Origin of the sequence: Inhella crocodyli (assembly GCF_004004565.1) — a bacterium.
In the GTDB taxonomy this organism is placed as follows: Bacteria; Pseudomonadota; Gammaproteobacteria; order Burkholderiales; family Burkholderiaceae_C; genus Inhella; species Inhella crocodyli.
On record NZ_SACM01000003.1, the window covers coordinates 1 to 53,588 of the forward strand.

The window sequence follows — 53,588 nt, forward strand, 5'->3', positions numbered from 1 at the left end:
ACTTTCTTGCGTTGCGCTGTCTGTTGTCAGCAGCGCAGAAGCGAATTATTGCAGCGTTTTGAAGCGACTGTCAACACCTTTCGAAGAAATTTTTTGAAGTCGCCGCTCGCAGCTCGTTCTCTTTCTCGTCAAGGCCAGCCAACACCCTAAAGCACCGGCCGTCTCGCCCTCCGCCACCTGCCAGCCACTCGCTTCAGCGAGCTGCTCATCAGCAGCGGAGCCCGCCATCATAGGACATACCCGAAGAACTTTGCAAGCACTTCCTGCAAAAAAGTTCAAAAGCCCTCCCGCTCAGAGCGAAAGGGCTTTGAAATCAAGGCTTTGCAACCGACCGCATAGCAACCCATCACAGCAGTCTTAGCTGGCGAGCCTTGTCGTGGGGGTTGTCGCTACCCAGCACTTCGAGTGCCGCTTGTGCCAACTTCGTCGCATCCGCCCTCAAGATCCGCTGTTTCACCCGAGTGATCTGCGGTGGATTCATGCTGAAGCTGCGCAGCCCCAATCCGACCAACAGTTCCGTGAACGACAGATCGCCGGCCATTTCCCCGCACACGCTGACGGACTTGCCAGCGGCCCGCGCTTGCTGAATGACGCGACCAATCAGGTGTAGCACGGCAGGATGCCAAGGATCGTACAGATGCGCCACCGATTCATCCGCTCGGTCGATGGCCAGCGTGTACTGAATCAGGTCGTTGGTGCCGATCGACACAAAGTCCACGTGCGGCAACATGCGCTCCAAGATCAGTGCTGTGGCCGGGATTTCAACCATGATGCCCAGCTCAACAGGGTGCCACGGCCCGTCTAGTTCAATGCTCCATTGCGCGCGAACCTGGTCGAGGGCCGCTCTGACGGCCAGCAACTCAGGGAGGTGCGCCACCATGGGGATCAAGAGCTTGACGGGACCGTGCGCCGCAGCCCGGTGCACGGCACGAAGCTGCTGACGCAACATCAAAGGTTCGGACAAGCTCCAGCGGATGGCGCGCAAACCGAGCGCAGGGTTCAAGATGTTGTCGTGCCGAGCATCCGCGGCGCGATCTAGCGGCTTGTCCGCGCCCACATCGACCGTCCTGATAGTCAGTGGACGCCCCTGGAGGTGCTCCAAGGCACGCCTGTAGGCTTGGTACTGCTCTTCTTCAGAGGGGAGCTTGCCACCTCGGTTCATGAACAAGAACTCGGTACGGAACAGTCCGACCCCCTCCGCCCCGCTCGCCACGGCCGCCTCTGCGTCATCCGGCAGTTCAATATTGGCCAGCATTTCGATGACTTGTCCGTCCAAGGTGACGGCGGGACGATGCCGCCACAAGCTCAAACGCTCGCGTTCCAAGTCAGCTTGACGCTGACGGAAACGGTACTCATCCAACACGATCGGCGAAGGATCCACGATGGCGATGCCAGCATCGCCGTCGATGATCACCCAGTCGTCTTGCCGGATGAGGCGGCTTGCCTCGCGCGCGCCGACCACGGCCGGGATGTTCATGCTCCGCGCCACGATGGCGGTGTGCGAGGTGCGGCCACCGATGTCGGTGATGAAACCCTGAAAGACGCCTTTCCGAAATCCGATCAAGTCCGCCGGAGCGATGTCGGCCGCCACCAGCAGTAGCGGATCGTCTCCGGCGAAGTCTCGTGGGGCAGCGTGGCCCGCTTCGAAATCGACCCCCTGCGCCTCCCTGTTGAGCGCCGTCAAGATGCGTTCGACGACCTGCTCCAAGTCCGACTTGCGTTCCCGCAAGTACTCGTCTTCCATGTCGTCGAATTGCCTGCCCAAGGTCTCCATTTGGGCAGCCAACGCCCACTCAGCGTTGTAACGGCGCTCGACGATCCACTGCATGGCCCCGCCGACAAATGCCTCGTCTCGCACCAACATCAAGTGCACGTCCAACAAGGCCGCCAGCTCAGGCGGCGCATCACTGGGCAACTCGTCACGCAGCGTGACCAACTCGTCCGCCACCCGCGCACAGGCCGACTGACAGCGCTGGACCTCAGCGGCGACTTGGACCGGATCGACAAAGTAGTGGGCGACGTCTACACGGCCCGCCCCCACCAGAACGGCTCGCCCGATGGCGACGCCCTGAGAAACCGCGATGCCAAAGACTTGAAAGCTCACACTCACCTCGCATCTACACCCAACCAAGGCGACGCACGAGCCACGAGTATTGCCCGCCCCACACCTCGCCAAGCCTTAGTCAATTCCTAGGATCGGTACTGAGCGCGATCGATCACGCCCCTTCCCCGAACTTGTCATTCACCAAGGCAGTGATGGCCTCGTGGGCTGCGTCTTGGTCTGCCCCATCGGTTTCCAGTTCCACCGCAGAGCCCATGCCGGCAGCCAGCATCATCACGCCCATGATGCTCTTGGCGTTAACCCGCCGGCCATTGCGCGTCAGGTGCACCTCACAAGCGTACCCGCCGGCCAATTTGGTGAGTTTGGCCGAGGCACGCGCATGCAGCCCGAGCTTGTTGGAGATGGTCAAAGTGGACTTGCGCATGGACGCAGCTTAATCTGCCGCCGCCAGGATCCTTAGGCCCATCGCCCCCCCCTGCATGCACAAGGCCTCAACCTCGCGCAAGGGCAGATGGCGATAGCCAAGCGCCCGCCACAGCATCGGGACGTTCACCCCAGCAACAGCAGCGGCGTCTGGCCTGCCAACCACGAAGCGGCCGGCACCATTGGCCGGGGTCGCGCCAAAGACGTCAACCAAAACCAGCAGTGGCCGGCCAGATGCTGCCTCGCTCACCGCCGTTAGGGCCTCAACCACCTGCTCGGCCGACCAGTTGGGCAAGACATCCACCGCCAACAGGTCGTCTGAACAGTCTGGGTGAACATGCAAAGCGACCGACCTCAATGACGAAGCCAGGGGCGCATGGGCCACCAGCGCGAAAAACACAGACTGCGGTCCAACCGTCGTCATGGAGTACTCCTGACACCAGCGATGAAGAGTTCCGCGACGCCTTCTGCAACAGCATTGGCGTCAGCGGGGCCGAGAGCGGTGGCTTGGTACACGGTGAGCCCGCGCACCCAAACCTGCAAGTGGATGGCCTCACTGGCGCTGTAAAGCGCGTAGTGTCCCGACTCGGGCCACTCCAACGCGCCCAAGGGCAGCCTGCCGGGCATCCGGGCAGCAGCAGCGCCAGTTCTCTGCTCGAACCGCGCCACCGCGTCACGCATGCTGTTGCGTGCGTCTTCTGGGCGGCTCATCCGCTGCCAAGCCAGGGCGTAACTCACTCCGCGGTGGATGCACTGCACCAAAGTGCCCTGCGCATGCTCGAACACAGTTGGCTTGCATGGGAAGCGCGCAGCAACTTGCCCATCCGCCCAGGACAGGTCTCGCCAGTTGTCGGTCGGCGTACAGCCGGTGAGTGATACCGCCAACAGGCAGCATGCAAACCAACCCAGGCTGGGAGCAACGAATTGATACATGCCCCCATTATCAAAACCCCTCGCTCCCGGGGTGGACGCCCTCTGAGCCCCCGCCGAAACTCAACGGCTGCCTTGCCATCGCATCCATGACGCCTAACCGAGCGCCCGCGCCTCCCACTGCCAACAACGAGTTGAGCGCCGAACTGGCCCAACTGTTGACCCAGTTGGCACCCGAAGCGGCACAGCCCCTGACGGAAGCGTTGGATCGACTTCAGACGGTTCTGAGAACGGTTGACGCAACCACGGCCGCACGCTTGAGCACGGTTCGCGAGCCCATGCGTCGCGCCCGCGAGGCGGTGCTCTTGGCAAGTCAAATCGGTCGCCTGGCAAGCGGCCGCGTACAACCCGGCCAGGACAAGGTGGCTCTGCATTTGGCCGTTCACCATGTGGCCGAGCAGCGCCGACGCGAGGCCTTGGCGCGCGGCTTGCAGCTCCGCACGAACTTGCAAGCAGCCGATGCCGAGGCCGACATGGCCCTCGTGCACAACGTGCTTCATGCCTTGCTCGACTGGGCGCTTTGGCACACCCGCAGCTCGATCGAGTTGAGCTTGGCGCTCACGCCCTGGCCGGTTCGCTCCCGTTTGGAGTGCCGATTTGCGTTCCGTGACCTGGACCAATTCGACCGCCCAACGCCCCGACAGGACCTGAACGACCTGCGGTGGCAGCTGGTGCAGCGCTTGGGTGCCGTCTTGGCACTGGAAATTCGGCGTGAAGAGGACGCCGGCGTTTGCGTCGCCACCCTCGACTTCCCGGTTCCCCAGCTCCATGATCTGGCGGCCCAGATCGACTTTGGCCGCGCGCCGTCCGATGCTGGCTTGAACACCCAGCCCTTCGCCGGAATGCATGCCTTGGTGGTCAGTGCCGACCCCGGCCTTCAAGCCGAAGTGGCGCCCATGATGGAACGCATGGGATGGACGCTGGATGCTGTGGCCACAGTCGACGAAGCGTTTCAGCATTGCCTTGAAGGGCTGCCCCAGGTCGTGTTGACCGACGCCACTTTGCGCAGTCCTGATCTGGACCAATGGTGCACGCACGTACTGGCTGAAGCCCCCTCTTTGTGCTTCATCGAAGTGCTCGGGATGGACTCGGCCGCATTGCCCTTTGGACGCACACCTGGCATGCAGCGCTGCCAACGCGAACGCCTCAGCGAAGACCTCCCCTTGCTGTTGCGCGCCGTCCTGAATGCCGAAAGCCAAGACCTGACCCTTCGCCTGTGAAGGGCGCCCCGGCCACAATTCGGGAATGAATGCGTTGAAACGTCGCTCCTTGTTCCTTGGCGTAGCGGCCGGGGCTGTGGGCCTGGGAGCTTGGGCATGGCGGTCTCAAGCCTTGCCGATGGCCCCCGCGGTGGAATACACCCTGTTGGATGGAAGCCGCCACCTCAGTGCCAAGGCATGGGCCGGCAAGGTCATGCTGGTGAACTTCTGGGCCACGAGTTGCACCACCTGCGTCAAGGAAATGCCCGCCTTGGTCGCCACCCACCAACGCTATGCCGCGGCGGGATTCAGCACCTTGGCCGTGGCCATGCAGTACGACCCACCTGACTACGTGGCCCAGTTCGCGCAAACCAGGAAGCTGCCCTTTGGCGTGGCCATCGACAACACCGGGTCCATCGCCCACGCTTTCGGGCCTGTGCGCATGACGCCCACCACCTTCTTGATCGACAAGAAGGGCCAGATCGTCAAACAGATCCTCGGGGAACCAAACTTCGACGAGTTGCACGCGCTCATCGAGCGCTTGCTCCAAGCCTAGATCGCGCCGGCGTCGGCCGCTTGGCGGTCGGCGTGGTAGCTCGAGCGCACGAGGGCCCCAACGGCGGCATGGCTGAAGCCCATGGCCGCCGCTTCACGTTCGAACATCTTGAAAGTGTCCGGGTGCACATAGCGACGCACCGGCAGGTGGTGCCCGCTGGGTGCAAGGTACTGGCCGATGGTGAGCATGTCGACATCGTGCGCGCGCATGTCGCGCATCGTGGCCAAGATTTCTTCGTCGGTTTCCCCCAAGCCCACCATCAGGCCACTCTTGGTGGGCACGCCTGGCACGGCCGCCTTGAACTTCTTCAACAGATTCAGGCTGAAGGCGTAGTCCGATCCCGGACGGGCCTCTTTGTAAAGACGAGGCACCGTCTCGAGGTTGTGGTTCATGATGTCGGGCGGCGCGGCCTTCAGGATCTCCAGCGCTCGGTCGTCTCGGCCGCGGAAGTCCGGCACCAGCACCTCGATCTTGGTCAACGGTGAAGCCTCTCGCGTTTCGCGAATGCAATCCACAAAGTGCTGAGCGCCCCCGTCCTTCAAGTCATCGCGGTCCACGCTGGTGATCACGACATAGTTGAGCTTCAGCGCTCCGATGGTCTTGGCGAGGTTTTTGGGCTCGTCAGGATCGAGCGGGTCGGGTCGGCCGTGACCCACGTCGCAAAACGGGCAGCGGCGCGTGCACTTGTCGCCCATGATCATGAACGTGGCCGTGCCACCGCCGAAGCACTCACCGATGTTGGGGCAACTGGCCTCCTCACAGACCGTGTGCAACTTGTGCTCTCGCAAAATCTGTTTGATCTCGTAGAAGCGCGTGTTCGGCGAACCCGCTTTAACGCGGATCCAGTCGGGCTTCTTCAACACCTCCGCCGGCACGACCTTGATCGGGATGCGCTTGGTCTTGGCATCGCCCTTTTGCTTCTGGGTGGGGTCGTAGACGGGGGGATTGCTCATGGTCTCAGGGGCTCAAATGCGCCGCCAGGCGCTGTTCCAGCACGTCGGACACGACACGCCAGTCATCGGGGCCGCCCAGTGTAGTGAGGTCGACCGTGCGCAATCCGGGGTAACCACAGGGGTTGATGCGCTCGAAGGGCGAAAGGTCCATCGACACGTTCAGCGCCAGGCCGTGGTAACTGCAGTGCCGGCTGACCTTGATGCCCAAGGCTGCCACCTTGCCCAAGCCCTCAAACGGATTGCGTGCGGGGCCAATCCAACTGCCATGGGCACGCGGGTCGGCCAGCCTCACATAGATCCCAGGCGCCCCCACCACGCGGTGGCCGACGATGTCGAAGGCCGCCAGCGTTTGGATCAGAGCCGCTTCTAAGCGGAACACATACTCCTTGACGTAGATGTCCAAGCGCTTGAGGTTGATCAAGGGGTACGCCACCACTTGGCCCGGGCCGTGGTAGGTCACCTGACCTCCGCGGTTGCTTTGGACGATGGGGATGCCGCCCGCATCCAACACGTGCTCTGACTTGCCCGCTTGGCCTTGGGTGTACACCGCCGGGTGTTGGCACAGCCAGAGCTCATCGGGCGTTTCGTCCGTGCGCGCGCCCGTGAAGGCTTGCATGGCCGCGGCCGTGGTGGCGTAGTCGACCACGCCAAGATGCTTCACGATCATCGAAGAATGGTACGGTGAGGGCATGCGCCCTGGAATGTTGGCATTGATTGCAATGGCCGTGATCGCCTGCCAAGGCGAGGCCAGGGCGCAGGCCGATCGACCGGACCCAGCGCTGCTTCGCGCTCAACAGGCAGTCGAGCGCCAACGATTTGCGGACGCAATCCGAGCCCTGCTGCCGCTGGCTGAGCGAGGTCACTTCGGCGCCCAGTTGTCACTGGCGAAGCTGTTCGAGTTGCCCATCCCGCAGCGGGACTTGACGCGTTCCTTGCATTGGTACGCACGCGCCGCCGCGCACGGTTCCCCCGACGCCATGGAGGCGGTGGGACTGGCCCATTACCTGGGCCGCGGGACGCCGGTGGACATGGCTGCAGCGGCAGAGTGGTTTCGCCAAGCGGGCGACCGCGGTTCCGAAGCCGCGCCATACATCTTGGGGACGATGTACGAGAAGGGCGAAGGCGTTCCTCTGGACCTTCGGTTGGCCCGGGCTTGGTACGACCGCGCCGCCCGACTGGGCGATGTGGCAGCAGCCGCGCGCCGCGACGCGCTGGACCGGCAACTCGACCAGGAAGGCCTTACAGCACCACCTTGACCATGGGGTGCGTGGTCAAGGTGCGATACAGCTCGTCGAGTTGCTCCCGGCTCGTGGCCGTGACCGTGACGGTCAGCCCCAAGTAGTTGCCCGCCTTGCTCGGCCGGCGTTCGATGGTGGCCGCGTCGAATCCAGGATCGAACTGACGCACAACGATCGCAATGGCTTCGACAAAACCCTCCACGTGCGCGCCCATCACCTTGATGGGGAACTGTGAGGGGTACTCGATGAGGCTGTCCTCTGGACGCATGGCCAACTCCTTGCCGAGGGTCACTTGACCCAAAGGCGCAAACCGTCCCAAAGTCGACCAAACAGGCCCGCTTCCGGCACTTCAGCTTGCACCACCAGCGGCACTTGCGCCAGGGGCGCCCCAGCAGCGCTCAAGACCTTCAAGGTGCCCACGCGTTGGCCTTTGGCCAGGGGCGCGACCAGCGGGTCGGTCCGCTCGACCTTCGTCTGCAGCTTGGCCCCCTCGCCCCGCGGGACCGTCACGAACAAAGCCTGCGCCGCCCCCAACTTGGCGGTCTTGGCCTTGCCTTTCCAGACCGGCACCTCAGTGGCCGCTTGGCCTTCGCCGTACAAGCGCACAGCATCCCAGGCGCTGAACCCCCAATTCAACAGCTTCTGGCTTTCGTTCGCCCGCGCCACTTTGCTGGCCGTGCCCAAGACCACGCTCAGCAGGCGGCGATTGCCATTCGGGAAGGCACGCTGGGCGCTGCTCACCAGGCAATAGCCCGCAGCTTCGGTGTACCCCGTCTTCATGCCGTCGACGCTGGGGTCCCGGGCCAAGAGCATGTTCCGGTTCTCCTGGCGAATCTTGTTGTAGGTGAAGTCGCGCTCTTTGTAGTACCCGTAGTAGGTCGGGTGGTCTTGCATCACGCGCGTGGCAATGAGGGCCAGATCCCGCGCGCTGCTGTAGTGACCCGGTTCGCTCATGCCGGTCGGGTTCTTGAACTGCGTGTTCTTCAGGCCCCAGGCTTGCGCCTGCCGGTTCATCAAGTCGACGAACTGCTCCACCGTGCCCGAAACGCCCTCGGCCAAGGCCACCGACGCGTCGTTCCCCGACTGCACGATCATCCCGCGCAACAGTTCTTCCACCTTGGGCGTCATCGTGGTGTCGATGAACATCAGCGACGGATCGCCTTTGCGCTGGTCCCAAGCCCGTTGGCTGACAGGAAGCGTCTGCTCCAAAGTCAAACGCTTCTCCTTGAGGGCGTTGAACACCACATAGGCCGTCATGAGCTTGGTCAGCGACGCCGGGTCCACGCGCGCATCGGCATCGCGCTCGGCCAACACCTGCTGGCTTGTCACGTCCAGCAAGAAGTATTGGCGCGCCGCAATCTCAGGCGCCTGCGGCACTTGAGCGCAGGCCGCAAAGGCGGACAGGGACAACAGGCCAGCGGCCAAGATTCGAAACAACATGGGAGCCATCAAGAGGAAGGAAGAACAAACGCCGGGGCCCAGGCCCGGGTCAACAGGGACTTGAGCAGCGGCAACTGCCCGTGAAAGTAATGGCCTGCACCGGGCACCACCGTTACCGGCAGCGCCTGGGGACGCGCCCAATCAAGAACGGCACTGAGCGGCACCACATCGTCGGCTTCGCCATGCACAACCAAGGTGTCGGCAGGCACCTGGGTGGCCGGGAAGCGACTGGCCGCCAGTCCGATCAAGGCCATGTGATCGACGGGACTCCCCCGTTGGGCACAGCGCTCTGCCAACTTCGTCGCCACGAACGCTCCGAAGGAAAAGCCGGCCAAGGCAAAAGGCAGGTGAGCGTCCCGGACCTGCTCGGCCACGAAAGCCGCATCGTCGGTTTCGCCTGCGCCCCCGTCGAACGCGCCCGCCGAAGCCCCCACCCCACGAAAGTTGAACCGAACGGCGCGCAAACCCAGCGCGACCGCACCGCGAGCCAAGGTCTGCACCACTTTGTTGTCCATCGTGCCACCATGGGTGGGAAGCGGGTGCAGCACCAGGGCAATGCCGAGCGCCGGGCCGGCGGGCTCGTCAATGGCCACTTCGAGCGGCCCAGCGGGCCCTGCCCAACTCAGGCGACGCGTTCCAGCGTTCAACGCCCCACCTCGGGCGCCAGCACCAAGCGATCCACCACTTGGCCGCCCTTCAAGTGCGACGAGACGATCTCATCGATATCGCTGGCATCGACAAAGGTGTACCAAACGGCCTCGGGGTACACGACGGCGACAGGGCCGCCCGCGCACCGATCCAAACAGCCTGCGCGGTTCACCCGAACGCCACCGGGGCCGGCCAATCCTTCCGCCTTCACGCGCTGCTTGCAATGGGCGAACGCGGCCTCGGCGCCGTGCTGAGAACAACTCGCCTCACCCGGGGCGCGCTCGTTCAAGCAAAAAAAGATGTGGCGCTCGTAGTAGCTCATGTCGCGCGGGCTCCCAAACCCGTGATTTTAAGTTTCCCGCCGCGCCAAACTGGCAACCAACCAGGCCAAGGCCAACACGGGCCAAAGACGCCCGATCCATTGCAACAGGCCATAGAGGCGAATCTGGGTGCCGCCCAGCCAAGCGTCATGGCTGGCATCCAAGTAAGGGTCGTTGGGCAGCAAATTGGCCACGGCCAGCAGCAAGGTCAGCCAGACGAGCGCCAGCACCGCGTTCCACCGGCCCGGCAGCCATGCCAGCGTCAAGGCCATCCCGGTCGCAACCGCCAGGGCGGGCACGGTCTGCGGCGTGGTCCAACTCCAAGCCTTGTCGGGACCGAAGCCCAGCGCCGCCGCCAAACTGCTCACGCCCACGCCCACCAAGAGGGCGCCCACGATCAGCAGGCCTCGGTGCCAGCCCCCACGCGCCGAGGCCAACACCAAGCTGCAAGGGGCCATCAAGCCCAAGGCGGTCGCACTGAAGTCCAGCAACCCTGAACTGCGCAACTGCGGCCATTCGGGCCATTGCGCCCAGGCGCTGGCCTCCACCGCTGCGCGCAACGCGCCGTAGGCTTCAGGCAGGAATTGGCCTTGGGCCAGCGGCACCGGCGCCGGGAACAACAAGCCCAAGGGCCAACACGCCAGCAAGGCCAATGCGCCAGCGGCGTGGGGATGAAACCACCGCTCTCGCCATTGCGTGGCCCGTCGCAAGTGTCCACTCGCAATCAGGGCACCCGCCATCCCAACGCCAAGCCAGGCGCCGACACTGTTCAGGGCCCAATCGGCCAAGGAAGGCACGCGATTGGGCAGGAAATGCTGCAGCACCTCGAGGGTGTAGGCCAATAGCGAAGGCATGACTCCGCCCCAGAAGGTCGCCCACCCAGCGCCCCGCCCATGCCGCCAAGCGACGACCCCCCCCAAGAAGCCCAAGGGCACGTACCCCACCGCGTTGGCCCAGATGTCCAAGCGCCCCCAGTAGTGAGGCCAGGGCAATTCAAAAAGGCCCCTAACGGGGAGCGCCCCCGGCCAGGACCACGGCGCAAAGGGGTACAAGCTGGCGTAGGTCACCAGCACCCCGTAGCCGACCCAAAGCCACAGGGAACTGGAGCGGGCGGTGGCGGTCAAAACGGGCGGACCACCACCAAGACCACGATGGCAGCGAACATCAGCACCGACACCTCGTTGAACACCCGGAACCAGCGGTGACTGCGGCGGTTGGCCAACCGCTCAAAACTGGCCAGCAAGCGCCCGCAAGCGTGGTGGTAGCCCACCACCGCGACCACCAGCAAGAGCTTGGCCCACATCCAAGCCACCCCGTGCAAGTAGCCCTGCCAGTTCTGCGCCAGCATCGCAATGCCCAGCACCAGCGCGGGCACCATCAACAGGCTGCTGAAACGGTAGAGCTTGCGCGCCATCACCAGCAGGCGCTCTCGCTCGGCGTGGCTGCTCGCCGGGACCATCGCCAGGTTGACGAAGAGCCGCGGCAGGTAGAACAGGCCAGCGAACCACGCGGCCACGAACACGATGTGGAAGGCTTTGAGCCAGAGCATGGCCGAATTATGGGAGGCGAGCCGTGCCGCCCACCCGTCCGCGTGCGGCACACAAAAAAATGCCCCGGCCAGGGGCCGGGGCGGAAAGCCTTGATGCTGTCATCACACAAGGCTCCTGCTCAGGGAGGAAAAGCAGGGAATGGAGGCCTCGCGGCTACCATTCGGCGTCCAGTCTAGCCCGGGCCCCCGCGACCTGGCAAGCCTTGACGCGAATTTATTGACAGCCTTTGGGTGCCTTGGATGACTTTGTTCGCCCCGTTCCCCGCCGGTCGGCCGCGCCGCTTGCGCCGTGACAGCGCCACGCGCGACTTGGTGCGCGAGCACCGCCTGCACGCGCACGACCTGATCCTCCCCGTTTTCGTTCAAGAGGGGCAAGGCTTGACCGACCCGGTGCCGTCGATGCCCGGCGTGGCCCGCGTCAGTTTGGACCGTCTGTTGCCCCAAGCCGAAGAGGCCCACCGCCTGGGCATCCGGGCCCTGGCCTTGTTCCCCGTGATCCAAGCCGATCGGAAGGACCCCGAAGGACGCGAGGCCCTCAACCCGGACGGCTTGGTGCCTCGCGTGGTGCGCGCCCTGAAGTCGGCATTGCCGGATCTGGCGCTGATCACCGACGTCGCCCTCGACCCCTACACCTCGCACGGCCAAGACGGGGTGATCGATGCGCAAGGCCGCATCTTGAACGACGAGACGGTGGGCATCCTCGCCCAGCAGGCGGTCGTCCAAGCCGAAGCTGGGGTCGACGTCGTTGCCCCGAGCGACATGATGGACGGTCGCATCGGCGCGATCCGTCAGGCCCTCGAAGCAGCGGGGCAGATTCACACCCGGATCCTGGCGTACAGCGCCAAGTACGCCAGCGCCTACTACGGGCCGTTTCGCGATGCCGTGGGATCGGCCACCAACCTGGGCAAGGCCGACAAGAAGACCTACCAAATGGACCCGGGCAACGGCGACGAGGCCTTGCACGAGGTCGCCATGGACATCGCCGAAGGCGCCGACATGGTGATGGTCAAGCCAGGGGTGGCGTACCTGGACATCGTGTACCGGGTGAAACAAGCCTTCAAGCGCCCCACCTTCGCCTACCAAGTCAGCGGCGAGTACGCGATGCTCAAGGCCGCCGCCGCCCAGGGATGGCTGGACCACGACGCGGTGATGATGGAGACGCTGTTGGGCTTCAAGCGCGCCGGCGCCGACGCCATCCTGACCTACCACGCCCTGGAGGCCGCGCGCCTGCTCCGGGGCGCCTGAGCCCATGCAGGCCTGGCACCTCCACGACCGCATCGAACCCCTGGCGGCTTTGCCGCTGGACCTGCCGCCCCAGGGTTTCGTGTGGCTGGCGGTGGCGCGGCAGGAGCTGCGGGACCATTTCGCCGAGATCCAGGCCCGACTGGCCCACTGGAGTGGCGCCCCTCTGTTGGAGCTCCACGTCAGCGACCTGCTGAACGAGGACCTGCCCTCGCACTTCGACTACACACAGGCTTACGACCTGTTGGTGTTGCGTCGCTTGGGGGCCCATGCCGACGTGGACCGGTTGGACACGCAGGCCGTGGGCTTCGCCGTGTACCCCCGCGTGGTCTTGAGCGTTCACCCCAACGACTGCCCGGTGCGAGAGCACTTCACGCAACGCCTGCCGACCCTGGTGTCCAGCCAAGAGGGGCAGCACCGCTTGCCAGCCAACCCCGACGAGTTGATGCTGCGCATGCTGAACCACATGGTGGACAGCTACCTGGAGCTGCGCCGCCTGCTCACGCGCCACCACGGCGACCTGCAGCAGGCGTTGCTGGACACCCACCGCCCCTTTGAAGACTGGCCTCGCCTGCTCGTGGCGCGCAGCAGCCTGCACAAATTGGAAGACTTGTGCGAAGACCAGCGCGCGGCCGTGCAAGAGTGGCTCGATGCCTTGGCCGAATGGCCCAGCACCGAGTCGCAGGCCGAACGCGACAGCCTTCGCGTGCGGGCCCGCGACGTCATCGAGCACATCGAGCGCGTGCTGGGCCACGCCCACCGCCTGGGGGCCACCACCGAGAGCGCAGTGCAGATGCATTACGCCGCGCTGGGCCACCGCACGAACAACATCATGCGGGTCTTGACGGCCCTGACCGCCGTGTTCCTGCCGCTGAACCTGATCACGGGCATCTTCGGCATGAACTTCGACTCCCTGCCCTTGATCCACAGCGCCACAGGCATCTGGGTGGCGCTGGGCCTGATGGGGGCCGTGGCCCTGGGCTTGGCCTGGGTGTTCCGCCGCAAGCGCTACATCAGCTCCCGCGGCTGAGCGGACTGCTAGGCGTCCAGGTAGGGATCGGCAAAACCCAGGTCGCGCAGCAAGGCGGTTTCGCGGGCCTCCATGGCCTCGGCCTCGACGGGGTCCTCGTGGTCCCACCCTTGCGCATGCAAGGTCCCATGGACCAGCAAGTGCGCGTAATGGGCTTGGAGGTCTTTGCCTTGTTCGGCGGCCTCGCGCTCAACCACCTCGGCACACAGCACCAAATCGGCCACCACCACGGGAGCGTCGCTGTAGTCGAAGGTCAACACGTTGGTGGCGTAGTCCTTGGCGCGGTAGCTCCGGTTCAATTCCCGGCCCTCCTCGGCGCCGACCACGCGCACGGTGATCTCTCCGTCGCAATCCAAAGCCTGCCGAATCCACCGGGCCACCTTGTGCCGGGGCAATTGCGCCCGATGGCGCGCATCGGCGAACTGCAGCGACAGGCTCAAGCTGGGTTTGGCGCGCGATGTCACTGGCGACCTCCCGTCGCGGCCGCACGGCGGTCGTAGGCCTCGACGATGCGCCCCACCAGGGGATGGCGAACCACGTCGGCGCGGGTGAAGCGCGTGGTGGCGACGCCCTCCACACCATCCAACACTTGCAAGGCATCGACCAAACCACTGGTGGCACCGCGGGGCAAGTCGATTTGGCTCGTGTCCCCGGTGACCACGGCGCGGCTGCCAAAGCCGATGCGGGTCAGGAACATCTTCATCTGCTCGGGGGTCGTGTTCTGCGCCTCGTCCAAGATGACAAAAGCATGGTTCAGGGTCCGCCCGCGCATGAAAGCCAGGGGCGCCACCTCCAACAAGCCCTTCTCCTGGGCCTTGGCCACCTTGTCAAAGCCCATCAGGTCGAACAGGGCGTCGAAGAGCGGCCGCAGGTAAGGATCGACCTTTTGCGCCAAGTCGCCGGGCAAGAAGCCCAAGCGCTCGCCTGCCTCCACCGCCGGCCGGGTCAGGACGATGCGTTGCACCTGGTGCCGCTCCAGCGCGTCAACCGCACAGGCCACCGCCAAGTAGGTCTTGCCCGTGCCGGCCGGTCCCACACCCAAGGTCAGGTCGTGGGACAAGATTTGCTGCAGGTAGCGCTGCTGGTTCGTAGTGCGAGCGGCCAAGTCGTGGCGACGTGTGTGCAGTTTGAGCTCTGCGAGGGCGGCCGCTGGCCCACCTTGCGGCAGGTCCAGGCCCGCCGCCGCTTGCACCAAGATGAGCTCCACCGCCTGCGCGGCGATGGGCTGCGAGGCCAAGGCCCGCAGTTGGTCCAAGGCCGCCGCCGCGCGGCGGGCTTGGGCTGCGGGGCCTTCGATGCGGAACTGCTCGCCGCGCCGCAACACGCGCACGCCCAATCGGCTCGCAACGGCACTCAGGTGCGCGTCCAGTTCGCCGCACACGTGGGCCAGTTGTCGGTTGTCGATTTCGTCGAATTGGTGCGTCAGGATCACGGGGGCTCGGGGTCGTCAGGCCGGTCGGCCATTCTCGCCCCCTCCTGCACAATCCCCGGCCATGCCCTTTCCCCACCTTGCCCCTGCACGTGTCCAGCGCCACGCCGCTGCCGCGCTGGGGGCCTTGACCGGCTGCGGCGCGGCGCAAGCCCAGTCGCTGAGCGCAGGATGGGGCGCCGTCCAAGATGGCCTGGCGAACGCGGTCACCACCCTGCTGCCGGGCTTGGCGCTGGCCTTGGCCCTGCTGGCGCTCTTGCACCGATGGGAGCGCCGGCTCGTGCTCTTGGCGTTGGCCATGCTCACTTGGTACCTGATGGTGCTGAACGTGGGCGGCGCCTGGATCCGCCCTGCCCATTGGCTGGCCTACGAAATCGCCTTGATGAGCGCCATTGGCGGCGCGGTCGCCCTGCTGGGGCTGCGCGAATCGGGATTGCAACACCCGGGAATCGACGTGCTTTTGCCCGCCCAGGCCCTGGCGCTGCCGTTGGTGGCCTTGATGGGCCTCTCCGGCGACGCCGTGCGCCTGGCGCCCTGGTTGGTGCTGGCCGCCGAGTTGACGGCTGTCGCAGGCTGGCTGCTGTGGATGCGACGCAGCCCGCTGGGCCAGGGCGCCGCCGCTTGGTGGCACCACGCCCGAACGGTGGGCCTGCCGGCCTTGCTGCTGATCAGCGTGACCCTGCACACCCTGCAACGCGTGTGGCACGAGGTGCCCAGTTGGCCCAGCTTGACTGCACTGCTGATGATCCTTCAAGGGGTGTCGCTCTTGCTGACGTACGCCGGCGCACGGCACCAACTCGAGCGACAACTGGTTCAGTTGGAACACCGCATGCAAGAACGCCTGGCGGAGGCCGAGCGCTTCCACCAGCAGCAGGCCGAGCAGCGCCTCGATCAAGTGACCGAACGCGAGCGCAAGCGCATCGCCAGCGACCTGCACGACGACCTGGGCGCCAAGCTGTTGACCATCGTGCACACCAGCGAAAGCGAACGCATTTCCACGCTGGCGCGTGAAGCCCTTGAAGAAATGCGTCTGTCCGTACGCGGCCTGACAGGCAAGCCGGTGTTCTTGATGGACGCGATCGGCGACTGGCGCGCCGAGGTGGTGATGCGCTTGGGTCAGGCCAACGTGGAGGCCGATTGGCTGCCCCTGGAGGACGACGTGGTGCACACGCTGCCTGCGCGCACCTATGTGCAAACCACCCGCATCTTGCGAGAAGCGATCTCCAACACCATCAAACACAGCGAAGCCAGCCGATGCGTGGTGCGTTGCACGGTCGGTGATGGTTTTTTCCAGATCATCATCCAGGACAATGGGCGCGGCATTCCGGTGGCCGATGGGCGACTGGACCGCGGCCATGGCATGGCCAGCATGAAGTCCCGCGCCAAGCAGATGCAGGGCCAGTGCTTGGTCGAGTCCGGGGCAGGCTGGGGCACCGTCATCCGCCTGACCATTCCTTTGTAGACATTGCTGCCAGCGTTTGGCGGAGGCTCCATGAATCACATCCTGTTGCTCGAAGACCTGGGCGAGATCCGCGCATGGTTGCGTCAGTTGGTGCACCAGGTGTTCGCCCAGGCCCAGGTGACCGAGTGCGCCCGCGTGCAAGACGCTCTGGCCGTGATCCCGCGCCAGCGCTTCGACTTGGCCTTGATCGACCTGGGCTTGCCCGACGGCTCCGGCGTGACGGTGGTGGAGGCGCTTCGCGATCAGCAACCGGAGGCGCAATCGGTCATCGTCACCATCCACGACGACGACGAGCACCTGTTCCCAGCGCTGCAAGCCGGCGCCTTCGGTTACGTGCTGAAGGAGCAGGCGCGCGAGCTGTTCGTCGACCAACTGCAGCGCATCAGCCAAGGCGAGCCCCCCTTGTCCCCCTCCATCGCGCGCAAGGTGATCGCCTACTTCGCGCAACAGGCCCGACGCGCGCCGCCGCAGTCCCTGATGCCGGATGTTCAGCTGACCGAGCGCGAAAGCGAGGTGCTGCTGCGCGTGGCCAAGGGCTTCACCCTGCCCGAGATTGGCGTGCAACTGGGCCTGTCGCGCCACACCATCGCCGACTACGTGAAGCAGATCTACCGCAAGCTCAACGTCAGCTCCCGCGCCGAGGCGGCCCTGGAAGCGCAGCGCCTGGGCCTGTTCGGTCGCTCATGATCGGTCGGCTCCATGGCCGGGTGGCGGGCAAATCGCCGCCCCAGGTGCTGCTGGACGTGCAGGGGGTGGGCTACGAGGTCGACGTGCCCATGAGCACCTTTTGCGCGCTGCCCGCCTTGGGCGAGCCCGTGACCCTGCTGACCCACTTCGTGGTCCGCGAGGACGCGCAGATCCTGTTCGGATTCTTGGCCCACGACGAGCGCGAGGCCTTTCGCCAGTTGATCAAGATCTCAGGGGTTGGCCCCCGCACGGCCCTGTCGTTGCTGTCGGGCTTGAGCGTGGCCGAACTCGGCGCCGCGGTGGCCCAGCAAGAGGCAGGGCGCCTGGTCAAGGTGCCGGGCATCGGCAAGAAAACGGCCGAGCGATTGCTGCTGGAGCTCAAGGGTAAGTTGGGCGACGCCCTGGCCCCCGCCAGTGCCGCGCCCAACGCGCGCGGCGACATCCAGCAAGCCCTGCTGGCCCTGGGTTACAACGAGCGCGAGGCCGAACTCGCCTTGAAGGGCCTGGCCGCCGACGTTGGCGTGAGTGAGGGCATCAAGCTCGCCCTCAAGGCCCTTTCTCGCTGAGCCCCATGGCCATCCAGACCGACGATTTCGCCAGCGCGCCGCGCCTGGTGTCTGCCGCACCCGCGTCCCCCAAAGAAGAGGCCTTGGAGCGCGCCTTGCGCCCCAAGCGCTTGGACGACTATGTCGGCCAGGCCAAGGTGCGCGAACAACTCGACATCTTCGTGGGGGCGGCACGGAAGCGGCAAGAATCGCTGGACCACGTGCTGCTCTTCGGGCCTCCGGGTCTGGGCAAGACCACCTTGTCGCACATCATCGCCACCGAGTTGGGCGTGCGCCTGCACCAAACCTCGGGGCCCGTGCTGGAAAAGCCGCGCGACCTGGCCGCCATCTTGACCAGCCTTGAGCGCAACGACGTTCTCTTCATCGACGAAATCCATCGACTGTCGCCGGTGGTGGAAGAGATCCTGTACCCGGCGCTGGAAGACTTCCAGATCGACATCTTGATCGGCGAAGGCCCGGCGGCCCGCTCCATCAAGTTGGACCTGCAGCCCTTCACCTTGGTGGGTGCCACCACGCGCGCCGGCATGTTGACCAACCCCTTGCGCGACCGGTTTGGCATCACGGCGCGTCTGGAGTTCTACAGCGCCGATGAACTGCAGCGCATCGTGCGCCGCTCCGCCCAACTGCTGAATGCGCCGATCGACGACGAAGGCGCGCTCGAAGTGGCGCGCCGGGCCCGCGGCACGCCGCGCATCGCCAACCGCTTGCTCCGTCGCGTGCGCGACTGGGCAGAGGTCAAGGGCGACGGGCGCATCACGCAAGACGCCGCATCCCAAGCCCTGGCCTTGCTGGACGTGGACCCCAAGGGCTTCGACTTGATGGACCGCAAGCTCTTGGACGCTTTGGTGCACCGCTTCGATGGCGGCCCCGTGGGCCTGGACAACCTGGCAGCGGCGATTGGCGAGGCGAGCGACACGATCGAAGACGTGATCGAGCCTTACTTGATTCAGCAAGGCTTCTTGCATCGCACGCCCCGCGGCCGATTGGCAACCCTCGCCACTTATCGGCACCTGGGCCTGACGCCGCCCCAACGCGACGGGGACCTGTTCGCCGCCCCTTGACGCAGGCCTGGCACCGCCAGGCCGAGCGATTCAACCGCGGAGCCCCAAAACAAAAGCGGCCCGAAGGCCGCTTTTGGGATTCTGGTCGGAGACCGATCAGAAGTTGTGACGGACGCCGAAGGCCAGCGACGAGAACTCTCCGACGTTCGAACGGTCGCGGTTCAGGTCACGGTCGGTGTAGTAACCGTACAGCTTGGTGCGCTTGCTCAGGTTGTAGTTGTAGCCCAAGGTCATTTGCTCGCCGTAGCTGGCGCGCGCGACGTTCAGGTGGAACTCCGAAGCGCCCATCGTGTACATGGCGGCCAAGCGGGCGGCCTTGTACTTGCCCGACACCGGCGCCACACCGGCGCTGTAGTTCTTGGCCTGGTTGTAGTACGCGCCGAAGGTGAACGCGCCCATTTCGTACAGTGCGCGCACAGCCCACTGGCTGTTGTTGCCCTGGTCGGCCAGACCGGCGCCCAGGTGCAGGGGGCCCATGTCGTAGTTGGCCGCGAAGTCGTAGGCGCGCTTGGCGGTGCCTTCGCCCATCGAGGTCGACATGCTGGCGCTGAAGCCGCCGAAGGTGGGGGTGAAGTAACCCACCTTGTTGTTCTTCACCCAGGGACCGAACGCGTACAGCGCGTCTTCCGAGCTGCCCGTGTCGTGGTTGTGCATGCTGATGTAGTCAGCGGTGGCGAAGTACGACTCGGGCGTGAAGCTGCCCAGGCGCACGGCGCCGAAGTTGCCGGCCAGCTGAACCCAAGCCTCGCGACCCCAGAAGGTCGTGCCGCCGGTCGAAGCGCCGGTGTCCGAGTTCAGGCCGTGCTCGAGGTTGAAGCTGGCCTTCAGGCCGCCACCGATGTCTTCCAGGCCCTTGAAGCCAATGCGCGAGGCGTTGTTGGCCACGACCCACTTGCGACCCAGGTTGTTGTCCTTCTGGGATTCGACGGTGGTGTTCAGGCGGCCGTACAGGGTGACCGAGCTTTGGGCGAACGCCGGCGCAGCGACAGCAGCAGCAACCAGGGCGAGGGCGGACAGAGTGAATTTCTTCATCGTTGGCCTTTTGAATTGGGTTTCAAGGTGGCCCAGGGGCAAGTGCACCTAAGAGCCGGTTCAGGGTCGAGCCAGTATAGGCAGCGGGTTTCTGACAACCCCCCGGGCGACGCGAATTTGCAACATCGCGACCTCACGCTGGCAGCCACACCACGTCGACGCCCTGGGCTTGGGCGCGACGGAGCAACTCGCAAACCGGCCAAGCCCGCTGCCGCAGCCCTGTGACGGGGGACTCGTCCTCGGTCTCCTCAGGGGCCGCTTCCGCCGGCGGCGGGGGCACCCATTGCGCCCAGTTGGCCAGGGCTTCGGCCAACTGGGGGCCGCGAAACACCCCTTGCGGAGCGGGTTCCCGACCCATGGCTTCGAGCAGCGCCTTGGCGTGGGCGCTCACCATCAGCACGTCCGCGCCGGCCTTGGAGCGAAACACCGTCAGCATGGGGCCTCGTTGCCCTGAGGCACCGGCTGGATGAAGTAGGCCAAGCGGGCGCGCGGCTTCAAGTACTGGGCGGACGCCGCAGGCAGGTCAACGGGCCGCAGGCTGCGGCGGATCCCGAGCGTGGGCTCTTCTTCGAGGTTCAAGACCAAGGCGTCGCTGGCGGGCACCTTGGGCTCGTGCACGAGCACACGGGGCTTGAGCGGCCGGACCGGATTGACGGCCACCACCAGCGCGTAGCGTTCGTCGGTCAATTGGACCGCCGAGCCCGGCGGGTAGACCCCCATCATGCGGATGAAGGCGTTGAGCAAGGTGGCGTCGTAGCGGCTGCGCCCTTGCGCAAACATCAGAGACAGGGCCTCGTGGGGCGTGTGCAAGCGCCCGCCCAAGGGCGGGTTGCACAGTCCATCGAAGCGATTGACCAGCGCCACAACCCGCGACAGCGGATGCATGCGCTCGCCCGTGAGCTTCGTTGGGAACCCGCTGCCGTCGGTGTGCTCGTGGTGCTGCGCGATCACGGCCAAGGCGGCGGCGCTCAGTCCCATGCCTTGGGCCAGGCCCACGCCCTTGGTCACGTGCATCTGGTAGGCCGCCAGTTCCTGGGCATTGAACGCGTCGGTGCGGGCGCGGAAGCGCGCCTCCAGCTCGGCCTTGCCCACGTCGTGCAGCAGGGCCCCGGTGCCCAGCTCGATCAGTTCGTCCTGTCCCAAGCCACACGCGCTGCCCAAGAGCAGGGAAATCAGCGTGACGTTCAAGGAGTGCGCGGTGGCGCGGTCACCGGCCGCCTCGGTCAGCAGGCGCAGGTTCATGTCGCCCATGCCCAGCATCTTGGTCACCAAGCTGCTGGACAGGGCGCGGGCTTGTTCGCCAGTGGCCTTGGCGTTGCGGGTGGCCGTGGCCAGCATGTCGGTGGCGGCGCGGGCGGCCTCGCCGTACTGGGCCTCGCACAAGGCCAGTGCTTCGCGCTGCAGGCGCAAGGCCTCGCGCCGCGCTTGGGCGATTTGCTGGGCGGGGTCGACCGGGCTGGCCTCGGTCGGCTCGGTCGCTGGGGCCGGCACTTCCGTGGCTGGCGCGGCCGGCGCCTCGCTCAATTCGGGCGACCACCGAACCTGCTTCAGCCCCAGCTTGCGCAGCACCACGAGTTGGTCCTCGGAGGTGATGCGGAAGCTCGACAGGGGGAACGGGTGCCGCATCCAGCCCACGTCCAGGTGAATGAACATGCCCACCCGAAGGTCGGCGATGTCGATGCGTTCGTCTGCGGCCATGCGGTCAAATGCGGCGTTGGAGGTCGATGCTGCAGTATCCGCTCGCCCAGCACAATGGCCGGACACAGGAGAACCCCGAATGTCCGTTGCCTACCTTTGTGATGCTTTGAGAACCCCCATCGGCCGCTATGGCGGTCAACTTTCGAGCGTCCGCCCCGACGATTTGGCCGCCCAAGTGCTTCGCAGCCTGCTCGCGCGCCACCCTGGTTTGGACGCCAGCCGCATCGACGACGTGATGCTGGGCTGTGCCAACCAAGCCGGCGAAGACAACCGCAACGTGGCGCGCATGGCCGCGCTGTTGGCGGGGCTGCCACAAGAGGTGCCGGGTACCACCCTGAACCGCCTGTGCGGTTCGGGCTTGGACGCCGTGGGCCAGGCGGCCCGCGCCATCGCCGCGGGCGACGCCGAGTTGATGCTGGCCGGCGGCGTGGAGAGCATGAGCCGTGCACCCTTCGTGATGCCCAAGGCCACCGAGGCCTTCTCGCGCAGCAACGCGGTGTTCGACACCACCATCGGCTGGCGCTTCGTCAACCCCGCCATGCACGCCGCCTTCGGCACCGACTCGATGCCGGAAACCGCCGAGAACGTGGCGAGTGACTTCGGCATTTCCCGCGAGGACCAAGACTGCTTCGCCCTGGCCAGCCAAACCAAGACCCTGGCGGCGCGCGAACGCGGCTTCTTCGACGGCGAGATCGACCCCGTGACGATCCCGCAGAAGAAGGGCGAGGCCCTGGTGGTGCGGCACGACGAGCACCCGCGCGCCACCTCGCTGGAGGCGCTGGCGAAGCTCAAGCCCATCGTGCGCCCGGGCGGCACGGTGACGGCGGGCAACGCCTCGGGGGTGAACGACGGCGCCTGCGCGCTGTTGCTCGCCAGCGAAGCCGCGGCCAAGGCCCACGGCCTGACGCCGCGCGCCCGCGTGCTGGGCTTGGCCGCCGCCGGCGTGCCGCCGCGGGTGATGGGCATCGGCCCCGTGCCGGCCGTGCAGCGCTTGCTGGCGCGCCTGCGGCTGACGCTGGCCGACTTCGACGTCATCGAACTCAACGAGGCCTTTGCCGCCCAGGGCTTGGCCGTGCTTCGCCAACTGGGCGTGGCCGACGACGACGCCCGCGTCAACCCCAACGGCGGCGCCATCGCCCTGGGCCACCCGCTGGGCATGAGCGGCGCGCGCTTGGTGACGACCGCACTGCGGCAGCTCGAAGCCACGGGCGGCCGGCGCGCGCTGTGCACGATGTGCGTGGGCGTGGGCCAGGGCATCGCGCTGGCGATCGAGCGGGTGTGAGGGCATGACGCCTGCCGAGGGCCTGCGCGCGCTGTTCGACGCCGCGGTGGCCTCGGCCCAACCGGCGCGCGTGCTGCCCGCCCACCTGCCCCCGCCACCGCGCGGCACCACCGTGGTGCTGGGCCTGGGCAAGGCGGCGGCCGGCATGGGCGCGGCGGTGGAAGCCACCTGGCCCGAAGCGGCGCCGCTGCGCGGCGTGCTGGTGGCCCCCCACGGGACGCCCGATCCCGGCCTGCGACGACTGACCCTGCGCCACGCCAGGCACCCGCGACCGGACGCGCACAGCGTGGCCGCCGCGCGAGCGCTGTTGGGCGCGACGGCCGGCTTGGGCGCCGACGACCTCGTGCTGGTGCTGCTGTCCGGCGGCGCCTCCAGCCTGGCCACCCTGCCTTTGCCCGGCCTGACGCTGGAGGACTTGGTGGCCCTCAACGGCCACCTGCTGGCCAGCGGCGCGCCGATTGACGCGATGAACACCTTGCGCAAGCACCTGTGCGGGATCAAAGGCGGGCGCCTGGCGCTGGCTTGCGGACCCGCCGTGCCGGTGGTCACTTTGGCGATTTCCGACGTGCCGGGCGACGCGCTGGACCTGATCGGCTCCGGCCCCTCGGTGGCCGACCCCAGCCGCTGCGCCGACGCCTTGGCGGTGTCCGCGCGCTGGGGCATCGACTTGCCCGAGCCAGCGCGGGTGGCGCTGCAAACCGGCGCCTGGGAGACGCCGAAGCGCTTGCCGCCCCAGCACCGCGCGGTGGTCGTCGCCTCCCCGGCCCTGGCCCTGGCGGCAGCCGCGCAAAGGGCCCACCGCTTGGGATGGGACGTCCGACTGGGCAGCGACCGGCTGGAGGGCGAAGCCCGCACCCTCGGCGCACAGCTGGCGCGCGAGGCCCTGGCCGGCGAGGTGGGGCGACCCACCGTGTTTCTGAGCGGCGGCGAGGCCACCGTCACCCTGGGCGACACCACCCCCGGCCAGGGCGGCCGCGCGGCCGAGACCCTGCTGGCCGCCGCCCTGACCGCGGAAGGGCGCACGCTGCACGGGCTGATGGCCGACACCGACGGCCTCGACGGCACGGGGCCGGCGGCAGGAGCGGCCTTCGGCCCCGACAGCCTCGCCGTGGCGCGCCAGCGGGGCGACGTGCCCGAAGCGGCACTGGTCGCGCACGACGCCGGCGGCTTCTGGGCGCGGCAGGGCCTGGCGCTGGTGACCGGCCCGACCGGCACCAACGTCAACGACTTCCGTGCCCTGCTGCGCTGGCCGACTTCAGCCGATCAAGCCGTCGATCGAGCAGGCGATCAATAGGTCGCCGCGCGCAGCGGCGGGCTGACGCGGTAGCGCTCGCTGCGCGTGTGGGCCCACAGGCGGTCCAGCAAGGCCACGATCGGTGGCTCGCCCAACTCGGCGCGCCATTCGAAGGGCCCGGCCGGGTAGTTCACGCCCAGCTTCATGGCCGTGTCGGCCGCCGCCTCGTCGCACACGCCCTGCCACACGGCATCGCTGGCCTCGTTGACGAGCATGGCCAGGGTGCGGGCCACGACCAGGCCGGGCGTGTCGCGCAGCGGCACAGCCCGCAGGCCGGCGGTGGCCAGCGCGTCGGCCGCGGCGCGTCGGACGCCGTCTTGCACGTGGCGGCCGTGGGCGATGGCCAGCGCGGCCCCCTGGGCTTGGCTGGGCAGCAGCCAATCGATCACCGCCAAGGGGTTGCCGTGGTTGGCGCCCAGCTCGGCGGCCGTGCGGCCGTCGGTGACGACCAAGTCGATGGCGCCGGCACCCACGGCCAGGCCTGCCCACTCGGCCTCGGGGTCGCGGCGCACACCGGGCAGGCGGGCGGCCAGTGCATCCACGGTGGCCCCGCGGCCGCGCAGCACCAGGGCAGGCGCCTGAGCCGGTGCTGTCGGCGCAGGCAGCTTGGCCGGCTCACCTTCATAAAAACCTTTGCCCACCTTGCGGCCCAGGCGGCCGCCATCCACCAAAGCCTGCTGCACGAGGCTGGGCTGGTAGCGGCGGTCGCCGAAGTTGGCCTCCCACACGCTGCGGGTCACCAGGTTGTTGGTGTCGTGGCCGATCAGGTCCATCAGCTCGCACGGGCCCATGCGGAAGCCCGCGGCGCGCAGGCAGGCGTCCAGCTCGGCGGGCGTGCCGGCCCGCTCTTGCAGCAGGGCCAGGGTCTCGGCGTAGTACGGGCGGGCGATGCGGTTGACGATGAAGCCCGGCGTGCTGGCTGCATGCACCGGCGTCTTGCCCCAGGCGCGGGCCAGGGCCTCGGTGGCCTGGGCGATGGCGGGTGCCGTTTCGGCGCCGCTCACCACCTCCACCAGCTTCATCAGCGGCACCGGGTTGAAGAAATGCATGCCCACCAGGCGCTCGGGCCGGGCCAGGCCGTTGGCCAGCGCGGTGATGCTGATGGACGAGGTGTTGCTGGCCAGGATGGCCTCGGGCGGCAGCAAAGCGTCCAGCTCGCGCAGCAGCGCGCGCTTGGGCTCTAGCAGCTCGACGATGGCCTCGATCACGCAGCCGCAATCGGCCAAGTCGGCCGGGCTGCGCGCCACGCCCAGGCGGGCCAAGGCTTGCTCGCGCAGCTCGCTGCTGAGCTTGCCCTTGGTCACCAAGCCGGCCAGGGTGTCGCCCAGCTTGGTGATGGCGGCCTCGGCCGCGCCCTCGCGGGCGTCCAGCAGGCGCACGGGGTGACCTGCCAGGGCCGCGATTTGGGCGATGCCGATGCCCATGACGCCGGCGCCGACGACGCCGATGGTGGGAAGGGGGGTGCTCATGCTCGGCTCCAGGCAGGGGCGCGTTTCTCGACAAAGGCAGCAAAGCCCTCGCGCGCTTCGGGCGTGCTGCGCACGCGGGCGATGGTGGCGGCGGTCAGCGCTTGGGCCTCGGGCCCCAGGTCGCCCGGCGTGAGCTGCGCGAACAGGGCCTTGATCTCGGCCTGCGCGCGCGGGCCGCTGGCCAGCAGTTCGGTGACCGTGGTGGCCACGGCGGCGTCCAGAACTTCAGCCGACACCACCTGCTGCACCAGGCCCAGGGCCAGGGCCTCGGCGGCGCTCACGCGGTGCGCCATCAGCGCCAGGCGCTGCGCCTGCCGGGCGCCGGCGGCGCGGATCACGTAAGGGCCGATGACCGCCGGCAGGATGCCGAAGCGCGCCTCGCTCACCGCGAACTGCGTGCCTTCGGCGGCGATGGCGATGTCACACGCACAGGCCAGGCCCACGCCGCCGCCCAAGGCCAGGCCCTGCACCCGGGCCACGGTGGGTTTGGGGCATTGCGCGATGGCGGCCAGCATGGCGGCGAAGCGTTGCGCGTCCTGCAGGTTGTCGGCTTCCGACGCGGCGGCGGCGCGGCGCATCCAGCCGATGTCGGCCCCGGCGCTGAAGGACTTGCCGGCACCGGCCAGCACGATCACGCGCACCGCGTCGTCGGCGGCCAGGGCGGTGAAGGCGGCGTGCAGCTGCTGGATCAGCGACTCGTCAAAAGCGTTGTGGCGCTCGGGGCGCGCCATGGTGACCGTGGCGACGCCGCGGGCGTCGGTGGTCACAGTGAGGGTGTCGTGCGGTTCCATGGCGGGGAGTGTCCCGCAGGGCGGCGCCGCCCCCGCAGCGCCGCCAGCTCAAGCGAGCCGGATGGGCAGCCGCCTCACCGCCTTCCCCGTCAGCGCCAGCAAAGCGTTGCACACCGCCGGCGCGATCGGCGGCGTGGCGGGTTCGCCCACGCCGCCGGGCGGGGCGGCGGAGGGGACGAGGTGCACGTCGATGACTGGCATCTCCGCCATCGACAACAGCGGCTGCTGGGGGAAGTTGCGCTGCTGCACGGCACCGCCCTCGACCGTGATCTCGCCGTAGAGCGCCGCCGTCAAACCAAAGACGATGCCGGACTGCATCTGGGCCACGACGGTGTCGGGGTTGACCACCGTGCCGCAGTCGATGGCGCAGACCACGCGGTGGACCTTGGGCACGCCGTTGACGACGGACACCTCGGCCACTTGCGCGCACACCGAGCCAAAGCTCTCGTGCAGGGCGATGCCGCGGGCGCGGCCGGCGGGCAGGGGCGTGGTGCCCCAGCCGGCCTTTTCGGCGGCCAGGCGCAGCACAGCGCGGTGCTTGGGGGCCTGGGCCAGCAACTCGTCGCGGTAGCGGAAGGGGTCTTGCTTCGCGGCTTGGGCCAACTCGTCCAAGAAGCACTCGGTGAAGTAGGCGTTCAGGCTGTGGCCCACGCTGCGCCAGCTGCCCACGGGCAGGCCCAGGGGCACGCGAAGCTGCGCGGCGCGCAGGTTCGGGATGGCGTAGGGCAGTTCGAAGGCGCCTTCCAGGTGATTCTTGTCGGGCGTGTCGGCCGCCATGCCGGGCAGCAGGCGGTCGGTGGTGTCAAAGCCCAGGCTGGGGCCGGCCAGGCGGTGGTGCCAGGCGCTCGGCTTGCCGTCGTCGCCCAGGGCGGCTTCGAAGCGGCTGATGCCCATGGGGCGGTAGACGCCGTGGGTGAAGTCCTCTTCGCGGCTCCACAGCAGCTTGACGGGCTTGCCCTGGGTGCGCAGGGCGATGGCCACGGCCTGCTCGACGACGTCGGTTTCCAGGCGCCGGCCGAAGCCGCCGCCGAGGTAGGGCACGTGCACCTCGACAGCGTCCATGGCCACGTCGGCCACTTGCGAGGCCTTCCAGCGCGCGAGGCTGGCCACTTGGGTGGGCGCCCAGACGGTGACCTTGCCGTCCTTGACCTGCGCCGTGGCGTTCATCGGCTCCAGCGGCGCGTGGGCCAGGAAGGGCACCTCGTACTCGGCGCGCAGCACGTTCGGCGCCTTGGCCAGGGCCTCGCGGGCGTCGCCTTGGTCGCGGAAGGCAAAACCTTGCTTTTGGTCGAGCGCGCGGTGCAGGGTGGCGCGCATGTCGGCCGTGCGCAGGCCGCTGCGGGGGCCGTTCCAGAACTGGGGCGGCTGCGCCTTGAGCGCGGCCTCGGCGCGCCACCAGCGGTCGGCCACCACCACGGCGGTGTGCCCGTCCAGCACGAAGGCGTCGAGCACGCCGGGCATCGCCTTGGCGGCGCCGGTGTCCCACTGCGTGACGCGGCCGCCCACGGCCGGGGCTTGGCGCAGCGCGGCGTAGACCATGCCGGGCTGCTGGATGTCGATGCCGAACACGGCGCTGCCGTTGACCTTGGCGGGCAGGTCCACGCGGGGCATGGGCTTGCCGATGAAGCGCCATTGCTCGGGCTTCTTGAGGGGCACGTCCTGGGGCGGCGTGAGCTGGGCGGCCTCGGCCACCAGCTCGCGGTAGGCCAGGCGTTGGTCGCCTCGCAGCACGGCGCCGCCTTCGGTGCGCAGTTCGCTCACCGCCACCTTCCAACGCGCAGCGGCGGCTTGCAGCAGCAGCTGGCGGGCGGTGGCGCCGGCCAGGCGCATGGGGCCCCAGGCGTCGCGCACGCTGCTGCTGCCGCCGGTGACCTGCAGGCCCAGCGTGTACCCCAAGCGCTGCGCGGCGCCGCGCACGAAGCGCGCGGTGGCCGACTCGTCGTCCATGCCCACGGGCACGACGTTGAGCAGCAGCGCGGCGTTGGCGTACACCGGACGCACCGGGGCGCTGACGGCGCGCACCTGGGCCCAGTCGGCGTCCAGTTCGTCGGCCACCAGCATGGCCAACGCGGTGTGCACGCCCTGGCCCATCTCGGCGCGCGGCAGGGCCACGTTGACATGGCCTTCGGCGTCGATTTGCACCCAGGCGTTCAGGGCCACGGCGCCTTCTTTCGGCGGCCAAGCGTCGGCCTTGCCCAGGCGACTGGCGTCCGAAGGCGGGCGCAGGCCCACGCCGACCAAGAGGCCGCCACCGGCCAGAACGCCGGCAGTGATGAGGAAGCCGCGGCGCTTCATGACAGCTCCTTTGCGGCGCGGTGGATGGCCGAGCGGACGCGCTGGTAGGTGCCGCAACGGCACAGGTTGGTCATGGCGGCGTCGATGTCAGCGTCGGTGGGACGGGGCTTCGCGGCCAGCAGGCCGGCGGCGGCCATGAGCATGCCGCTTTGGCAGTAGCCGCACTGGGGCACCTGCTCGGCCAGCCAGGCCGCCTGCAAGGCCTTCATCACGCGGTCGTCGCGGCCCTCGATGGTGCGCACGGCCTTGCCGGCCACGGCGGCCACCGGCAGCACGCAGCTGCGGGTGGGCGTGCCGTCCAGCTCCACGGTGCAGGCCCCGCAGGCGGCCACGCCGCAGCCGAACTTGGTGCCGGTCAGGCCGAGTTCATCCCGCAGCACCCACAGCAGGGGCGTTTCGGGCTCCACATCCAGCCGCTGGGCGCGGCCGTTCACGGTGAGGTCGATCATGGGGCGATGGTCCTTCAGGCAGCGGCCGCGCGCCATGCGCGGTAACGCCGGGTCAGTCCCTTCATCATCCACCGGTCCATCACCAAGCTGGTGAGGGGCGAGGCCCCCGGTGCCGGCCGCTTGCCCGCACCCAGGCGGTGCAACTGCCGGCGCACCAGGGCCATGGTGGCCAGGCTGGCGATGGTTTTGTCGCGCCAGGCCACCACGGGGCGCGGCGCCACGGCCTCGGCCTGGGCCCACTGCCGGGGCAGGTCGGGCTGCATGGCCAGGGCGGTGCCCAGGCCCACCACGTCGATGCCGCTGGCCAGGACCGCTTCCGCCACCGCCCGGCGGCCGATGCCGCCGGTGATCATCACCGGCATCGTGGCGGCGGTGGCCAGGTCGCGGGCGAAGTCCAGGAAATAGGCCTCGCGGGCCAGGGTGCGGCCGTCGGCGGTGCGGCCTTGCATGGCCGGGCTCTCGTAGCTGCCGCCGCTGAGCTCCAGCAGGTCCACGCCCTCGGCGTTAAGCAAGCCCACCACGGCGCGGGCGTCGTCCTCGCTGAAGCCGCCGCGCTGGAAGTCGGCGCTGTTGAGCTTCACCCCCACGGCAAAGCCAGGTTGCACGGCGGCGCGCACGGCGCGCAACACGTCGATGAGCAGCTTGGCACGGCCCTCGACCGTGCCGCCCCAGGCGTCGGTGCGGCGGTTGCTCAGGGGGCTCAGGAACTGGCTGATGAGGTAGCCGTGGGCGGCGTGCACCTGCACCCCGTCGAAACCGGCGGCCTCGGCGGCGCGCGCGGTGTCGGCGAAGCGCTGCACGATGGCGGCGATTTGCTCGGCGCTCAGCGCCTGCACTGGCGCGAACAGCTTGCCGTGCTTGCCCATGGCCAGGGGCACGGCGCTGGGCGCCCAGCCCGGGTTGCCCAGGGCGGCGAAGACCTGGCGGCCGGGGTGGTTGATCTGCATCCACACCTTGGCACCGCCGGCGTGCACCGAGTCGGCCCAGGCGCGGTAAGGGGCCAGCGGCGTGCCGGCTTCCAGCACCAGGCCGCCAGGGCCGGTCATGGCGTCGGGCGCGACCATCACGTTGCCGGTGATCAGCAGGCCCGCGCCGCCCTCGGCCCAGCGCCGGTACAGGCGCTGCATCGGCGCACCCGGCAACTGGCCGGCTTCGGCCATGGACTCCTCCATCGCGGCCTTGGCGATCCGGTTCTTCAGCACTTGGCCGTTGGGAAGGGACAGGGGGGTGAACAGCGGCATGTCAGGTGGGGTTGGGTGAAGCAAGGCGCGAACCTTAAGATTCAAGTCAGCTTGAAGGTCAAGGGGAGAATGGCCGCCATGATGAAGATCGGTGATTTGGCGCAACTCACGGGGCTCAAGCCCTCGGCCATCCGCTTCTACGAAGCCAGCGGCTTGCTGCCACCCGGGGCCCGCGGCCCCAACGGCTACCGGCTCTACACCGAGGCCGCCGTCGAACGCCTGCGCCTGATCCAGTTGGCCCAGCGCCTGGGCTTCTCGCTCGACACCCTGCGCCCCTTGCTGGCGCAAGACGCGGGGCCCCTCCCCCACGAACAGGTGCTCGAGGCCCTGGCCCAGCGCCGGGCCGAGATCGCCGCCCTGCGCAAGGCCCTGGACGCCCAGGAGGCCGAGTTGGCTCGCTTGGCCCAGGCCTGCCAGACCGAGTGGCCGCAGGGGCGCTGCGTCGACCTGGCCACCTTGGCCCCGGCGCCCGCTATCGCCCCGGCCCTGCGCAAACGCGCCGCCCGCTGAGCCGACCTACATCTAGGGGGGCGGTCAAACCCGGGCTTGCCAGCCCCCGGCCGCATCGGGGACGCTGCCGCCTTCGACCACCCCTGGCGCGCCCCCACACCGCGCGCCCCGCCCGGCCCCGGTGATGGTGACCATGCCGTTCGACCACCAAGCCCTGCTGGAAGCGCTGCCCCAGCCGTGGAGCGTGCTGGACGCGCACGGCGTGCCGCTGCGCACCGGACGCCGCTGGCACGAACGCTTTGGCGTGGTCGGGCCGGCCGAGGCCATCGCCCCCGAGTACCGGCCCGAGTTGCTGCGCCGCTGGCGCGAGGCCACGCCCGGCACGCCTTGGCACTTGGAAGCCCGTTGGCACAAGGGCCCGGCGCAGTTCGGTTGGGCCCTGCTGTGGGTGCAGCCCCTGGACGACGGCCTGTGGCTGGCCACGCTGACCGACACCGACGCCCAGCGCGCCGCCGAAACCCAGCTTCGCGAGGCCGACGCGGTGTGGAAGCTGGCCCTGGAAGCCACCGGCGACGGGGTCTGGGACTGGGACCTCAGCACCGGCACCGAGCTGTTCTCGCCCAACATGCTGGCCCTGTACGGTTACAGCCCCGACGAGGTGGACCCCAGCCCCGAGTTCTTCGACAGCCTGACCCACCCCGAAGACCGGGCCCAGATGGCCATCGACCGCCAGGCGCATTTCGACGGCCGCGCCCCCCTGTACCGCAACGAGCACCGCGTGCGCTGCAAGGACGGCAACTACAAGTGGATCTTGACCCGCGGCATGGTCATCAACCGCGCCGCCGACGGCCGCCCCCTGCGCATGGTGGGCACGCACACCGACATCACGGAGCGCAAGGCCACCGAAGTCATGGCCTGGAAGCAGGCCAACTTCGACGCCCTGACCGGCCTGCCCAACCGCCGCATGCTGGCCGAGCGCCTCGCGCACGACCTGAAAAAGGCCCAGCGCAGCGGCCTGCGCTTGGCCTTGCTGATGCTGGACTTGGACCACTTCAAAGGCGTGAACGACCAGCACGGCCACGACGTGGGCGACGGCGTGCTGATCGAGGCGGCGCAGCGCATCAAGGCCTGCGTGCGCGAGGTGGACATGGTGGCCCGCTTGGGGGGCGACGAGTTCGTGGTCCTCATGGGCGACCTGGACGCCGGCAACGAGGTGCTGGACCGCGTGGCTGGCAGCTTGGTGCGCCGCCTGGCCGAGCCCTACGAACTGCCCTTGCGCCCCGACGACACACCGCCCGCCCTGGGGGCGAGCGTGGGCCTGTCGCTCTACCCCGACGACGCCGACAACGCCGCGGCCTTGCACAAGCACGCCGACCAGGCGCTCTACGCCGCCAAGCGCCATGGCCGGGGCACCTTTCATTACTTCACGCCCGCCCTGCAGCAGGCCTCCGAGGCCCGGGCCCGCCTGGGCCACGAGCTGCGCGAAGCCCTGGCGCAGCAGGCCTTCGCGCTGCGCTTCCTGCCCCAGCGCCGCGTGGGTCGGTCCCAGGCCCAGCACGCCGAGGTGCTGCTGCGCTGGCGTCACCCCACCCTGGGCGAGTTGGGCGCCAGCAGCTTCCTGCCCGGGGCGGAGTCCAGCGGCCTCATCCACGACATCGGCGACTGGCTCCTGCGCGAAGCCGCCAAGCACCTGCGGGCTTGGCATGCCCAAGGGCACACCGAGGTCGGCCTGTCGGTGAGCCTGGCCGGCACCCAGCTGCGGCAGTGGGGCCAGTCGGTGCCCGACTGGACCGCCCGCCTGATGCGCCTGGGCGTCTCGGGCACGGGCATCACCCTGCACATCGACGAAACGCAACTGCGCGACGCCCACACCCAGGCCGTGCTGCACCTGCCGGCCTTGCGCGCGGCCGGCATCCAGCTGGCCCTGGACGGGTTCGGCGACGGCCCCTGCTGCCTCAGCAGCCTGACCCACCGGGGCTTGAGCCGGGTGGTGCTCAGCCGCGGCCTGTGCCAGGGGCCGCTGCAGGGCCGCCCCGGTGAATGGCTGCGCGGCCTCATCGCGCTGGCGCACGCGCAGGGGCTGCTGGTGCTGGCGCAAGGGGTGGACACCCAGGCCCAGGCCGAAGCCCTGCAAGCCCTGGGCGTGGACGGCTGGCAAGGCCGTTGGGTCAGCCCGCCGCTGGACGCGGCGGGTTTCGAGGCCTGGCTGCGCGGGCCCACGGGCTGATCAGGGCCGCCGCCCACAATGGCGGCATGCCCTCGTTGCCCCCGTTCCCCGCCCTGCCCCCCGTCCCCCAGCCCGACCCCGACCTGGCCGCCCGCGTGCAGCACCGGTTGAACCGCAAAACCAAGCCCCAGGGCGCGCTGGGCGCCATCGAAGCCTTGGCCCTGCGCCTGGCCCTGATCCAAGGCCACGAGGCCCCGCGGCTGCACGCGCCGCAGCTCTTGGTCTGCGCCGCCGACCACGGCCTCAGCCGCCAAGGCACCTCGGCCTACCCCCGCGAGGTCACGGCACAGATGGTGGCCAACATGCTGCAAGGCGGGGCCGCCGTGTCCGTGCTGGCCCGCCAGCACGGCCTGGCGCTGACGGTGGCCGACTGCGGCGTGGACGCCCCGCCGCACCCAGAGGCCACCCCGATGCGGGTACGAGCCGCCGGCGGCACCGACGACGCCAGCCTGGTCCCGGCCATGACCGAGGCCGAGGCCCAGGCCTGCCTCGCCCGGGGCATGGCCTGGCTGGAGGGCCGACCCGGCAACGCGCTGCTGCTGGGCGAGATGGGCATCGGCAACACGGCCAGCGCCAGCCTGCTGATGCACGCGCTCACCGGCACGCCGCTGGTGGACTGCGTGGGCCGCGGCACCGGCTTGGACGACGCCGGCCTCGCGCACAAGCGCGCCGTGCTGGCGCGGGCCGTGGCCGCCAACCCCGGGGCCACGGCGCCGGGCGCCTCGCCCTGGGCCGTGGCGGCCGCCTTCGGTGGCTTCGAGATCCTCACGCTGGCCGGCGCCGCGCTGGCCGCCGCGGCCCAGCGCCGCGTGATCGTGGTGGACGGCTTCATCACCACCGCCGCCGTGGCCTTGGCCGAGGCGCTGTGCCCGGGCGTGCGCCACGCCTGCGTGGCGGCGCACGCCTCGGCCGAGGCCGCGCACCGCGCCTGGCTTGGGCACCTGGGCCTGGCGCCCCTCCTGCAGCTGGACCTGCGCCTGGGCGAAGGCAGCGGCGCCGCGCTGGCCTGGCCCCTGCTGCCGGCGGCCTGCGCGCTGCTGAACGAGATGGCCAGCTTTGACAGCGCCGGCGTGAGCGAGCGCGCGGCATGAGCCTGCGGCACGAGGTCCGGCTGGCGGCCGTGGCGCTGCAGTTCCTCACCCGCGTGCCGGTGCGCCTGGACCGCTTCGAGCCCGACTGGCTCAACGCCTGCGTGCGCCACTTCCCGCTGGTAGGTGCCTGCGTGGGCGGGGCGGTGGCCGCGGTGCTGTGGGGCGCGGGCCAGTGGTGGCCGCCGGCCGTGGCCGCGCTGCTGGCCCTGGCCCTGGGCGTGGCCCTGACCGGCGGCTTTCACGAAGACGGCCTGGCCGACACCTTCGACGCGCTGGGCGGCGTGGTGCCCCGCGAGCGGGCGCTGGCCATCATGAAGGACTCGCGCATCGGCAGCTACGGCGCGCTGGCCTTGGCCTTGAGCCTGGGCTTGCGCGCCGCCTTGCTGGCCAGCCTGCTCGCCGGGTCGGCGCTGGCGCTGGTCGTGGCCGTCGTGGCCAGCCACGCGCTGGCCCGCACGGCCGCCGTCGCCGTGATGGTGGCCTTGCCCTACGGCGGCGACGCCGATCACGCCAAGGCCAAGCCCCTGGCCACCGCCGTGCCGGCGGGCCTGCTGGCGGTGGCCCTGGCCTGGTCGGCCGCCGGCAGCGGCCTGGCCCTGGCGCTTGGCGCCCCCTGGATGCCGCTGGCCGCGGCCTGGGTGGCCGCCGCGGGGGTGGCGCTGATCGTGGGCCGCTGGCTGCGCCGCCGCCTCGGCGGCTACACGGGCGACGGCCTGGGGGCAACCGAGCAACTGGCCGAGATCGCCGTGTTGCTGGCCTGGCTGGCCATCGCGCCGTGAACCGGGTGTGGCGCCACCCGCGCCCAAAGGGCGCCGCCGGTCGCTGCGTCGGTGCCCGCAGCGACCTGCCGGTGGACCCGCGCAAGACCAAGCGCCTGGCCCACCGGCTGCGCGCCCACGCCCGCCGCCACGGCCTGCCGCGCGCCGTGGTCACCAGCCCGCTGCGCCGCGCGGCCGACGTGGGCCGCTGGCTGCGGCGCTGGGGCTTCGCGTGGACGGTCGACCCGACGCTGGCCGAGATCGACTTCGGCGCCTGGGACGGCCTGCCCTGGGCCGCGATCCCGCCCGCGCGCTTCGACGCCTGGGTGCAAGACTTCGCCGGCTTCGACTTCGAGGGCGGCGAGTCTCTGCACCGCCTGCTGGAACGCGCCGGCGCCTGGGTGCCCCCGCCCGGCTGCGCGCTGGCCGTGTCGCACGGCGGCTGGATGCTGGCGCGGCGTTGGCGGCAAACGCAGCCCGAGCGCCCGCCCCAGGCCGCCGACTGGCCGGCCGCGCCCGGCTACGGCGAGGCCTGGCCGCTGGATTACCGTAAACCTTGATGCACGCCGGCGCAGGCTGGCCCTACGCTCGCGCCATGGCACGCCTTGATTTCGACCACTTCACGCAGTGGATCACCGCCGCCGCGCGCGAGCACTCGCACCAGCTGGCCGATCACGTGGTCGAGCGCACGGGCGCCAGCCGCCGGGCCGTGCAATCCATGCTGCGGCGCCTGGTGGAGGCCGGCTGGCTGCACCGCGACGGCGGCTTCAGCCGCCCGGTCTACGGCCCGGGCAAGCTGCGCCAGGTCGTCAAGAGCTACCCGCTGCACGGCTTGCAAGAAGACATCCCCTGGCAGCGGGACTTCGCCCCCAACTTCGAGCTGCCGCCCCACGTGGCGCGCATGGTGCAACACGCCTTCACCGAGCTGCTGAACAACGCCGCCGACCACAGCGAGGGCACCAGCGTCACCGTGAGCCTGCGGCAAACGCCGACGCACGTGCAACTGCTGGTCAGCGACGACGGCTGCGGCGTGTTCGAAAAAATTCGCGGCACCTACGACATCCCCGACGCGCCCTTGGCCATGCTGGAGCTCAGCAAGGGCCGGCTCACCACGGCACCGCAGGCGCACACCGGCCGCGGCCTGTTCTTCAGCAGCCAGCTGGCCGACGTGTTCGACCTGCACGCCAACGGCACCGCCTTCCAGCGCCGGGCCTGGGACAGCAGCGGCTGGCGCCCGGGCAAGGCCCTGCCCCGCCAGGGCACCAGCATCTACATGGCCATCGCGCTGGACACCACGCGCACGCTGGACCAGGTGCTGGGCGCCTGGAGCGTGGACGGCAGCGGCATCGCCTTCGACCGCACGGTCATCTCGCTGCGGCTGCTGGCCGGCCCGGGACAAGCCCTGGACAGCCGCGCCCAGGCCCGCCGCGTGGCCGCGCGCCTGGAGCGCTTCAAGCGCGCCGAGATCGACTTCGACGGCGTGCCCGACATCGGCCACGCCTTTGCCGACGAGCTGTTCCGCGTCTTCCCCGCCCAGGGCGGGGGCGGCGTGGACTTGGTGCCCGTCAACGCCAACCGGCGCATCCTGGCCCTCATCGCGAACGCCAAGGCGGGTTGACGGCCACCGGGATCAGATGACCTTGAAGGCGTGCACCCAGTCGTTGCGCAAGAAGCCCGGCAGGCACCACAGCTGGCACAGCGGCTCGGTGGTGCGTGCGCCTTCGATGCGGCCCACGTCGTAGGGCTGCCAGCCCCACACCTCGACCAAGCCGGCCACCGCCTGCTTGGCCTCGGCGTCGTTGCCGGCGATGAACATCGAACCCGGGCCCTGCGCGAAGCTGGGCCGCACGAAATGCGCCGCGCCCACGGTGTTGAAGGCCTTGACGACCTTGAGCGATGGGAAGGCCGCCTGCAGGCGCTCGCCCAGGCTCTCGTTGCGGGCCGTGAAGTAGCGCAGCACGCCGTGCTCGGGCGCCTCGTCGGCGATGGGGTTGGTGGCGTCGACCACCAGCTTGCCGTCCAGGGCCGGGCCGGCGGCGCGCAGCGCGTCTTCGGCCGCCGTGCCCTTGACGGCCAAAAAGGCGGCCGTGCCGAAGGCGGCGGCCTGCGCGTAGCTGCCGGTGCGCGCGCCCGTTTCGGCGGCAAAGGCGGCCAGGCGCTCGGCGGTGGCGGCGGCGTCGCGCCCGGCCAGCATCACGGTATGGCCGAGGGCGATCAGGCCGCGGGCGAAGGCCTGGGCCACGTCGCCGGTGCCCAAGATGGCCAAGGTGGTGGGGGCGGTCAGGAGGGTGGGGCTGCTCATGGGGGAACTCCAAACAAGGGTGGGTGAATGGCGCTCAGTGTCGGCAGCCCGGTGCATGTTGAGAAGACACAATCCAGATCCACATCGTCACCGAGAATTGACACTGCCATGCACGAAAGCGACCTGCGCACCCTCTGGGTGCTGAGCCGCGTGGCCGAGCTGGGCAGCTTTGCCGCCGCCGGGCGCGAGCTGGGCCTGACGCGCGCCGCCGTCAGCCGCCTGGTGGCGCAAAGCGAAGCCCGCCTGGGCGTGCGCCTGGCCGCGCGCAGCACGCGCCAGGTGGTGCTCAGCGAGCGCGCCCTGGCGCTGGTGCAGGCGGCACAACCCGCGCTGGCCACGCTGGCGGCGGCGGTGGCCGGCCTGGCAGACGACGAGGGCGCGCTGCGCGGGCCGCTGCGCATCGGCTGCAGCCACGTGCTGGGCCGCGCCGTGCTGCTGCCGGCGCTCACGCCCTTCTTGCGCGAACACCCCGCGCTGCGCCTGGAGCTGCAACTGTCCGACGCGGTGGAAGACCTGCTGGCCCAGCGCCTGGACCTGAGCGTGCGCCTGGGGCCCCTGCCCGACTCCAGCCTGGTGGCCCGCCCCGTGGGCCACGTGCCCCTGGCCCTGGTGGGCAGCCCGGCGCTGCTGGCGCAGCACCCCAAGCCGCGGGCCCCGGCCGAGCTGCAGGCCTGGCCGGCCATCGGCATCCGACCGCCCAGCGCGCCGGCGCGCCGCCCCTGGCGCTTTGCCACGCCCAAGGGCGAGTGGGTGATGCCCTTGGCGCAGCCCGTGGCCGAGGTCAACACGCTGGAGGCGGCGGCCGACCTGGCCCAAGCCGGCCTGGGCCTGGCCATGCTGCCGCGCTACCTCGTGGCCGAGGCCTTGGCCGACGGCCGCCTGCAGGCCCTGCTGCCGCAACACATGGCCCAGGGGCCGGCGGTGCACGTGTGCACCACGCAGCGCGAACTGCTGCCCGAGCGCGTCAAGCGCCTGCTGCCGGTGCTGGTGCCGGCCCTGAAGGCCCGCCTGCGCGCCGCCTGATCAGGCGGCGCGCGCCGCCGCGTCCAGGCCCGCCAGCAGGTCCAGGGTCTGCTGCCAGTCCAGGCAGGCGTCGGTGATGCTCTGCCCGTAGGCCAACTGGGCCGGGTCATCCTTGCCGGGGCTGAACTTCTGGGCGCCGCCGTTCAGGTGGCTTTCCACCATCACGCCGAACACCTGGCGGCGGCCGGCGCGCCATTGGCGGCCGATCTCTTCGGCCACCACCAACTGGCGCTCGTGCTGCTTGCTGCTGTTGGCGTGGCTGCAGTCGACCATCAGGCGCGTGGGCAGCTTGGCCGCGGCCAGCTCGGCGCAGGCGGCGTCCACGCTGGCCTCGTCGTAGTTGGGCGCCTTGCCGCCGCGCAGGATGACGTGGCAGTCCGGGTTGCCCTTGGTCTGCACGATGGCCACCTGCCCGTTCTTGTGCACCGACAGGAAGTGGTGCGGGCGGGCCGCGGCCATCAGCGCGTCGGTGGCGATCTTGATGTTGCCGTCGGTGCCGTTCTTGAAACCGATGGGGGCCGACAGGCCCGAGGACAGCTCGCGGTGCACCTGGCTCTCCGTCGTGCGGGCACCGATCGCGCCCCAGGCGATCAGGTCGCCGATGTACTGCGGCGAGATCACGTCCAGGAACTCGCTGCCCGCGGGCACGCCGATCTTGTTGATCTCCAGCAGCAGCTGGCGCGCGATGCGCAGGCCCTCGTCGATGCGGTAGCTCTCGTCCAGGTAGGGGTCGTTGATCAGGCCCTTCCAGCCCACCGTGGTGCGCGGCTTCTCGAAGTACACGCGCATCACGATCTCCAGCGAGTCGGCGTACTGCTCGCGCACGGGCTTGAGCTTGCGGGCGTACTCCAGCGCGGCGGCCGGGTCGTGGATGGAGCAGGGGCCCACGATGACCAGTGGCCGCGGGTCCTCGCCGGCCAGGATGCGTCGGATGGACGCGCGCGTCTGCATCACCAGCTTTTCCATCGGCGTGCCGCTGATGGGGAAGAAGCGGATCAGGTGCTCCGGGGGCGGCAGCGGCGTGATGTCGGCAATGCGCTCGTCGTCGGTGCGGCTGGTGCGGTCGTCGGGGCTGTAGATCGGGCTCATGGCGAGGTCCAGGTGAAAAAAAACCGCCGGGCTTGGGGCCCGGCGGTTTTGGAGATCTTGGGGTCAGCGCGTGCGCTCAAGACTCTCCACCGCCGGGGCGGGGAAAGAACCAAAAGCGAAAGTAGACGGCGCGGGACATGCGTTGCAATGTAGCAGCCGGCTTTGAGGACATTGCTTCGTCAGTCGCGATGGGCCCATCCGCAGATCGTGCAACTGATGTGCGCGCTGGAACCGGTCCTTTGACCGAGAGATCAACTAGCTGGAGGCTGCGTCGCGGCCCTCGGGATGCGATAGGCGAGCCGGCGCGTTGGCTTGGTCACGCGCGTGAAATCGGGCAAGACGACCGTTTCCCATTCTTGAAGCTCAAAGCGCACGTCTTCGGCATCGACACGCACCCGCCCCAGCGTCACGCCCCGATCCCGCCAGTTGCGGGAAGTTTCCAGATCAAAGCCGAAGATGTCTCGGCCGTCCTCAGAAGCCACCGTGACCTTTGCAGTTCCCATGCTCCAAGCGGCGAACACCACGTACCGATCGCTGCAAGCAAAGTCCGCATCCAAACCGCCAACTGGCATCAGTTGCCACGACTGCCATTCCAGGATGTGCTGCATTGGGATGCTGCGCATTCGAACCGACTGGCAACTTTCTCCTTTGCTTGCCAACGCAAGCGGCTCGCCATCGAATACCTCTCGCTCGAAGCCCCTGGCTTCCTCCCTGGCGATGTACTTCCGACGTATTCGCTCGCGAGGCGTTCCGAACCGTTCTGGCAAAAACTCTTGAATCCCTTTCTCATCGCGGATGTCAAAAACCAGATCAGCCTTCACGCCACCGGGCAGGTGATCCACGAGCGTCAGCCGAATCGCGCGAATCTCCCCCTTTCGGCTCACACCGACTACCGTCTTGCTGACGGTCCAACGCTCATTGGCAAGCGCTGCTCCTTTCCGCGCGATGACAGAAAGACCAGGTCCCGCTTCGTAGCGATCGCCTTCCATGTCGACGTAACGGTACGCGCGCAAGATCCCGCCAACATGACTTATGGGCTCAAACGTGCGGAGATCAAAGCCTCGCAGTTCCAACCGAAACCCAGTGGCACCAACGGAGTCCCGCTTCAACTGCGCCGTTTGCCACGCTCCATGAGCTGAATGCATCAGCACGGCCATGGCCGCTGCTCCCACCAGCGGCCATGACCCAATGGCCTCAATGAGATCCGATACCGTGTGTCTGCCGAACCCACTCCACCAGCGACTCTTGAGCGGACCATGCGCTTCTTGGTGGGCAAGCGGCAGTGCATGAAGAGACTTGGGACACAACTCGGCAAGCGCGAGAGCAACGACCGCCGGCGTGAGAACCAAGGCAACCCAGCGCAACTCGGCGCGAAATGGCTCGGATGCCAGGACGGGGAGAAGGCCCGCTCCAAACATGAGCCAAAGCAAACCGGCACCAAGCACGGCACTTGAAGCAGCCACCGAAGGAAATCGCCGCTTGGTCAACCTGCACAGCGGTTGTATCGAAGTCAGCCTGAGCACATAGAGGCTCAGCAACGTCAAGACATAGAGACCAGTGCCGGAAATCGGAAGCCACGTGCCGACGGCTTCCGCCAAGGTGCGCGAGTGGCTCCCGTCAAGCAGCCGATCCAGCAGCAGCCAAACAGCTACGGCCGCGTAGAACGCTGCACCAATCAAGCCGTCCCGCCCACCGTCAGCCCTTCGATGCGCAGCGTGGGCTGCCCCACCCCAACGGGCACCGACTGCCCGTCCTTGCCGCAGACGCCCACGCCGCTGTCCAGCGCCATGTCGTTGCCAATCATGCTCACGCGGGTCAGGGCCTCGGGGCCGTTGCCGATCAGGGTGGCGCCTTTGACCGGGTACAGGATCTTGCCCTTTTCGACCCAGTAGGCCTCGCTGGCGCTGAAGACGAACTTGCCGCTGGTGATGTCCACCTGGCCGCCGCCAAAGTTGGTGGCGTAGAGGCCGCGCTCGATGCTGGCGATGATCTCTTGCGGGTCTTGGGTGCCGCCCAGCATGTAGGTGTTGGTCATGCGTGGCATGGGCACGTGGGCGTAGCTCTCGCGGCGGCCGTTGCCGGTTTGCGCTCGCTTCATGAGGCGGGCGTTCATCGCGTCTTGGATGTAGTTGACCAGGATGCCGTCTTCGATGAGCACGTTGCGCTGCGTGGCGTGGCCTTCGTCGTCGATGTTCAGGCTGCCACGGCGGTCGGGCAGGGTGCCGTCGTCGAGCACGGTGACGCCTTTGGCGGCCACGCGCTGGCCAAGCCGGCCGGCGAAGGTGCTGGAGCCCTTGCGGTTGAAGTCGCCTTCCAGGCCGTGGCCCACGGCCTCGTGCAGCAGCACGCCAGGCCAACCGGGGCCGACGACCACGGTCATCTCGCCCGCCGGGGCGGGGCGGCTTTCGAGGTTGGTCAGGGCCGCATGGACGGCCTGGTCCACGTAGCCCTGCATCACGGCGTCGGTGAAGTAGCCCAGGCCGAAGCGGCCGCCGCCGCCGCCGTTGCCCACCTCGCGGCGGCCGTTGCGCTCGGCGATGACGGTGACGGACAGGCGCACCAGGGGGCGCACGTCGGCGGCCAGCAGGCCGTCGGCACGGGCCACGAGCACGACCTCGTGCTCGGCGGCCAGACCGGCCATGACCTGCACCACGGCGGGGTCCTTGGCGCGGGCCATGCCTTCGATGCGCTCGAGCAGGGCCACCTTGGCGGCGCTGTCCAGGCTGGCGATGGGGTCGTCCACGCCGTACAGCTGCAGGCCTTGGGCGCGGCGCGGCTGCACCTGGATGCGGCGGCTTTGGCCGGCGGCGGCGATGCTCCGCACGGTCATCGCGCAGTCGGCCAGCGCGGCCTCGCTGATGGCGTCGGAGTAGGCAAAGGCCGTCTTCTCGCCGGCCACCGCGCGCACGCCCACGCCCTGGTCGATGCTGAAGGAGCCGCTCTTGACGATGCCCTCTTCCAGGCTCCAGCCCTCCGAGCGGGTGGTTTGGAAGTAGAGGTCGGCGTCGTCCACGCGGTGGGCGGTGATGAGCTTGAGCGCGCGGGCCAGCGCGGCCTCGTCCAGGCCGAAGGGGGCGAGCAGGCTGTCGTGGGCGGCCGCCAAGGCGCGCAGCATGGGGTCGGGGGCGTTCATGCCCCGATTGTGGGCCGCCTGCCCCGTGTCAGCGTTTACATGGCTTTACCTGGCATTTGCACAAGCCGGTCGGCGGCCTGCCGACACTGGCGTTGTAGACCCACCGGCGCACGGTGCGCCGCGCAACCCAAGGAACCGATCCCATGAAAGCCCTGTTCACCGCCGCCGCCCTCGTGCTGGCCTTTGCCGCCCAAGCCCAAGCCGCCACGCCGCGCATCGACAAGCGCGAGCAGCGCCAGGAAGACCGCATCCAGCAGGGCGCGGCCAGCGGCACGCTGACGGCGCAGGAAACCCAGCGCCTGGAAAAAGAGCAAGCGCACATCGACAAGATGCAAGACCGCGCCGCCGCCGACGGCCAGGTGACCAAGAAAGAGCGCGCCAAGATCACGGCCGCCCAGCACGAGGCCAGCCAAGACATCCACCGCAAGAAGCACAACCGCCGCAACGCCGGCTGAGACTTCGCGCCCACCGACACGGCCCGCCTTGGCGGGCTGTGGTCATTCCGCGGGGTCGTCGCCCCCCGCTTGGCGCCAGGCCAAGGCCTGCTGGTAGAGCGCATTGCGCGGCGCGCCGCTGAGTTGCGCGGCCAGGCCGACGGCCTGCTTGAGCGGCAACTCGGCCACCAAGAGCTTCAGCGCGCGAAGGGCCTCGGCCGGCAAGCCGCCCTCGGCCACCGCTGGGGGCGCGGCGTGCAGCACCAGCACGAACTCGCCGCGCTCGGCGTTGGCGTCGGCCTTCAAGCGCGCGGGCCAGTCGGCGCAGGGCGCGGTGTGGATGGACTCGAACTGCTTGGTGATCTCGCGCGCCACGGTCAGGCGCTGCGCCGGCGCGGCCTCGGCCAGCAGGCCGATGAGGTCGACCACGCGGTGCGGGGCCTCGAAAAGCACCTGGCTGTCGGGCTGGCCCGCCAAGGCCTGCACCGCGGCGCGGCGCGCCTCGCCCTTGGGCGGGACGAAGCCGACAAAGCGGAAGCCTTGCGCATGGGCGTCGCCCGCCACGCTCAAGGCCGTGACGCTGCTGCTGGCACCGGGGATGGGCACGCAGCGGCAGCCGGCGGCCTGCAGGCCGGCCACCAGGCGCGCGCCGGGGTCGCTCACGGCCGGGGTGCCGGCGTCGCTGACCAGGGCGATGCGCTCGCCGCGCTGCAGGCGCTGGGCGATGCCGTCGACGGCCTCGCGCTCGTTGTGCTCGTGCACGGCCAGCAAGGGCTTGTGCAGGCCCAGGTGGCGCAGCAGGGGCGCGGTGGTGCGGGTGTCCTCGCAGGCGATGGCGTCCACCAGGCCCAGCACGTGGACGGCGCGCAGGCTCAGGTCGGCCAGGTTGCCGATGGGCGTGGCCACGACGTACAGCGCCCCGGCGGGATACTGCTGCGCGCCCGCCGCCTGCGCGGCGGCCTGGGCCAGGAGATCGGCAGACATGTTCGGGTGGGGCTCCAAGAAGGACACGGGCGACGCCGGCGAAGCGCTGGCCTTGGCCCATTTGCAGCGCCAGGGGCTGACGCTGGTGGAGCGAAATTATCGAGTGGGGGGCGGCCCCCGCCGGCCCGCGGGCGAGATCGACCTGATCCTGCGCGACCGCGACGGCACCTTGGTGTTCGTGGAAGTGCGCGCCCGCCGCGCCAGCCAGCACGGTGGCGCCGCCGCCACGGTGGACGCCACCAAGCAACGCCGCTTGGTGCGCGCGGCGCAGACCTACCTCGGCCGCTTTTCCACCCTGCCGCACTGCCGCTTCGACGTGGTGGCCATCGACGGCGAGCGACTCGAATGGATCCAAGGGGCCTTCGAAGGGGGCGGCTGATAATCGGCCACCCATGCTGGAACCCCGTCTTCAACACCAATTCTTCGAGAGCGCCGACCTGCTGAACCAAGCGGCCGAGTCGCTCACCCGACCCTTGGCCACCGCGGCCCAACTGGCCGTGGCCTGCGTGACAGGCGGCGGCCGCCTGCTGTGTGCAGGCGCCGGCCTGGCGCAGCACGACGCGCTGGCCGTTGGCGCGCTGCTGCAGCACCAGTTCGAGCAAGAGCGTCCCGGCCTGGCCGCGCTGCCGCTGCAGGCGGCCGTGGGCCCGCTGCAGGGGCAAGACGCCCTGGTGCGCCAGTTGCAGGTGCTGGGCCACCCCGGCGACGTGCTGCTGTGGCTCGACCCCGTGGACGGCCGCAGCGGCACACCCCTCTTGGACGCCGCCCGCGAGCTGGACATCGCCGTCATCGCCCTGTGCGCCGACGGCGTTGACGGCGGCGCGGCCGTGCAGGCCGCATTGACCGACACCGACGTGCTGCTGCGCTTGAGCGCCCCGCGCCTGCCGCGCCGCCTTGAAATCCAACGCGTGGCGCTGCATGCGCTGTGCGATGCCATCGACGCCCAACTCCTGGGCCTGGAAGCCTGAACCCATGAAACTGACCGTCCTTCGCCCCGTTTTGCTGGCCGCCTTGGCCGCCGCGTCGCTCAGCGCCTGCGCCCCCCTCGTGGTGGGTGGCGCCGTGGTCGGCACCGCACTGGTGACCACCGACCGCCGCACCACCGGCACGCAGGTGGAAGACACCGGCATCGAGACCAAGGCCACCTACCGCATCGGCCAGGCCCTGGGCAGCCGCACGCACATCAACGCGCAGGCCTACAACCGGGTGCTGCTGCTGACCGGCGAGGTGCGCAACGAGGCCGACAAGGCCGAGGCCGAGCGCATCGCCGCGGGCGTGGAGAACGTGACCCGGGTGGTCAACGAGATCGAGGTGGGTTTCTTGAGTTCGATCACCTCGCGCTCCAACGACCTGGTGCTGGCCGGCAAGATCAAGGCCACCCTGATCGACGCGCGCGACCTGCAAACCAACGCCTTCAACGTGGTGGTCGAGCGCGGCGAGGTCTACCTGATGGGCATCGTGACCGAGCGCGAAGCGCACCGCGCCACCGAGCTCATCCGCGGCATCCCCGGCGTGAAGAAGGTGGTGCGCGTGCTCGAGATCATCAGCGAGGAAGAGCTGGCGCGCCGCGTGCCGCCCAAGCCCAGCGCCACCAAGGCGCAGTGAGCCCGGGCCGGCACCGCCGGCTCAGCGCAAGCGCTTGATCAGGCTGCTGGTGTCCCAGCGCCGGCCGCCCAGGGCCTGCACCTCGGCGTAGAACTGGTCCACCAGGGCCGTGACGGGCAGGCGCGCGCCGTTGCGGCGGGCCTCGTCCAGCACCAGGCCCAGGTCTTTGCGCATCCAGTCGACGGCAAAGCCGAAGTCGAAGCGGTCTTCCAGCATGGTGGGGCCGCGCTGGTCGAGCTGCCAGCTCTGCGCCGCGCCGCCGCCGATCACCTTGAGCACCGTGGGCATGTCCAGGCCCGCCTTCTCGCCGAAGGCCAGGGCCTCGCTCAAGCCTTGCACCAGGCCGGCGATGCAGATCTGGTTGACCATCTTGGTCAGCTGCCCCGCCCCGGCTTCGCCCAGCAGGGTCACCGCCTTGGCGTAGGCGCGCAGCGCCGGGGCGGCGCGCTCGAAGGCCTCGGTGTCGCCGCCGCACATGACGGTCAGCTGGCCCTTTTGCGCGCCCACCTCGCCGCCCGACACCGGCGCGTCGACGAAGGCCACGCCCTTGGCCGCGCAGGCGGCGTGCAGCTCGCGCGCCAGCTCGGCGCTGGTGGTGGTGTGGTCGGCCACGATGGCACCGGGCTGCAGCGCGTGCAGCACGCCCTGCGGGCCGGTGACGACCTCGCGCACGTCGGCGTCTTTGCCCACGCACAGGGCCACCAGGCGCGCGCCTTGCGCCGCCTCGGCCGGGCTGGCGGCCGTGGCGCGACCGTGGGCGGCCGACCAGGCTTGCGCCCGATCCGACCCGCGGTTGTAGGCCGCCACGTCGAAGCCCGCGCGGATCAAGTGCCCGGCCATGGGACCGCCCATGGCGCCCAGGCCGATGAAGGCGACGCGGTCGCCGGCTTGCAGGGGAGTCGTCATGCGTTCGCTCATGGTTGAAGGCCGGCGAAGGCGTCCCGGGTGAAGTTTTCAGGGCCGGCGCCGCCGGCACGGCAGGCCACGTCGTCTTCGATGCGGATGCCCCCGTAGGGCTTCAGCGCCTCCACACGCGCCCAGTCGACGTGCGCGGCTTCGGGGGCCGCAGCCAACTCTTTCAGCAGCAGGGGGATGAAGTACAGGCCAGGCTCGATGGTGACCACCATGCCCTCGGCCAGCGGGCGGGTCAGGCGCAGGTAGGGGTGGCCTGCCGGGCGCTCGCGGCGGGTGCCTTGGGCGTCGATGGCCAGGCCGGCCACGTCGTGCACCTGCAAGCCCAAGAGGTGCCCGATGCCGTGGGGGAAGAACACGCGGCTCACGCCTTGGGCCACGGCGGCCTCGGCGCTCAAGCCGCGCAGCAGGCCGGTGTCCAGCAGCAACTGGGCGATGCGTCGGTGGGCGTCCAGGTGGATGGCCACGTAGTCGGTGCCGTCGCGCACCTGGTCGACCAGGGCCAGTTCCAAGGCTTCCATGCCGGCCAGCAGGGCGGCGAAGTCGTCGCGCGCGGCGCCGCTGGCCTTCGGGTGCAGGTACGTGCGGGTGATGTCCGCCGCGTAGCCCCCGTAGCCGGCGCCGGCGTCGATCAAGAAGCTGGTGGGCACGGCGGGCGCTTCGCGGTCTTGGTGCTGCCAGTGCAGCACGGCCGCGTGCGCGCCCAGGCCCACGATGTTGCCGTAGGGCAGTTGGCGCTCGGCCACGCCGCAGGCCTGCAGGTAGGCGGCGTGGATGCCGGCCTCCGATTCGCCCGCCTCGAACGCGACCCGCGCCGCGCGGTGGCCGCGCACGGCCATGCGGCTGGCCCCGCGCATCTGCGCCAGCTCGTAGGGCGATTTGTAGGCGCGGGCGAAGTGCAGCGCGTCGATCAAGGCTTGCGGGTTGTTGGGCACCAGGGCGCCTTGCGCCGCGTCGGCCTCGCCGATCACGGCCAAGCGCTGGCCCTGCGTGGCCTGGGTCAGCAGCGCTTCGGCCGCCTCGGGCGTGCGCACCACGGCGATCTCGAAGGCGTCCACCCAGTAGCCGGCCGGGGCCTCGGGCACGGCGTGCCAGTAGTCCTCGGGCTGCAGGTAGACGAGCAAGGGCTTGGCACCGGGCCGCACCAGCAGCCAGCTGCCGGGGTGCTGGTTCAGCGGCACCCAATGCACGAAGTGCGGGTTGGGCTGGAAGACGTAGGGCCGGTCGTCGAGGAAGGCGAACTTCTCGATGCCGCTGGCGATGGCCAGGGCGTCGAAGCCGAGCGGCGCCAGCAGCGATTCGGTGCGGGCCTGCAGGGCGTGAACGTGGGCGCGATAGAGCGCGGCGGTGTCGGCGGCGGGTGTGTTCATGCCGGCATTGTGGCCAGCAACCACTCCTTGAAGCGCTCCAGGGCTGGGCTCGGTTCGCGGCTGACCGGCTGCGTGAGCCAGTAGCGCCCCAGGTCCACGCCCGTGGCGAAGGGCTGCACCAAGGCCCCCGAGGCCAACTCCCGGCGGAACATCGCCAGTGGCGCCAGGGCCACGCCCGCGTCTTGCAAGGCCGCTTGCACCATCAGCACCGAGCTGTCGAACTGCGGCCCGCGCGGCGGTGGCAGGCGCACCCCAGCGGCCTGCGCCCAGGCGGGCCAGTCGTCGTTGCGAAAAGAGCGCAGCAGGGTGTGGCCGCGCAGGTCGTCGGGCGCGCGCAGGCCGGTGGCCAGGGCCGCGCTGCACAGCGGCGCCAGGGGCGTGGGCGCCCAAGGCGTGGCCGCCTCGCTGCGCCAGGCGCCGTCGCCGAACCGGATGGCGGCGTCCAGGCCCTCGGGCAGCAGGTCGAGTTTGTTGTTGTGCGTGCGCACCTGCAGGTCGATGCCCGGATGCTGGGCGCGGAAGGCTGGCAAGCGGGCGAGCAGGTGCCCGTGCAGGAAGGTGCCCACCACGCCCACGCAAAGCCGCTCGGGCGGGGTGCCGTCGTCGAGCGCCTGCAGGGCTTGGGCCAGTTGCGCAAAGGCCTGCTGCAGCGCGGGCGCGAGGGTGGCCCCGGCGTCGCTCAGGCGCAAGCCCCGGGGCGTGCGCTCGAACAGCGACTTGCCCAGCTGCGCCTCCAGCGCCTTGATTTGGTGGCTGACGGCCGCCTGCGTCACGCACAGCTCGTTGGCCGCACGGGTGAAGTTCAGGTGCCGCGCGGCGGCCTCGAAGGTGCGCAAGGTGTTGAGCGACAGCGGCGGCATCTGCATGAGAAAAACTTGTGGCGAACTTGAAAAACGATCGTTTGCCGAAGGAACGGCGGCACGCAACAGTGCACATCCCTGCCTTCATCATGAGTTTCAGTATGACCAAGCTGCCCCGCCGCGCCCTGCTGGCCGCGCCCCTCGGGATGACCCTGTTGCCCGTTTGGAGCGCCCCGCGCGCCGACCGCCTGCCCCCAAGCCTGGCCGCGCTGGAGCGCCGCCACGGCGGCCGCCTGGGCGTGGCCGTTCTGGACACCGGCAGCCAGCGGCTGTGGGGCCACCGCGAGGACGAGCGCTTCGGGCTGTGCTCCACCTTCAAGCTGCTGCTGGCCGCCGCGGTGCTGCAGCAGATCGACGCCGGCCGTCTGGCGGCCGACCGATGGGTGCCCTTCCACGGCGCGCCCAAGGTGCCGAATTCCCCGGTGACCGACGCCCACCAAGCCGCTGGCGGCATGACCCTGCTGGCCCTGGCCCAGGCCACGCAAACCACCAGCGACAACCTGGCCGCCAACCTCTTGATGCGCGAACTGAGCGGCGATCAAGGCCCGCAGTGGTTGACGCAGTGGCTGCGCGAACGCGGTGACGCGGTCACGCGCATCGACCGCTGGGAGCCCGAGATGAACCACGTGCCTCCCGGCGAAGTGCGCGACACCAGCAGCCCGGCCGCCATGGCCCGCACCGCCGCCCTGCTGCTGACCGGCCCGGTGCTGCAGCCCCCCCACCGCGAGCTGCTGCAAGGCTGGACGGAAGCAACGCGCACCGGCCTGAAGCGACTGCGCGCCGGCTTTTCAGAAGGCTGGCGCGCGGGCGACAAGACCGGCACCGGTTGGCGCCCCGGCCAGGCCGACAAGATCAACGACGTGGCCATCGTCTGGCCCCCGGGGCGCGCCCCTTGGGTCGTTGCGGCCTACTACGAGGCCCCACGCCACACCGAGCCGGACCTGCGCCCCCAAGACATCGCCGTCTTGGCCGCCGTCGGGCGCGAAGTGACGAAGGTCTTGAGGCAGCCCTGACGGGACCCCGATGGGCCGTGGAGTAAGCAACAGCCGGTTCGCCACAGGGACCCCAAGAGGTCAAACAAACTGTGACAACATGGGCCAATCCGCACCGGCCTCCGGAGGTTTTCTTGAAGACCAAGACCCGCATCTGGACCCTGCCCATCGGCTCGGCCTTGTTGTTCGCCCTCGGAATTGCCGTGCTGCTGGCCATGTCGGCGCGCACCTCGGCCGACATCCGCGCCATCGGCGCCGTGGACTACCCCTACATGGACAAGACCACGCGCTTCGACCGCGAGCTCGAAACGATGGTCGGTCTCATCCAATCGGCCGTGGCCGAGGGCGACGCCAAACGCCTGGACGAAGCCGGACAGAAGGCGCAATCGGCCAAGCAGCTGCTGAAGGAGCTGGAGGCACTGCCCGTCAACGAGGCCACCTCGCGCAAGCTCAGCGCCGCCTTTGACGCCTACAGCCAGAACGCGACCACCGCCGCGCAACTGATGCTGGGCGTGAAGGAAGGCGACGCCTCGGCCGCGATCCCGGCCATGCAGAACTCGCTGGCGGCCTTGCAAACCGCCTTGAAGGAGGCGCGCAAGCTGGCGCAAGACGGCTTCGACGGCCGCCTGCAGGCCGCCGGCTCGGGCGTGAGTGCGGGTGTGTGGGTGACCGTGGTCTTGGGCCTGGTGGTCGTCGGCGGCCTGTTCTTGGCCAGTTACCTCGTCATCGGCAGCGTGTGGCGGCAGTTGGGCGGCGAGCCCGAGTACGCGCGTGAGGTCATGCAGGGCATGGCGGCGGGCGACCTGTCGCAGGACATCGACGTCGCCCCTGGCGCCGAGAACAGCCTGCTGGCCGCCGTGCGCGAAACGGCCCGCGGCCTGGAAAAGATCGTGGGCGAGGTGCGCCAGGGCACCGAGTCGATCACCACGGCCTCGCAAGAAATCGCCATGGGCAACCAGGACCTGTCGGTGCGCACCGAAAAGCAGGCCGGCTCGCTGGAGCAAACCTCGTCCAGCCTGCGCACCCTCACCGAGGCCGTGCGCCAGAGCGCCGACTCCTCGAGGCAGGCCAATCAACTGGCCGGTTCGGCCGCCGAGGTCGCGCGCCGCGGGGGCCAGGTGGTGGGCGACGTGGTGCACACCATGAACGAGATCAACACCAGCTCGAAGAAGATCGCCGACATCATCGGCGTCATCGACGGCATCGCCTTCCAAACCAACATCCTGGCCCTGAACGCCGCCGTGGAAGCGGCCCGCGCGGGCGAGCAAGGCCGCGGCTTCGCCGTGGTGGCCGGCGAGGTGCGCAGCCTGGCCCAGCGCAGCGCCGATGCGGCCAAGGAGATCAAGAGCCTGATCGGTGCCAGCGTGGAGCGCGTGGAGTCCGGCAGCCGCCTCGTGCAAGAGGCGGGCAGCACCATGGACGAGATCGTCTCCAGCGTGCAGCGCGTGACCGACATCATTGGCGAAATCACCGCCGCCACCAGCGAGCAGAGCGAGGGCATCGTTCAGGTGAACGACGCCATCCACCAGATCGACCAGATGACGCAGCAGAACGCCGCGCTGGTGGAAGAGGCCGCGGCCGCGGCCTCGAGCCTGGAGCAGCAGGCGCAAGGCTTGCAGCAGGCGGTGTCGGCCTTCCGCACGCACTGAGCGGCGGGCGCGCCCAGGGCGCGGGCCCGTTGCGGGCTCAGGCGCCCCAGGCGGGGCCGGCGTCGGTGAGGATCGCGTCCAGCGGCTTGTCGTCCACCTGCGCCTGCAGGCCCGGCACCCAGCTCACGCTGTAAGCCAGGCCGACGGTGACGGGCCGCGGATCGCGCTGGCGCAGGGTGCGCTCCACGAAGCCACCGCCATAACCCACGCGCAGGCCGCCGTCGCCAAAGCCCAGGCAGGGCACGAGGATCAGTTCGGGCTCGAAGGCCTCGGTGCCCAGCGGTTTCAAGATGCCAAAGGCGTCTTCCTGCATGGGACAGCCCGGGTACCAGACGTGGTAGCTCAAAGTGCCGGTGTCTTTGTGCTTGACCGGCAATCCGATGCGGCGCTCCGGGTGGTCCTCGCCCCAACGGTAGAGCGCCGGCAGCGGGTCGAACTCGCCCTTGATGGGCCAGTAAGCGCCGATGCGCTTCTCGGGCCGGCGCAGCAGCCACACCCGCAGCACCTCCTGCAATTGCGCGGCCCGCTGCGGCCGGTCGGGCAGTTCTTGGCGCAACTCAATCAACACCTCGCGCAAGGCGCGACGCGGGTCGGGGGTGCTTGCAGAATCGGTGCTCATGAAGCCTGGATTGTGATGACCTGATGCCCATGCGCGCCACAGACCCCTTCGCCCTGCATTGCCTGGAGCTGCTCGCCCCCCTGGGCCGGCCGCGCGCCAAGGCCATGTTCGGCGGTGTGGGCCTGTACGTGGACGACCTGTTCATCGCGCTCTTGGCCGACGACCGCCTCTACCTGAAGACGAACGCGCAGACCCAAACCGCCTTCGAGGCCGCCGGTTGCGAGCCCTTCCGCTACACGATGAAGGACGGACGCGAGATGACCATGGGCTACTGGACGGCACCCGACGAGGCCCTGGAGTCGCCCGAGGCCATGCGCCCGTGGGCCCGCCGGGCGATGGAGGCCGCCTTGATCGCGGCCAACGCGAAGCCCGCTCGTCCCCGGCGCACGCGGTGAGCTTGCTGTCCCGCCGCCACGCCCTGTCGCTCGGCCTCGCCTCGGCCACCCCCCTCGCCCGAGGCGCTGGGGGCCCGCTGCGTTTTGCCCGCTACGGCGACTGGAACTTGGACTTCAGCTACCACCTGCTGAAGGCCGCCTTGCACGCCACGGGCGAGCCGCTGACGCTGGCCCCCTCGGACCAGCGCATGAACCAGTCGCGCGCGGCGGTGGAGTTGAAGCGGCCCGGCAGCGGCGTGGACGTGATGTGGACCATGAGCACGCCGCAGCGCGAGCGCGAACTGCTGCCCATCCGCATCCCCATCTACCGCGGCCTGTTCGGGTGGCGCGTGCTCATGGTGCGCGCGGGCGAGGCCCAGCGCTTCGCGCAGGTCCGCTCGCTCGACGACCTGAAGGCCTTCCGCTTCGTCCAAGGCCACGACTGGCCCGACAGCGACATCTTGGCCGCCAACGGCCTCAACGTCGTGCGCGGCACGAACTTCGAAGGCCTGTTCGGCATGCTGGCCAAGGGGCGCGGCGACGCCCTGCCCCGCAGCGTGCTCGAAGTGCCGGCCGACATGCAGCGCTACGGCCAGCCCAACGGCCTGGCGCTGGAGCCGGGTTTGGTGTTGCGTTACCCGGCCGCGGTGTACTACTTCGTGTCGCCCGAGCGGCCCGAATTGGCCGCGTTGATCGAAGGCGGGCTGCGGCGGCTGTTGGCCCACGGCGAGTCGGCGCGCCTGCTCCAGCAGTTCCATGGCGAAGCCTTGGCGCTGGCCCGCCTGCCCCAGCGCCGCGTGCTGCACCTGCACAACCCGCTGCTGCCCCCTCGCACCCCGCTGGGCGAGGCGGCCCTCTGGCAGCAGGCCTGAGTCAACGACCGCCCAGCAAGCGCGCGGGCAGGGTCACCAGGGCGCGCAACAGGCCGAACACCCCGTCCACGGCGATGCCGAGCAACCGAAACGGCAGGGTCAGCAGCCACACCAGCGGCCACAGCACCAAGGCCAGCAGGGCCAGGGGCCAGCAGACGACGGCGAGCAAGAGCCAAAGGATCAAACCGGTGAGCGTGGACATGGGCGACTCCATCGAACAGGCCGCCATGGTGCGCGGCCCGGCGCAGGGCCGCGCGCGACTTGCGACGGGCGCCCGCACGGCCACGACGAACTGCCGCCGCGACCGATCAGCGCGCCGGCTCCAGCCACTCGAAGGCGCTGGGCTCGAAGGCCTCCAGCACCACGCCCTCGCCCCGGGCCAGCCACAGCTCCGCCCCCGGGCCGAGCACGAGGTCGTCGCTGGGCGCCTGGCCCACGCGCGCGTCCCGCGTCGCCCACAGGGCGCCTTGGCGCACCCGCAGCACGCGGGCCTGAGGC

General features: G+C 69.3%; 59 protein-coding genes (1 of these 59 running past the window's edge). 26 read left to right on the forward strand and 33 right to left on the reverse strand.

Features of this window, described 5'->3' with window-relative positions; all coding sequences use genetic code 11:
- Positions 1–346: 346 nt before the first annotated feature.
- The 4 genes from ptsP to EOD73_RS10755 all read right to left on the reverse strand — a co-directional run bounded on the left by ptsP (position 347) and on the right by EOD73_RS10755 (position 3,418).
- On the reverse strand, positions 347–2,104 hold the full coding sequence (ptsP, locus tag EOD73_RS10740) for a phosphoenolpyruvate--protein phosphotransferase (RefSeq protein ID WP_127683012.1): 1,758 nt from the start codon (positions 2,102–2,104) through the stop codon (positions 347–349).
- 112 nt (positions 2,105–2,216) lie between these two features.
- On the reverse strand, positions 2,217–2,486 hold the full coding sequence (locus EOD73_RS10745) for an HPr family phosphocarrier protein (protein ID WP_127683013.1): 270 nt from the start codon (positions 2,484–2,486) through the stop codon (positions 2,217–2,219).
- Between the two features lie 9 nt (positions 2,487–2,495).
- Entirely contained in the window at positions 2,496–2,909 is a 414-nt protein-coding gene (locus EOD73_RS10750; RefSeq protein ID WP_127683014.1) for a PTS sugar transporter subunit IIA, read from the reverse strand.
- Complete coding sequence (locus tag EOD73_RS10755) at positions 2,906–3,418, reverse strand: hypothetical protein (RefSeq protein ID WP_127683015.1); 513 nt, start codon at positions 3,416–3,418, stop codon at positions 2,906–2,908. Before EOD73_RS10755 ends, EOD73_RS10750 begins: the two co-directional genes overlap by 4 nt.
- 86 nt (positions 3,419–3,504) lie before the next feature.
- Here EOD73_RS10755 and EOD73_RS10760 point away from each other — a divergent pair, with 86 nt between their 5' ends.
- Positions 3,505–4,635: an ATP-binding protein gene (locus EOD73_RS10760; protein WP_127683016.1), complete on the forward strand. Its 1,131-nt coding sequence runs from the start codon at positions 3,505–3,507 to the stop codon at positions 4,633–4,635.
- Positions 4,636–4,660: 25 nt separating this feature from the next.
- On the forward strand, positions 4,661–5,170 hold the full coding sequence (locus EOD73_RS10765; RefSeq protein ID WP_127683017.1) for a TlpA family protein disulfide reductase: 510 nt from the start codon (positions 4,661–4,663) through the stop codon (positions 5,168–5,170).
- Here EOD73_RS10765 and lipA read toward each other — a convergent pair.
- Positions 5,167–6,123, reverse strand: coding sequence for a lipoyl synthase (lipA, locus tag EOD73_RS10770; RefSeq protein ID WP_127683018.1), 957 nt, complete (start codon positions 6,121–6,123; stop codon positions 5,167–5,169). The genes EOD73_RS10765 and lipA overlap by 4 nt on opposite strands.
- A 4-nt stretch (positions 6,124–6,127) precedes the next feature.
- Positions 6,128–6,790, reverse strand: coding sequence for a lipoyl(octanoyl) transferase LipB (gene lipB / locus EOD73_RS10775; RefSeq protein ID WP_127683019.1), 663 nt, complete (start codon positions 6,788–6,790; stop codon positions 6,128–6,130).
- A gap of 253 nt (positions 6,791–7,043) precedes the next feature.
- Here lipB and EOD73_RS18055 point away from each other — a divergent pair, with 253 nt between their 5' ends.
- Positions 7,044–7,379: a tetratricopeptide repeat protein gene (locus EOD73_RS18055; RefSeq protein WP_502515907.1), complete on the forward strand. Its 336-nt coding sequence runs from the start codon at positions 7,044–7,046 to the stop codon at positions 7,377–7,379.
- Here EOD73_RS18055 and EOD73_RS10785 read toward each other — a convergent pair.
- The 6 genes from EOD73_RS10785 to EOD73_RS10810 are packed head-to-tail and all read right to left on the reverse strand — an operon-like array spanning position 7,363 to position 11,318.
- Entirely contained in the window at positions 7,363–7,629 is a 267-nt protein-coding gene (locus EOD73_RS10785; RefSeq protein WP_127683021.1) for a DUF493 family protein, read from the reverse strand. The genes EOD73_RS18055 and EOD73_RS10785 overlap by 17 nt on opposite strands.
- Positions 7,630–7,649: 20 nt before the next feature.
- Entirely contained in the window at positions 7,650–8,801 is a 1,152-nt protein-coding gene (locus EOD73_RS10790) for a D-alanyl-D-alanine carboxypeptidase family protein (protein ID WP_127683022.1), read from the reverse strand.
- 8 nt (positions 8,802–8,809) lie between these two features.
- The gene (locus tag EOD73_RS10795; RefSeq protein ID WP_375137441.1) at positions 8,810–9,394 is read right to left on the reverse strand and encodes an alpha/beta hydrolase; all 585 of its coding nucleotides are present in this window, start codon (positions 9,392–9,394) and stop codon (positions 8,810–8,812) included.
- A gap of 50 nt (positions 9,395–9,444) precedes the next feature.
- Positions 9,445–9,771 carry a (2Fe-2S) ferredoxin domain-containing protein gene (locus EOD73_RS10800; protein WP_127683024.1) on the reverse strand — a complete coding sequence of 109 codons (327 nt, stop codon included), beginning with the start codon at positions 9,769–9,771 and terminating at the stop codon, positions 9,445–9,447.
- A 27-nt stretch (positions 9,772–9,798) separates the two neighbouring features.
- Positions 9,799–10,842, reverse strand: coding sequence for a VanZ family protein (locus EOD73_RS10805; RefSeq protein WP_310733060.1), 1,044 nt, complete (start codon positions 10,840–10,842; stop codon positions 9,799–9,801).
- Between the two features lie 47 nt (positions 10,843–10,889).
- Complete coding sequence (locus EOD73_RS10810; RefSeq protein WP_127683026.1) at positions 10,890–11,318, reverse strand: CopD family protein; 429 nt, start codon at positions 11,316–11,318, stop codon at positions 10,890–10,892.
- 240 nt (positions 11,319–11,558) lie between these two features.
- Between EOD73_RS10810 and hemB the strand changes: the two genes are divergently transcribed.
- Together hemB and EOD73_RS10820 are read left to right on the forward strand one after the other, a co-directional pair.
- A complete protein-coding gene (gene hemB / locus EOD73_RS10815) occupies positions 11,559–12,563 on the forward strand; it encodes a porphobilinogen synthase (RefSeq protein ID WP_127683027.1) in 1,005 nt (334 codons plus the stop codon).
- Positions 12,564–12,567: 4 nt separating this feature from the next.
- Positions 12,568–13,590 carry a magnesium transporter CorA family protein gene (locus tag EOD73_RS10820; protein WP_127683028.1) on the forward strand — a complete coding sequence of 341 codons (1,023 nt, stop codon included), beginning with the start codon at positions 12,568–12,570 and terminating at the stop codon, positions 13,588–13,590.
- 8 nt (positions 13,591–13,598) lie between these two features.
- Here EOD73_RS10820 and ybeY read toward each other — a convergent pair whose 3' ends face one another.
- Both ybeY and EOD73_RS10830 read right to left on the reverse strand, forming a co-directional pair.
- On the reverse strand, positions 13,599–14,054 hold the full coding sequence (gene ybeY, locus EOD73_RS10825; protein WP_127683029.1) for an rRNA maturation RNase YbeY: 456 nt from the start codon (positions 14,052–14,054) through the stop codon (positions 13,599–13,601).
- Positions 14,051–15,022 carry a PhoH family protein gene (locus tag EOD73_RS10830; RefSeq protein WP_127683030.1) on the reverse strand — a complete coding sequence of 324 codons (972 nt, stop codon included), beginning with the start codon at positions 15,020–15,022 and terminating at the stop codon, positions 14,051–14,053. Before EOD73_RS10830 ends, ybeY begins: the two co-directional genes overlap by 4 nt.
- A 61-nt stretch (positions 15,023–15,083) precedes the next feature.
- Here EOD73_RS10830 and EOD73_RS10835 point away from each other — a divergent pair, with 61 nt between their 5' ends.
- The 4 genes from EOD73_RS10835 to ruvB are packed head-to-tail and all read left to right on the forward strand — an operon-like array spanning position 15,084 to position 18,795.
- A complete protein-coding gene (locus EOD73_RS10835; protein ID WP_127683031.1) occupies positions 15,084–16,481 on the forward strand; it encodes a sensor histidine kinase in 1,398 nt (465 codons plus the stop codon).
- Between the two features lie 30 nt (positions 16,482–16,511).
- A complete protein-coding gene (locus tag EOD73_RS10840) occupies positions 16,512–17,168 on the forward strand; it encodes a response regulator (protein ID WP_127683032.1) in 657 nt (218 codons plus the stop codon).
- Positions 17,165–17,734 (forward strand): Holliday junction branch migration protein RuvA, encoded by a 570-nt coding sequence (gene ruvA, locus EOD73_RS10845; protein WP_127683033.1) that lies wholly within the window; start codon positions 17,165–17,167, stop codon positions 17,732–17,734. Before EOD73_RS10840 ends, ruvA begins: the two co-directional genes overlap by 4 nt.
- 5 nt (positions 17,735–17,739) lie before the next feature.
- A complete protein-coding gene (gene ruvB, locus EOD73_RS10850; RefSeq protein WP_127683034.1) occupies positions 17,740–18,795 on the forward strand; it encodes a Holliday junction branch migration DNA helicase RuvB in 1,056 nt (351 codons plus the stop codon).
- A gap of 96 nt (positions 18,796–18,891) precedes the next feature.
- Here ruvB and EOD73_RS10855 read toward each other — a convergent pair whose 3' ends face one another.
- The 3 genes from EOD73_RS10855 to EOD73_RS10865 form a co-directional block, all read right to left on the reverse strand.
- Entirely contained in the window at positions 18,892–19,827 is a 936-nt protein-coding gene (locus EOD73_RS10855; RefSeq protein ID WP_127683035.1) for a porin, read from the reverse strand.
- 133 nt (positions 19,828–19,960) lie between these two features.
- Positions 19,961–20,263: a DUF1840 family protein gene (locus tag EOD73_RS10860; protein WP_127683036.1), complete on the reverse strand. Its 303-nt coding sequence runs from the start codon at positions 20,261–20,263 to the stop codon at positions 19,961–19,963.
- Entirely contained in the window at positions 20,257–21,525 is a 1,269-nt protein-coding gene (locus tag EOD73_RS10865; protein ID WP_127683037.1) for a cyclic di-GMP phosphodiesterase, read from the reverse strand. The genes EOD73_RS10860 and EOD73_RS10865 overlap by 7 nt, the downstream gene beginning before the upstream one ends.
- A 79-nt stretch (positions 21,526–21,604) precedes the next feature.
- Between EOD73_RS10865 and pcaF the strand changes: the two genes are divergently transcribed.
- Positions 21,605–22,807: a 3-oxoadipyl-CoA thiolase gene (gene pcaF / locus EOD73_RS10870; protein ID WP_127683038.1), complete on the forward strand. Its 1,203-nt coding sequence runs from the start codon at positions 21,605–21,607 to the stop codon at positions 22,805–22,807.
- A 4-nt stretch (positions 22,808–22,811) separates the two neighbouring features.
- Positions 22,812–24,101 carry a glycerate kinase type-2 family protein gene (locus EOD73_RS10875; protein ID WP_127683039.1) on the forward strand — a complete coding sequence of 430 codons (1,290 nt, stop codon included), beginning with the start codon at positions 22,812–22,814 and terminating at the stop codon, positions 24,099–24,101.
- Here EOD73_RS10875 and EOD73_RS10880 read toward each other — a convergent pair.
- Genes EOD73_RS10880 through EOD73_RS10900 form a run of 5 tightly spaced genes read right to left on the reverse strand, consistent with a single transcriptional unit; the run spans position 24,095 to position 30,346 of the window.
- Positions 24,095–25,570: a 3-hydroxyacyl-CoA dehydrogenase gene (locus EOD73_RS10880; RefSeq protein ID WP_127683040.1), complete on the reverse strand. Its 1,476-nt coding sequence runs from the start codon at positions 25,568–25,570 to the stop codon at positions 24,095–24,097. The two genes, EOD73_RS10875 and EOD73_RS10880, sit on opposite strands and share 7 nt — an antisense overlap.
- Complete coding sequence (locus EOD73_RS10885; protein ID WP_127683041.1) at positions 25,567–26,361, reverse strand: enoyl-CoA hydratase-related protein; 795 nt, start codon at positions 26,359–26,361, stop codon at positions 25,567–25,569. The genes EOD73_RS10880 and EOD73_RS10885 overlap by 4 nt, the downstream gene beginning before the upstream one ends.
- A gap of 48 nt (positions 26,362–26,409) precedes the next feature.
- On the reverse strand, positions 26,410–28,656 hold the full coding sequence (locus EOD73_RS10890; protein ID WP_127683042.1) for a xanthine dehydrogenase family protein molybdopterin-binding subunit: 2,247 nt from the start codon (positions 28,654–28,656) through the stop codon (positions 26,410–26,412).
- A complete protein-coding gene (locus EOD73_RS10895; protein WP_127683474.1) occupies positions 28,653–29,102 on the reverse strand; it encodes a (2Fe-2S)-binding protein in 450 nt (149 codons plus the stop codon). Before EOD73_RS10895 ends, EOD73_RS10890 begins: the two co-directional genes overlap by 4 nt.
- Before the next feature lie 17 nt (positions 29,103–29,119).
- Positions 29,120–30,346 carry an NADH:flavin oxidoreductase/NADH oxidase family protein gene (locus tag EOD73_RS10900; RefSeq protein ID WP_205702455.1) on the reverse strand — a complete coding sequence of 409 codons (1,227 nt, stop codon included), beginning with the start codon at positions 30,344–30,346 and terminating at the stop codon, positions 29,120–29,122.
- Positions 30,347–30,424: 78 nt separating this feature from the next.
- Here EOD73_RS10900 and EOD73_RS10905 point away from each other — a divergent pair, with 78 nt between their 5' ends.
- The 6 genes from EOD73_RS10905 (at position 30,425) to EOD73_RS10930 (ending at position 36,490) form a co-directional block, all read left to right on the forward strand.
- The gene (locus tag EOD73_RS10905; protein ID WP_127683043.1) at positions 30,425–30,856 is read left to right on the forward strand and encodes a MerR family transcriptional regulator; all 432 of its coding nucleotides are present in this window, start codon (positions 30,425–30,427) and stop codon (positions 30,854–30,856) included.
- 133 nt (positions 30,857–30,989) lie between these two features.
- Positions 30,990–33,023, forward strand: coding sequence for a putative bifunctional diguanylate cyclase/phosphodiesterase (locus tag EOD73_RS10910; RefSeq protein WP_164846035.1), 2,034 nt, complete (start codon positions 30,990–30,992; stop codon positions 33,021–33,023).
- Positions 33,024–33,049: 26 nt separating this feature from the next.
- Positions 33,050–34,114 carry a nicotinate-nucleotide--dimethylbenzimidazole phosphoribosyltransferase gene (cobT, locus tag EOD73_RS10915; protein ID WP_127683045.1) on the forward strand — a complete coding sequence of 355 codons (1,065 nt, stop codon included), beginning with the start codon at positions 33,050–33,052 and terminating at the stop codon, positions 34,112–34,114.
- Positions 34,111–34,893: an adenosylcobinamide-GDP ribazoletransferase gene (cobS, locus tag EOD73_RS10920; protein ID WP_127683046.1), complete on the forward strand. Its 783-nt coding sequence runs from the start codon at positions 34,111–34,113 to the stop codon at positions 34,891–34,893. Before cobT ends, cobS begins: the two co-directional genes overlap by 4 nt.
- On the forward strand, positions 34,890–35,432 hold the full coding sequence (locus tag EOD73_RS10925) for a histidine phosphatase family protein (protein ID WP_164846036.1): 543 nt from the start codon (positions 34,890–34,892) through the stop codon (positions 35,430–35,432). The genes cobS and EOD73_RS10925 overlap by 4 nt, the downstream gene beginning before the upstream one ends.
- Before the next feature lie 35 nt (positions 35,433–35,467).
- Positions 35,468–36,490: an STAS-like domain-containing protein gene (locus EOD73_RS10930; protein WP_164846037.1), complete on the forward strand. Its 1,023-nt coding sequence runs from the start codon at positions 35,468–35,470 to the stop codon at positions 36,488–36,490.
- Between the two features lie 12 nt (positions 36,491–36,502).
- Here EOD73_RS10930 and EOD73_RS10935 read toward each other — a convergent pair whose 3' ends face one another.
- Positions 36,503–37,174 (reverse strand): NADPH-dependent F420 reductase, encoded by a 672-nt coding sequence (locus tag EOD73_RS10935; RefSeq protein ID WP_127683048.1) that lies wholly within the window; start codon positions 37,172–37,174, stop codon positions 36,503–36,505.
- A 108-nt stretch (positions 37,175–37,282) separates the two neighbouring features.
- Here EOD73_RS10935 and EOD73_RS10940 point away from each other — a divergent pair, with 108 nt between their 5' ends.
- Entirely contained in the window at positions 37,283–38,197 is a 915-nt protein-coding gene (locus EOD73_RS10940) for a LysR family transcriptional regulator (RefSeq protein ID WP_164846038.1), read from the forward strand.
- Here EOD73_RS10940 and EOD73_RS10945 read toward each other — a convergent pair whose 3' ends face one another.
- The 3 genes from EOD73_RS10945 to tldD all read right to left on the reverse strand — a co-directional run bounded on the left by EOD73_RS10945 (position 38,198) and on the right by tldD (position 42,419).
- Entirely contained in the window at positions 38,198–39,286 is a 1,089-nt protein-coding gene (locus tag EOD73_RS10945) for a 3-deoxy-7-phosphoheptulonate synthase (RefSeq protein WP_127683050.1), read from the reverse strand. It abuts the gene before it with no gap.
- 251 nt (positions 39,287–39,537) lie between these two features.
- The gene (locus tag EOD73_RS10950; protein ID WP_164846039.1) at positions 39,538–40,965 is read right to left on the reverse strand and encodes a hypothetical protein; all 1,428 of its coding nucleotides are present in this window, start codon (positions 40,963–40,965) and stop codon (positions 39,538–39,540) included.
- A complete protein-coding gene (gene tldD / locus EOD73_RS10955) occupies positions 40,962–42,419 on the reverse strand; it encodes a metalloprotease TldD (protein WP_127683052.1) in 1,458 nt (485 codons plus the stop codon). The genes EOD73_RS10950 and tldD overlap by 4 nt, the downstream gene beginning before the upstream one ends.
- A gap of 143 nt (positions 42,420–42,562) precedes the next feature.
- Here tldD and EOD73_RS10960 point away from each other — a divergent pair, with 143 nt between their 5' ends.
- A complete protein-coding gene (locus EOD73_RS10960) occupies positions 42,563–42,874 on the forward strand; it encodes a hypothetical protein (RefSeq protein ID WP_127683053.1) in 312 nt (103 codons plus the stop codon).
- A gap of 42 nt (positions 42,875–42,916) precedes the next feature.
- Here the strand turns inward: EOD73_RS10960 and rsmI are convergent, their stop codons facing one another.
- Positions 42,917–43,837 carry a 16S rRNA (cytidine(1402)-2'-O)-methyltransferase gene (gene rsmI / locus EOD73_RS10965; protein ID WP_127683054.1) on the reverse strand — a complete coding sequence of 307 codons (921 nt, stop codon included), beginning with the start codon at positions 43,835–43,837 and terminating at the stop codon, positions 42,917–42,919.
- Here rsmI and EOD73_RS10970 point away from each other — a divergent pair.
- The 3 genes from EOD73_RS10970 to EOD73_RS10980 are packed head-to-tail and all read left to right on the forward strand — an operon-like array spanning position 43,836 to position 45,442.
- A complete protein-coding gene (locus EOD73_RS10970; protein WP_127683055.1) occupies positions 43,836–44,216 on the forward strand; it encodes a YraN family protein in 381 nt (126 codons plus the stop codon). The two genes, rsmI and EOD73_RS10970, sit on opposite strands and share 2 nt — an antisense overlap.
- Positions 44,217–44,229: 13 nt before the next feature.
- Entirely contained in the window at positions 44,230–44,805 is a 576-nt protein-coding gene (locus EOD73_RS10975) for an SIS domain-containing protein (protein WP_127683056.1), read from the forward strand.
- Between the two features lie 4 nt (positions 44,806–44,809).
- Entirely contained in the window at positions 44,810–45,442 is a 633-nt protein-coding gene (locus EOD73_RS10980) for a BON domain-containing protein (RefSeq protein ID WP_127683057.1), read from the forward strand.
- Between the two features lie 21 nt (positions 45,443–45,463).
- Here the strand turns inward: EOD73_RS10980 and EOD73_RS10985 are convergent, their stop codons facing one another.
- Genes EOD73_RS10985 through EOD73_RS10995 form a run of 3 tightly spaced genes read right to left on the reverse strand, consistent with a single transcriptional unit; the run spans position 45,464 to position 48,590 of the window.
- Entirely contained in the window at positions 45,464–46,348 is an 885-nt protein-coding gene (locus EOD73_RS10985) for an NAD(P)-dependent oxidoreductase (protein WP_240660684.1), read from the reverse strand.
- A gap of 8 nt (positions 46,349–46,356) precedes the next feature.
- On the reverse strand, positions 46,357–47,724 hold the full coding sequence (pepQ, locus tag EOD73_RS10990; RefSeq protein WP_127683059.1) for a Xaa-Pro dipeptidase: 1,368 nt from the start codon (positions 47,722–47,724) through the stop codon (positions 46,357–46,359).
- Complete coding sequence (locus EOD73_RS10995; protein ID WP_127683060.1) at positions 47,721–48,590, reverse strand: LysR family transcriptional regulator; 870 nt, start codon at positions 48,588–48,590, stop codon at positions 47,721–47,723. The genes pepQ and EOD73_RS10995 overlap by 4 nt, the downstream gene beginning before the upstream one ends.
- A 95-nt stretch (positions 48,591–48,685) precedes the next feature.
- Here EOD73_RS10995 and bla point away from each other — a divergent pair, with 95 nt between their 5' ends.
- Positions 48,686–49,597 carry a class A beta-lactamase gene (gene bla, locus EOD73_RS11000; RefSeq protein ID WP_164846040.1) on the forward strand — a complete coding sequence of 304 codons (912 nt, stop codon included), beginning with the start codon at positions 48,686–48,688 and terminating at the stop codon, positions 49,595–49,597.
- A gap of 113 nt (positions 49,598–49,710) precedes the next feature.
- On the forward strand, positions 49,711–51,225 hold the full coding sequence (locus EOD73_RS11005; protein WP_240660685.1) for a methyl-accepting chemotaxis protein: 1,515 nt from the start codon (positions 49,711–49,713) through the stop codon (positions 51,223–51,225).
- 37 nt (positions 51,226–51,262) lie between these two features.
- On the opposite strand, the gene EOD73_RS11010 is transcribed toward EOD73_RS11005, so the two are convergent.
- Positions 51,263–51,844 (reverse strand): 5-formyltetrahydrofolate cyclo-ligase, encoded by a 582-nt coding sequence (locus EOD73_RS11010; protein ID WP_127683062.1) that lies wholly within the window; start codon positions 51,842–51,844, stop codon positions 51,263–51,265.
- A 29-nt stretch (positions 51,845–51,873) separates the two neighbouring features.
- Here EOD73_RS11010 and EOD73_RS11015 point away from each other — a divergent pair, with 29 nt between their 5' ends.
- Complete coding sequence (locus EOD73_RS11015) at positions 51,874–52,239, forward strand: TfoX/Sxy family protein (protein ID WP_127683063.1); 366 nt, start codon at positions 51,874–51,876, stop codon at positions 52,237–52,239.
- Complete coding sequence (locus tag EOD73_RS11020) at positions 52,236–53,090, forward strand: substrate-binding periplasmic protein (protein WP_127683064.1); 855 nt, start codon at positions 52,236–52,238, stop codon at positions 53,088–53,090. The genes EOD73_RS11015 and EOD73_RS11020 overlap by 4 nt, the downstream gene beginning before the upstream one ends.
- Position 53,091: 1 nt before the next feature.
- On the opposite strand, the gene EOD73_RS11025 is transcribed toward EOD73_RS11020, so the two are convergent.
- Both EOD73_RS11025 and EOD73_RS11030 read right to left on the reverse strand, forming a co-directional pair.
- A complete protein-coding gene (locus EOD73_RS11025) occupies positions 53,092–53,292 on the reverse strand; it encodes a hypothetical protein (RefSeq protein ID WP_127683065.1) in 201 nt (66 codons plus the stop codon).
- Positions 53,293–53,398: 106 nt separating this feature from the next.
- Positions 53,399–53,588: the 3' portion of a DUF2917 domain-containing protein gene (locus tag EOD73_RS11030; protein ID WP_127683066.1), read on the reverse strand. The gene runs 83 nt beyond the window's last position; the window shows 190 of its 273 coding nt (coding positions 84–273); its start codon lies beyond the right edge, outside the window; its stop codon occupies positions 53,399–53,401.

What these genes read in the sequence shown, in the direction of transcription:
- hemB (WP_127683027.1), top strand. Translation starts at nt 11,559, where the DNA reads ATGACTTTGTTCGCCCCGTTCCCCGCCGGTCGGCCGCGCCGCTTGCGC.
- cobS (WP_127683046.1), top strand. Translation starts at nt 34,111, where the DNA reads ATGAGCCTGCGGCACGAGGTCCGGCTGGCGGCCGTGGCGCTGCAGTTC.
- ruvA (WP_127683033.1), top strand. Translation starts at nt 17,165, where the DNA reads ATGATCGGTCGGCTCCATGGCCGGGTGGCGGGCAAATCGCCGCCCCAG.
- EOD73_RS11010 (WP_127683062.1), bottom strand. Translation starts at nt 51,844, where the DNA reads ATGAGCACCGATTCTGCAAGCACCCCCGACCCGCGTCGCGCCTTGCGC.
- tldD (WP_127683052.1), bottom strand. Translation starts at nt 42,419, where the DNA reads ATGAACGCCCCCGACCCCATGCTGCGCGCCTTGGCGGCCGCCCACGAC.
- lipA (WP_127683018.1), bottom strand. Translation starts at nt 6,123, where the DNA reads ATGAGCAATCCCCCCGTCTACGACCCCACCCAGAAGCAAAAGGGCGAT.
- bla (WP_164846040.1), top strand. Translation starts at nt 48,686, where the DNA reads ATGACCAAGCTGCCCCGCCGCGCCCTGCTGGCCGCGCCCCTCGGGATG.
- EOD73_RS10810 (WP_127683026.1), bottom strand. Translation starts at nt 11,318, where the DNA reads ATGCTCTGGCTCAAAGCCTTCCACATCGTGTTCGTGGCCGCGTGGTTC.
- EOD73_RS10820 (WP_127683028.1), top strand. Translation starts at nt 12,568, where the DNA reads ATGCAGGCCTGGCACCTCCACGACCGCATCGAACCCCTGGCGGCTTTG.
- EOD73_RS10975 (WP_127683056.1), top strand. Translation starts at nt 44,230, where the DNA reads ATGCTGGAACCCCGTCTTCAACACCAATTCTTCGAGAGCGCCGACCTG.
- pepQ (WP_127683059.1), bottom strand. Translation starts at nt 47,724, where the DNA reads ATGAACACACCCGCCGCCGACACCGCCGCGCTCTATCGCGCCCACGTT.
- pcaF (WP_127683038.1), top strand. Translation starts at nt 21,605, where the DNA reads ATGTCCGTTGCCTACCTTTGTGATGCTTTGAGAACCCCCATCGGCCGC.
- rsmI (WP_127683054.1), bottom strand. Translation starts at nt 43,837, where the DNA reads ATGTCTGCCGATCTCCTGGCCCAGGCCGCCGCGCAGGCGGCGGGCGCG.
- EOD73_RS10985 (WP_240660684.1), bottom strand. Translation starts at nt 46,348, where the DNA reads ATGACGACTCCCCTGCAAGCCGGCGACCGCGTCGCCTTCATCGGCCTG.
- EOD73_RS10935 (WP_127683048.1), bottom strand. Translation starts at nt 37,174, where the DNA reads ATGAGCAGCCCCACCCTCCTGACCGCCCCCACCACCTTGGCCATCTTG.
- EOD73_RS10875 (WP_127683039.1), top strand. Translation starts at nt 22,812, where the DNA reads ATGACGCCTGCCGAGGGCCTGCGCGCGCTGTTCGACGCCGCGGTGGCC.
- EOD73_RS10790 (WP_127683022.1), bottom strand. Translation starts at nt 8,801, where the DNA reads ATGTTGTTTCGAATCTTGGCCGCTGGCCTGTTGTCCCTGTCCGCCTTT.
- EOD73_RS10855 (WP_127683035.1), bottom strand. Translation starts at nt 19,827, where the DNA reads ATGAAGAAATTCACTCTGTCCGCCCTCGCCCTGGTTGCTGCTGCTGTC.
- EOD73_RS10970 (WP_127683055.1), top strand. Translation starts at nt 43,836, where the DNA reads ATGTTCGGGTGGGGCTCCAAGAAGGACACGGGCGACGCCGGCGAAGCG.
- EOD73_RS10960 (WP_127683053.1), top strand. Translation starts at nt 42,563, where the DNA reads ATGAAAGCCCTGTTCACCGCCGCCGCCCTCGTGCTGGCCTTTGCCGCC.
- EOD73_RS10880 (WP_127683040.1), bottom strand. Translation starts at nt 25,570, where the DNA reads ATGAGCACCCCCCTTCCCACCATCGGCGTCGTCGGCGCCGGCGTCATG.
- cobT (WP_127683045.1), top strand. Translation starts at nt 33,050, where the DNA reads ATGCCCTCGTTGCCCCCGTTCCCCGCCCTGCCCCCCGTCCCCCAGCCC.
- lipB (WP_127683019.1), bottom strand. Translation starts at nt 6,790, where the DNA reads ATGATCGTGAAGCATCTTGGCGTGGTCGACTACGCCACCACGGCCGCG.
- EOD73_RS10900 (WP_205702455.1), bottom strand. Translation starts at nt 30,346, where the DNA reads ATGCCGCTGTTCACCCCCCTGTCCCTTCCCAACGGCCAAGTGCTGAAG.
- EOD73_RS10945 (WP_127683050.1), bottom strand. Translation starts at nt 39,286, where the DNA reads ATGAGCCCGATCTACAGCCCCGACGACCGCACCAGCCGCACCGACGAC.
- EOD73_RS10995 (WP_127683060.1), bottom strand. Translation starts at nt 48,590, where the DNA reads ATGCAGATGCCGCCGCTGTCGCTCAACACCTTGCGCACCTTCGAGGCC.
- EOD73_RS10890 (WP_127683042.1), bottom strand. Translation starts at nt 28,656, where the DNA reads ATGAAGCGCCGCGGCTTCCTCATCACTGCCGGCGTTCTGGCCGGTGGC.
- EOD73_RS10750 (WP_127683014.1), bottom strand. Translation starts at nt 2,909, where the DNA reads ATGACGACGGTTGGACCGCAGTCTGTGTTTTTCGCGCTGGTGGCCCAT.
- EOD73_RS10980 (WP_127683057.1), top strand. Translation starts at nt 44,810, where the DNA reads ATGAAACTGACCGTCCTTCGCCCCGTTTTGCTGGCCGCCTTGGCCGCC.
- EOD73_RS10930 (WP_164846037.1), top strand. Translation starts at nt 35,468, where the DNA reads ATGGCACGCCTTGATTTCGACCACTTCACGCAGTGGATCACCGCCGCC.
- EOD73_RS10840 (WP_127683032.1), top strand. Translation starts at nt 16,512, where the DNA reads ATGAATCACATCCTGTTGCTCGAAGACCTGGGCGAGATCCGCGCATGG.
- EOD73_RS10865 (WP_127683037.1), bottom strand. Translation starts at nt 21,525, where the DNA reads ATGGCCGCAGACGAACGCATCGACATCGCCGACCTTCGGGTGGGCATG.
- EOD73_RS10785 (WP_127683021.1), bottom strand. Translation starts at nt 7,629, where the DNA reads ATGCGTCCAGAGGACAGCCTCATCGAGTACCCCTCACAGTTCCCCATC.
- EOD73_RS11015 (WP_127683063.1), top strand. Translation starts at nt 51,874, where the DNA reads ATGCGCGCCACAGACCCCTTCGCCCTGCATTGCCTGGAGCTGCTCGCC.
- EOD73_RS10800 (WP_127683024.1), bottom strand. Translation starts at nt 9,771, where the DNA reads ATGAGCTACTACGAGCGCCACATCTTTTTTTGCTTGAACGAGCGCGCC.
- EOD73_RS10760 (WP_127683016.1), top strand. Translation starts at nt 3,505, where the DNA reads ATGACGCCTAACCGAGCGCCCGCGCCTCCCACTGCCAACAACGAGTTG.
- ruvB (WP_127683034.1), top strand. Translation starts at nt 17,740, where the DNA reads ATGGCCATCCAGACCGACGATTTCGCCAGCGCGCCGCGCCTGGTGTCT.
- EOD73_RS10885 (WP_127683041.1), bottom strand. Translation starts at nt 26,361, where the DNA reads ATGGAACCGCACGACACCCTCACTGTGACCACCGACGCCCGCGGCGTC.
- EOD73_RS10940 (WP_164846038.1), top strand. Translation starts at nt 37,283, where the DNA reads ATGCACGAAAGCGACCTGCGCACCCTCTGGGTGCTGAGCCGCGTGGCC.
- EOD73_RS10860 (WP_127683036.1), bottom strand. Translation starts at nt 20,263, where the DNA reads ATGCTGACGGTGTTTCGCTCCAAGGCCGGCGCGGACGTGCTGATGGTG.
- EOD73_RS10910 (WP_164846035.1), top strand. Translation starts at nt 30,990, where the DNA reads ATGCCGTTCGACCACCAAGCCCTGCTGGAAGCGCTGCCCCAGCCGTGG.
- EOD73_RS10835 (WP_127683031.1), top strand. Translation starts at nt 15,084, where the DNA reads ATGCCCTTTCCCCACCTTGCCCCTGCACGTGTCCAGCGCCACGCCGCT.
- EOD73_RS10905 (WP_127683043.1), top strand. Translation starts at nt 30,425, where the DNA reads ATGATGAAGATCGGTGATTTGGCGCAACTCACGGGGCTCAAGCCCTCG.
- EOD73_RS10745 (WP_127683013.1), bottom strand. Translation starts at nt 2,486, where the DNA reads ATGCGCAAGTCCACTTTGACCATCTCCAACAAGCTCGGGCTGCATGCG.
- EOD73_RS10755 (WP_127683015.1), bottom strand. Translation starts at nt 3,418, where the DNA reads ATGTATCAATTCGTTGCTCCCAGCCTGGGTTGGTTTGCATGCTGCCTG.
- EOD73_RS11025 (WP_127683065.1), bottom strand. Translation starts at nt 53,292, where the DNA reads ATGTCCACGCTCACCGGTTTGATCCTTTGGCTCTTGCTCGCCGTCGTC.
- EOD73_RS10765 (WP_127683017.1), top strand. Translation starts at nt 4,661, where the DNA reads ATGAATGCGTTGAAACGTCGCTCCTTGTTCCTTGGCGTAGCGGCCGGG.